The sequence below is a fragment of the Arthrobacter sp. MYb224 genome, assembly GCF_002975455.1.
GTDB lineage: Bacteria > Actinomycetota > Actinomycetes > Actinomycetales > Micrococcaceae > Glutamicibacter.
Map to the genome: position 1 here is coordinate 342,643 of NZ_PCPU01000002.1, position 57,671 is coordinate 400,313.

48 protein-coding genes and 2 pseudogenes (2 of these 50 only partly in view) are annotated in these 57,671 nt (G+C 62.1%); 32 read left to right on the forward strand and 18 right to left on the reverse strand.

From position 1 onward, the window contains the following. Both CQ017_RS04770 and CQ017_RS04775 read left to right on the forward strand, forming a co-directional pair. A protein-coding gene (locus CQ017_RS04770) for a sensor histidine kinase (protein ID WP_181148380.1) crosses the window boundary here: on the forward strand, positions 1–828 show its 3' portion. It extends 297 nt beyond the left edge of the window; the window shows 828 of its 1,125 coding nt (coding positions 298–1,125); its start codon lies beyond the left edge, outside the window; the stop codon is at positions 826–828. Continuing rightward, on the forward strand, positions 825–1,430 hold the full coding sequence (locus CQ017_RS04775) for a response regulator transcription factor (protein ID WP_105552758.1): 606 nt from the start codon (positions 825–827) through the stop codon (positions 1,428–1,430). The genes CQ017_RS04770 and CQ017_RS04775 overlap by 4 nt, the downstream gene beginning before the upstream one ends. Here CQ017_RS04775 and CQ017_RS04780 read toward each other — a convergent pair. After that, the gene (locus CQ017_RS04780) at positions 1,427–1,927 is read right to left on the reverse strand and encodes a DUF456 domain-containing protein (protein ID WP_105552759.1); all 501 of its coding nucleotides are present in this window, start codon (positions 1,925–1,927) and stop codon (positions 1,427–1,429) included. The two genes, CQ017_RS04775 and CQ017_RS04780, sit on opposite strands and share 4 nt — an antisense overlap. Positions 1,928–1,994: 67 nt before the next feature. Here CQ017_RS04780 and CQ017_RS04785 point away from each other — a divergent pair, with 67 nt between their 5' ends. After that, positions 1,995–2,807, forward strand: coding sequence for an enoyl-CoA hydratase/isomerase family protein (locus CQ017_RS04785; protein ID WP_105552760.1), 813 nt, complete (start codon positions 1,995–1,997; stop codon positions 2,805–2,807). A gap of 35 nt (positions 2,808–2,842) precedes the next feature. Here the strand turns inward: CQ017_RS04785 and CQ017_RS04790 are convergent, their stop codons facing one another. Further along, the gene (locus CQ017_RS04790) at positions 2,843–4,390 is read right to left on the reverse strand and encodes a long-chain fatty acid--CoA ligase (protein WP_105552761.1); all 1,548 of its coding nucleotides are present in this window, start codon (positions 4,388–4,390) and stop codon (positions 2,843–2,845) included. A 268-nt stretch (positions 4,391–4,658) separates the two neighbouring features. On the opposite strand from CQ017_RS04790, the gene CQ017_RS04795 reads away from it, so the two are divergent. Further along, positions 4,659–5,381 carry a VOC family protein gene (locus tag CQ017_RS04795; protein WP_258133493.1) on the forward strand — a complete coding sequence of 241 codons (723 nt, stop codon included), beginning with the start codon at positions 4,659–4,661 and terminating at the stop codon, positions 5,379–5,381. A gap of 125 nt (positions 5,382–5,506) precedes the next feature. Further along, positions 5,507–6,496: an aldo/keto reductase gene (locus CQ017_RS04800; protein WP_105552977.1), complete on the forward strand. Its 990-nt coding sequence runs from the start codon at positions 5,507–5,509 to the stop codon at positions 6,494–6,496. Positions 6,497–6,500: 4 nt separating this feature from the next. Here the strand turns inward: CQ017_RS04800 and nirB are convergent, their stop codons facing one another. Then, positions 6,501–9,110: a nitrite reductase large subunit NirB gene (nirB, locus tag CQ017_RS04805; RefSeq protein ID WP_105552763.1), complete on the reverse strand. Its 2,610-nt coding sequence runs from the start codon at positions 9,108–9,110 to the stop codon at positions 6,501–6,503. Positions 9,111–9,470: 360 nt separating this feature from the next. Here nirB and nirD point away from each other — a divergent pair, with 360 nt between their 5' ends. Next, positions 9,471–9,848, forward strand: a complete 378-nt coding sequence (gene nirD, locus CQ017_RS04810) for a nitrite reductase small subunit NirD (protein WP_096286317.1) — start codon at positions 9,471–9,473, stop codon at positions 9,846–9,848. Positions 9,849–10,419: 571 nt separating this feature from the next. Further along, complete coding sequence (locus CQ017_RS04815) at positions 10,420–10,644, forward strand: hypothetical protein (RefSeq protein WP_141393532.1); 225 nt, start codon at positions 10,420–10,422, stop codon at positions 10,642–10,644. On the opposite strand, the pseudogene CQ017_RS04820 reads toward CQ017_RS04815, so the two are convergent. Continuing rightward, positions 10,641–11,015, reverse strand: a pseudogene (locus CQ017_RS04820) (integrase core domain-containing protein); the annotation flags it as partial. The gene CQ017_RS04815 and the pseudogene CQ017_RS04820 sit on opposite strands and share 4 nt — an antisense overlap. Between CQ017_RS04820 and CQ017_RS04825 the strand changes: the two are divergent. Beyond that, positions 10,996–11,319: pseudogene (locus CQ017_RS04825) on the forward strand (integrase core domain-containing protein); the annotation flags it as partial. The pseudogenes CQ017_RS04820 and CQ017_RS04825 sit on opposite strands and share 20 nt — an antisense overlap. 687 nt (positions 11,320–12,006) lie before the next feature. On the opposite strand, the gene CQ017_RS04835 reads toward CQ017_RS04825, so the two are convergent. Further along, positions 12,007–13,023: a DUF2599 domain-containing protein gene (locus CQ017_RS04835; protein WP_105552765.1), complete on the reverse strand. Its 1,017-nt coding sequence runs from the start codon at positions 13,021–13,023 to the stop codon at positions 12,007–12,009. 399 nt (positions 13,024–13,422) lie between these two features. Between CQ017_RS04835 and CQ017_RS18035 the strand changes: the two genes are divergently transcribed. Next, positions 13,423–13,587: a hypothetical protein gene (locus CQ017_RS18035; protein WP_176484196.1), complete on the forward strand. Its 165-nt coding sequence runs from the start codon at positions 13,423–13,425 to the stop codon at positions 13,585–13,587. Between the two features lie 114 nt (positions 13,588–13,701). Here CQ017_RS18035 and CQ017_RS04840 read toward each other — a convergent pair whose 3' ends face one another. The 4 genes from CQ017_RS04840 to moaA form a co-directional block, all read right to left on the reverse strand. Next, the gene (locus CQ017_RS04840) at positions 13,702–15,210 is read right to left on the reverse strand and encodes an FAD-dependent oxidoreductase (RefSeq protein WP_255248455.1); all 1,509 of its coding nucleotides are present in this window, start codon (positions 15,208–15,210) and stop codon (positions 13,702–13,704) included. Continuing rightward, positions 15,207–17,357 carry a molybdopterin oxidoreductase family protein gene (locus CQ017_RS04845; RefSeq protein ID WP_105552766.1) on the reverse strand — a complete coding sequence of 717 codons (2,151 nt, stop codon included), beginning with the start codon at positions 17,355–17,357 and terminating at the stop codon, positions 15,207–15,209. Before CQ017_RS04845 ends, CQ017_RS04840 begins: the two co-directional genes overlap by 4 nt. Then, entirely contained in the window at positions 17,358–18,725 is a 1,368-nt protein-coding gene (locus tag CQ017_RS04850) for an MFS transporter (protein WP_105552767.1), read from the reverse strand. A 239-nt stretch (positions 18,726–18,964) separates the two neighbouring features. Next, positions 18,965–20,008, reverse strand: coding sequence for a GTP 3',8-cyclase MoaA (gene moaA / locus CQ017_RS04855; protein WP_105552768.1), 1,044 nt, complete (start codon positions 20,006–20,008; stop codon positions 18,965–18,967). A 622-nt stretch (positions 20,009–20,630) separates the two neighbouring features. On the opposite strand from moaA, the gene CQ017_RS04860 reads away from it, so the two are divergent. The 5 genes from CQ017_RS04860 to xdhC all read left to right on the forward strand — a co-directional run bounded on the left by CQ017_RS04860 (position 20,631) and on the right by xdhC (position 27,598). After that, on the forward strand, positions 20,631–21,116 hold the full coding sequence (locus tag CQ017_RS04860) for a nucleoside deaminase (RefSeq protein ID WP_105552769.1): 486 nt from the start codon (positions 20,631–20,633) through the stop codon (positions 21,114–21,116). 11 nt (positions 21,117–21,127) lie between these two features. Beyond that, on the forward strand, positions 21,128–22,642 hold the full coding sequence (locus CQ017_RS04865) for an NCS2 family permease (RefSeq protein WP_105552770.1): 1,515 nt from the start codon (positions 21,128–21,130) through the stop codon (positions 22,640–22,642). 287 nt (positions 22,643–22,929) lie between these two features. Next, the gene (locus CQ017_RS04870) at positions 22,930–24,435 is read left to right on the forward strand and encodes a xanthine dehydrogenase small subunit (protein WP_105552771.1); all 1,506 of its coding nucleotides are present in this window, start codon (positions 22,930–22,932) and stop codon (positions 24,433–24,435) included. Next, positions 24,432–26,786, forward strand: a complete 2,355-nt coding sequence (gene xdhB, locus CQ017_RS04875; protein ID WP_105552772.1) for a xanthine dehydrogenase molybdopterin binding subunit — start codon at positions 24,432–24,434, stop codon at positions 26,784–26,786. Before CQ017_RS04870 ends, xdhB begins: the two co-directional genes overlap by 4 nt. A gap of 2 nt (positions 26,787–26,788) precedes the next feature. After that, entirely contained in the window at positions 26,789–27,598 is an 810-nt protein-coding gene (gene xdhC, locus CQ017_RS04880; protein ID WP_105552773.1) for a xanthine dehydrogenase accessory protein XdhC, read from the forward strand. A 30-nt stretch (positions 27,599–27,628) separates the two neighbouring features. Here the strand turns inward: xdhC and mmuM are convergent, their stop codons facing one another. Next, on the reverse strand, positions 27,629–28,594 hold the full coding sequence (gene mmuM, locus CQ017_RS04885; RefSeq protein WP_258133494.1) for a homocysteine S-methyltransferase: 966 nt from the start codon (positions 28,592–28,594) through the stop codon (positions 27,629–27,631). Between the two features lie 128 nt (positions 28,595–28,722). Here mmuM and CQ017_RS04890 point away from each other — a divergent pair, with 128 nt between their 5' ends. Both CQ017_RS04890 and CQ017_RS04895 read left to right on the forward strand, forming a co-directional pair. After that, positions 28,723–30,165, forward strand: a complete 1,443-nt coding sequence (locus CQ017_RS04890) for an amino acid permease (protein WP_105552774.1) — start codon at positions 28,723–28,725, stop codon at positions 30,163–30,165. A gap of 118 nt (positions 30,166–30,283) precedes the next feature. Then, positions 30,284–31,042 (forward strand): hypothetical protein, encoded by a 759-nt coding sequence (locus CQ017_RS04895; RefSeq protein WP_181148412.1) that lies wholly within the window; start codon positions 30,284–30,286, stop codon positions 31,040–31,042. Here CQ017_RS04895 and CQ017_RS18340 read toward each other — a convergent pair. Both CQ017_RS18340 and CQ017_RS04900 read right to left on the reverse strand, forming a co-directional pair. Then, positions 31,039–31,170, reverse strand: coding sequence for a hypothetical protein (locus tag CQ017_RS18340; protein WP_258133495.1), 132 nt, complete (start codon positions 31,168–31,170; stop codon positions 31,039–31,041). The two genes, CQ017_RS04895 and CQ017_RS18340, sit on opposite strands and share 4 nt — an antisense overlap. A gap of 36 nt (positions 31,171–31,206) precedes the next feature. Beyond that, the gene (locus tag CQ017_RS04900) at positions 31,207–32,583 is read right to left on the reverse strand and encodes a response regulator transcription factor family protein (protein ID WP_105552776.1); all 1,377 of its coding nucleotides are present in this window, start codon (positions 32,581–32,583) and stop codon (positions 31,207–31,209) included. 223 nt (positions 32,584–32,806) lie between these two features. On the opposite strand from CQ017_RS04900, the gene hxlB reads away from it, so the two are divergent. Together hxlB and hxlA are read left to right on the forward strand one after the other, a co-directional pair. Continuing rightward, entirely contained in the window at positions 32,807–33,337 is a 531-nt protein-coding gene (hxlB, locus tag CQ017_RS04905; RefSeq protein WP_105552979.1) for a 6-phospho-3-hexuloisomerase, read from the forward strand. 51 nt (positions 33,338–33,388) lie between these two features. Next, the gene (gene hxlA / locus CQ017_RS04910; protein ID WP_096286894.1) at positions 33,389–34,012 is read left to right on the forward strand and encodes a 3-hexulose-6-phosphate synthase; all 624 of its coding nucleotides are present in this window, start codon (positions 33,389–33,391) and stop codon (positions 34,010–34,012) included. Positions 34,013–34,102: 90 nt separating this feature from the next. Here hxlA and CQ017_RS04915 read toward each other — a convergent pair whose 3' ends face one another. Together CQ017_RS04915 and CQ017_RS04920 are read right to left on the reverse strand one after the other, a co-directional pair. Further along, positions 34,103–34,984: an SPFH domain-containing protein gene (locus CQ017_RS04915; protein ID WP_105552777.1), complete on the reverse strand. Its 882-nt coding sequence runs from the start codon at positions 34,982–34,984 to the stop codon at positions 34,103–34,105. A gap of 103 nt (positions 34,985–35,087) precedes the next feature. Continuing rightward, positions 35,088–35,345, reverse strand: a complete 258-nt coding sequence (locus tag CQ017_RS04920) for a hypothetical protein (RefSeq protein ID WP_258133515.1) — start codon at positions 35,343–35,345, stop codon at positions 35,088–35,090. A gap of 359 nt (positions 35,346–35,704) precedes the next feature. On the opposite strand from CQ017_RS04920, the gene CQ017_RS04925 reads away from it, so the two are divergent. The 5 genes from CQ017_RS04925 (at position 35,705) to CQ017_RS04945 (ending at position 41,461) form a co-directional block, all read left to right on the forward strand. Next, the gene (locus CQ017_RS04925; RefSeq protein ID WP_105552778.1) at positions 35,705–37,054 is read left to right on the forward strand and encodes an MFS transporter; all 1,350 of its coding nucleotides are present in this window, start codon (positions 35,705–35,707) and stop codon (positions 37,052–37,054) included. Next, positions 37,051–38,280, forward strand: a complete 1,230-nt coding sequence (locus tag CQ017_RS04930) for a CaiB/BaiF CoA-transferase family protein (RefSeq protein ID WP_105552779.1) — start codon at positions 37,051–37,053, stop codon at positions 38,278–38,280. The genes CQ017_RS04925 and CQ017_RS04930 overlap by 4 nt, the downstream gene beginning before the upstream one ends. Positions 38,281–38,292: 12 nt before the next feature. Beyond that, positions 38,293–39,492: an acyl-CoA dehydrogenase family protein gene (locus CQ017_RS04935; RefSeq protein WP_105552780.1), complete on the forward strand. Its 1,200-nt coding sequence runs from the start codon at positions 38,293–38,295 to the stop codon at positions 39,490–39,492. Positions 39,493–39,534: 42 nt separating this feature from the next. Further along, entirely contained in the window at positions 39,535–40,506 is a 972-nt protein-coding gene (locus tag CQ017_RS04940) for a LysR family transcriptional regulator (RefSeq protein ID WP_105552781.1), read from the forward strand. A 73-nt stretch (positions 40,507–40,579) separates the two neighbouring features. Continuing rightward, complete coding sequence (locus CQ017_RS04945) at positions 40,580–41,461, forward strand: 3-hydroxyacyl-CoA dehydrogenase family protein (RefSeq protein ID WP_105552782.1); 882 nt, start codon at positions 40,580–40,582, stop codon at positions 41,459–41,461. 108 nt (positions 41,462–41,569) lie between these two features. Here CQ017_RS04945 and purB read toward each other — a convergent pair whose 3' ends face one another. Next, positions 41,570–42,979 (reverse strand): adenylosuccinate lyase, encoded by a 1,410-nt coding sequence (gene purB / locus CQ017_RS04950; protein ID WP_105552980.1) that lies wholly within the window; start codon positions 42,977–42,979, stop codon positions 41,570–41,572. 159 nt (positions 42,980–43,138) lie between these two features. Between purB and CQ017_RS04955 the strand changes: the two genes are divergently transcribed. Together CQ017_RS04955 and CQ017_RS04960 are read left to right on the forward strand one after the other, a co-directional pair. After that, positions 43,139–43,411 carry a hypothetical protein gene (locus tag CQ017_RS04955; RefSeq protein ID WP_105649717.1) on the forward strand — a complete coding sequence of 91 codons (273 nt, stop codon included), beginning with the start codon at positions 43,139–43,141 and terminating at the stop codon, positions 43,409–43,411. Between the two features lie 86 nt (positions 43,412–43,497). Then, entirely contained in the window at positions 43,498–44,760 is a 1,263-nt protein-coding gene (locus tag CQ017_RS04960; protein WP_146112430.1) for a hypothetical protein, read from the forward strand. 3 nt (positions 44,761–44,763) lie between these two features. On the opposite strand, the gene CQ017_RS04965 is transcribed toward CQ017_RS04960, so the two are convergent. Then, positions 44,764–45,150, reverse strand: coding sequence for a phage holin family protein (locus tag CQ017_RS04965; protein ID WP_105552785.1), 387 nt, complete (start codon positions 45,148–45,150; stop codon positions 44,764–44,766). An 82-nt stretch (positions 45,151–45,232) separates the two neighbouring features. On the opposite strand from CQ017_RS04965, the gene CQ017_RS04970 reads away from it, so the two are divergent. The 6 genes from CQ017_RS04970 to CQ017_RS04995 all read left to right on the forward strand — a co-directional run bounded on the left by CQ017_RS04970 (position 45,233) and on the right by CQ017_RS04995 (position 54,203). After that, positions 45,233–46,348, forward strand: coding sequence for a histidinol-phosphate transaminase (locus CQ017_RS04970; RefSeq protein WP_105552786.1), 1,116 nt, complete (start codon positions 45,233–45,235; stop codon positions 46,346–46,348). A 121-nt stretch (positions 46,349–46,469) separates the two neighbouring features. Beyond that, the gene (pdhA, locus tag CQ017_RS04975; RefSeq protein ID WP_105552787.1) at positions 46,470–47,615 is read left to right on the forward strand and encodes a pyruvate dehydrogenase (acetyl-transferring) E1 component subunit alpha; all 1,146 of its coding nucleotides are present in this window, start codon (positions 46,470–46,472) and stop codon (positions 47,613–47,615) included. 13 nt (positions 47,616–47,628) lie between these two features. Beyond that, complete coding sequence (locus tag CQ017_RS04980) at positions 47,629–48,594, forward strand: alpha-ketoacid dehydrogenase subunit beta (RefSeq protein WP_105552788.1); 966 nt, start codon at positions 47,629–47,631, stop codon at positions 48,592–48,594. 25 nt (positions 48,595–48,619) lie between these two features. Beyond that, positions 48,620–50,041 carry a dihydrolipoamide acetyltransferase family protein gene (locus tag CQ017_RS04985; RefSeq protein ID WP_105552789.1) on the forward strand — a complete coding sequence of 474 codons (1,422 nt, stop codon included), beginning with the start codon at positions 48,620–48,622 and terminating at the stop codon, positions 50,039–50,041. Positions 50,042–50,142: 101 nt separating this feature from the next. After that, entirely contained in the window at positions 50,143–51,642 is a 1,500-nt protein-coding gene (locus tag CQ017_RS04990) for a hypothetical protein (protein ID WP_105552790.1), read from the forward strand. Next, positions 51,639–54,203: a DUF5129 domain-containing protein gene (locus CQ017_RS04995; protein ID WP_105552791.1), complete on the forward strand. Its 2,565-nt coding sequence runs from the start codon at positions 51,639–51,641 to the stop codon at positions 54,201–54,203. The genes CQ017_RS04990 and CQ017_RS04995 overlap by 4 nt, the downstream gene beginning before the upstream one ends. A gap of 8 nt (positions 54,204–54,211) precedes the next feature. Here the strand turns inward: CQ017_RS04995 and CQ017_RS05000 are convergent, their stop codons facing one another. Next, positions 54,212–54,949 (reverse strand): class I SAM-dependent methyltransferase, encoded by a 738-nt coding sequence (locus tag CQ017_RS05000; protein ID WP_105552792.1) that lies wholly within the window; start codon positions 54,947–54,949, stop codon positions 54,212–54,214. A gap of 203 nt (positions 54,950–55,152) precedes the next feature. Next, the gene (locus CQ017_RS05005; RefSeq protein WP_105552793.1) at positions 55,153–57,210 is read right to left on the reverse strand and encodes a prolyl oligopeptidase family serine peptidase; all 2,058 of its coding nucleotides are present in this window, start codon (positions 57,208–57,210) and stop codon (positions 55,153–55,155) included. 224 nt (positions 57,211–57,434) lie between these two features. Between CQ017_RS05005 and CQ017_RS05010 the strand changes: the two genes are divergently transcribed. After that, a protein-coding gene (locus CQ017_RS05010; protein WP_146112431.1) for a hypothetical protein crosses the window boundary here: on the forward strand, positions 57,435–57,671 show its beginning. Its footprint extends 519 nt past the window's final position; only the first 237 of its 756 coding nucleotides appear in the window; it begins with the start codon at positions 57,435–57,437; its stop codon lies beyond the right edge, outside the window.

The window sequence follows — 57,671 nt, forward strand, 5'->3', positions numbered from 1 at the left end:
CTGCACGATGGCGCGTTGGGGTTGCTGCCCTTTCTGACCTCATATTCGGCTTTTCTGCTCAAGCGCAAGGTCATGTACGTGACCTACGCGGTGGCACTGATCCTGAGCTTCGGCCTTCCGTTGGCTTACGGAGTGTTCTTGCAACAGCTCTTCCTCACCGGGTTGAACGTGATGCTCATGGTCATTTACTTCGTCACCTCCGGGACGATCCGCAGGGCCGTAGCGGCAGACATGATCAAGGATGAATTCCTGGTCCTTAGCGAGCAAGAACGAATGGCTCGCGACGTGCATGACGGGGTAGGCCATTCGCTGACCGCGCTGAACCTCAAGGCGCAGCTGGCCCTGCGGCTGCTGGACGAAGGCGAAGTCCAGAAAGCTCGAAGCGAGGTTGAACAGCTCAGCGAGCTGGCGCTCATGGCGCTCGATTCGGTGCGCACCACCGTGCATGGAATGGCCCGGGCCGATCTCGAAGGGGAACTTCAGGCCTTGGCGTGCGTGTGCGCCGACAGCGGCATCGAATTTAACGTCGTGGGCCGGGCGGAAGCCATCCCGCACGAACTGCGTTCGCACGTTTCGTGGATCGTGCGGGAATCGCTGACCAATGTGTTGCGCCATGCGCACGCCAGCGGGGTCTGGGTTAGCCTCTCGGAGCAAATGCTCAGTATCGATGATGACGGAGATGGCCTGCAGAATGCCAAGGAAGGCCATGGGCTACGCGGCATGCGTGAACGAGCCCGGCTTTTCGGAGCCAGCTGTACAGTGGGGGAGTCGAAGCTCGGCGGAACCAGCATTCGAATCGACTTCGGAACCACAGGAGTACATTCATGATCAAGGTGTTGATTGCCGATGACCAGCACCTGGTCCGCGGTGCGCTGGTGGCGCTGCTGAACATGGAACGCGACCTTGAAGTGGTTGCCGAATGCTCCGACGGGGACGAGGTGCTGGACGCGGTGGCCGCGCACGCCCCGGACGTGGTGCTGCTCGATGTACAGATGCCGCGCATGGATGGACTCACGGCCGCCGGCCTGGTTCGCGCGAAGCATCCGCAGGTCAAGGTGCTGATCGTGACCACCTTCGACCGTCCGGGATATTTCAGGCAGGCATTCGAGGTCGGAGCCCATGGCTTCCTTGTCAAGGACGCCTCGCCCGCCGAATTAGCCGACGCGGTGCGCCGGGTGCAGGCCGGAGGCAAGGTCATCGACCCGCAGCTTGCCATGCTGTCGGTTGAATCCGCGAGCAACCCGCTGACCGATCGGGAACGCGAGGTCCTGGGGCTCGCGGCGGCCGGGAGCCCGGTCTCCAGGATTGCCCAGGAAATACATCTGTCGGTCGGTACCGTGCGCAACCACCTGTCGAATGCGATCGGCAAGACCGACGGGTCGAATCGGATCGAGGCCGCACGCATTGCCCAGGAACGCGGTTGGATCTAGCGGGTTGCGAAGTGCGTGATCAGGCCGATGACCCAGATGGATGTGGCCAGCAGGACGCAGCCGAACTCTACAATGATTCCGATGCCCATGGCCTTCAAAGTCGCCCAGGAAGAGGCCAAGGCGCCACCGAACTTGCGGTGACGAGCGGCCTCGCCGAGGAATAGCCCCACCGCGAAGCCGAGGAACAGGCCCACCACCGGAATGAGGATGGCGCCGGCGATCGCACCGTGCAACCCCCAGAAGATCGATCCTTTGGGGATCTGATGCTGTTTGAGCTTGCGTCCGGTCAGTACCGCGGACGCCGACCAGCCTAAGGCGGCGATCAGCATGCCGAGCCCCGCCGCCCACCAGGAAGCGCCGGATCCCAGTAGCCAGCCCCATCCGAGAAGCGTCAAAATAGTGAGCAAGGAGCCGGGAAGTACCGGAATGATGGTTCCCAAGGCAGAAACGATCAGCAGTAATCCGGCAATAATGGTGTAAATAATCTGTGCATCCACACCCTTAGTGTGGCACGGTGAGCTTGAGAATAACTTTTGGGCGCGTGCAGGATTTTTGAGGTGTTTGATGAGTCAGCAACAGCAGGGCCGCATCGGTGTCGAGATCAGCAACAACGTAGCCACGGTGAGCCTGGATAATTCGAAGCAGCACAACGCGCTGACCAAAGACATGTGTCTGCAACTCGTCGGCGCGTTTGCAGGGCTCTCTGCAAATCCCGAGGTCGCTGCCATCGTGGTGACCGGGGCCGGAACGAACTTCAGTGCCGGCATCGCCATCGATCAAATGAATCTGGTGCTCTTTGACAAGCCCAGCGGAGACGGACTGGTTAACCACTTTGATCTGGTGGACCATGCGATTACCAGTTGCCCCAAACCGACCATCGCGGTGGTGCGCGGCAATTGCTTCGGAGGGGCATGGCAGCTGGCGGCCGCTTGCGACGTCCAACTGGCGGCGGACAATACCCGTCTGGCTATTACCCCGGCCAAGGTGGGGTTGGTGTTTCCCCGGCCTGGCATCGAACGCCTGGTGCAAACGGTAGGCCGGAGCCGCGCAAAATACCTGCTGTTCAGCGGCGCCGGAATCAGCATGCAGGAAGCCTCCGATTGGGGCTTGTTTACCCGGGTTGTCCCAGAAGAAAAACTGGAAGGCGAGGCGGCGACCCTGATCTTCCAAATGTCAGCCAATTCGAACTTTTCGATTCAGCACACCAAGGAAGCCATCTCACTGACCGGTGAAGGAAAACCGGATCCATTGCTTGATGCCTACTGGGAGGAGCTGTGGAGGGACAACGCGCACAGCGCGGATCTCAAGGAAGGCCGAGCGGCTTTTGCCGCCAAACGCCGCCCAGAATTCAACTGGCGCTTCGAGGGGACCAACTAGCGGCGCAACTCGCTGCTGGAAGCGTGCGCCCGTAGCTAGCCGCTGTGCTTGGCTACCAGCTCGCGTTTGAGAATCTTCCCGCTGGGGCCGAGCGGGAATTCTTTCACGATCTCAATGTGCCTTGGGTACTTGTAGGCAGCGATCTGTTCGCTGACCCATTGGCCGATACTTTCCGGGTTCAGGGTCGACCCGGGTTCCAGCGTGATCGAGGCCGCGACTTCCTGTCCGTGCTTTGCATGTGGAATGCCGTACACGGCCGCGTTGGAGATCTCCGGATGGCTGACCAGCACTTCCTCCACCTCGCGTGGGTATACGTTGTACCCGTTGCGCAGCACCATATCCTTGGTGCGGTCCATGATGCGCAGATAGTCTTCTGCATCTTTCGTGCCTAGGTCTCCGGTGCGGAACCACCCATCCACGACGGCCTCGGCGGTCGCATCCGGGCGGTTGAGATATCCGGAGAACAGGTTGTGTCCGCGGATCACCAGCTCTCCCAGCTCTCCGCGGGGAAGCAAACGGATTTCGTTCGGATAGGCAGGGTCGGCGATTTCCACTTCGACTCCCCAGATGGGGGTGCCGATAGTTCCGGGGCGAGGCTCGCGCCCCAAATGGTTGAAGGTGGCGGCCGGTGAGGTTTCGGTCAGTCCGTACGCCTCATGGATTCGAGCTCCGAAACGCGCCTCGAAGGCGTTCAGGACCGCTACCGGCAGCGACGCACCGCCGGAGACCGCATAGCGTAGCTTGGTTGGTTTATCGCTGCGTTGCTTGCCGGCTTCCAACAGTGCGACGTACATGGTGGGGACGCCAAAGAACAAGTCGATTTCCTGGTCCAAGACTAGGTCCAGGGCATCTTTCGCGGTGAATTTCGGAAGCAATACGAGTTCGGCACCGGCGCGGAATCCGGTGTTGAGCACGGCCGTTTGGCCGAAGGTATGGAACAGCGGCAAGCCGCCGAAGAGCTTATCGCCGGGGCGCATATCGATGGTTCCCAACAACAATGTGCTGGTCTGTTCGATTAACGCTAGATGGGTGCCGAGGGCGCCCTTGGGCGTGCCGGTGGTACCGGAGGTGTAGAGGATCGTGGCGATATTCTCCGGATGCTGTGGCTCATAGGTCCTGATGGGATCCGCGCTCGCCGCGCGGTCTTCCAAGCGGTCGGTTTCCAACTCCGGCGGTGCCAAGACGCTGAGGACTTTGGCGCCGGCCAGTTCGGCTCCAGCTGCGCCTTCGCCTAGCAGGGGAGCGGCACAAATCAGCAGCTTGGCCGCGGAATCTTCGAGTACGTAGGCGATCTCCTGCTTCTTCAGCAACGCGTGGATGGGCACTGCAATAGCTCCCAAGGAAAGGATCGCGTAGTACACCCGGGCGAAGTCGGTGACATTGGGAATGAGCACCGCCACGCGGTCTTCCTGTTGGATTCCGAGATCGCGCAAGGCTCCAGCATAGGCGCGGGTCTCATCCCAAAGCTGGCTGTAAGTGGTGCTTTGGCCGCTCATGGTGATCGCGTTCTGATCGCCATAGCGCGCGGCGCTTTCGGCCAAGACGGCCGCCACCGACATGGTCAGGTTTGAGTTCGAACGCATCACGCAGGGCTCCTAGGATCAACAGCTAAAACTTAGTGAGGTGGATCACTCTACAAGCCTAGTGGAACTTCGTGTCAAATCAAGGTACTACGTTTCATTTTACGTTTTCCACTTTCTTAGAGAGGTCTTGAGCTCTGCTGGTCGTAGCCATTGAATAGACTGCACGGTCGTTTTAGACTCAGCGTGTCATCACTGACAACTCGCAATCTAAGGGAGCACCATGTCGACGCCAGAATTTCCACCGGGATCTCCGTGTTGGATCGATTTATTGACCAAGGACATCGAGGCTGCCAAAACCTTCTATTCGCAACTCTTTGGATGGAGCTATGTCGTGGGGGATGAGGAAACCTACGGTGGCTACACCACGGCCGCCATCGACGGGCTCCCTGTCGCGGGGCTTATGAAAAACGATCCGGACAATGGCTTCCCGGACGTATGGAGCACTTACCTGCGTGTTGCGGACATCGACGCGGCGGTAGACCAAGTCCAAGCGCATCAGGGGCATGTCTACATGCCGCCTATGGAAGTGCCCGAACAGGGGAAAATGGCGATGATTGGCGACCCCTCGGGCCTCGGAGTGGGACTCTGGCAGGCCGGCGGCCATCCCGGCTATCAGAAGATGGGGGAGCAAGGCACCCCGGTGTGGCATGAGCTGCACACCACCAAATTCGAAACCTCAACAAAGTTCTATCGCGAAGCGCTGGATTGGGATCTGGAGGTGATGAGCGACAGCGACGAGTTCCGCTATCAGACGCTCGGCGCCGGAAGAGATGCAAAGGCCGGCGTGATGGACATCGCGCATTTCGAGGACCCGAAGCTCGCCGGTTGGAAGGTGTATTTTGCGGTGGAGGACACCGATCAAACGGTGGCCGAGGCCATTGCCGCGGGCGGTGCGGAAGTCAGCCCGGCCATGGACTCGGACTTCGGCAGGCTCGCGGTCATCGCGGATCCCACCGGTGCCGAGTTCTATGTCATCCAGGCCAACGGCTAAGGGCGGACCGATTGCTCCGGATGCGGTGAAAATTTTCTTGCTGATTGCGTATCCATCCAACGAATCGCTTCATGGCGTGTGGAAATGGTGCGATTTGGCGAGTCGTTCCACGTAAGCTCGGGTACATGCAACAACGACTTCTTGGACGCACCAACCGCACCGTTTCCGTCATTGGCCTGGGCACCTGGCAGCTGGGCGCCGACTGGGGAGCGGTGGACGAAGCCGAAGCTCAATCGGTGCTCGACGCCGCCTACGCCGAGGGCGTCAGCTTCTTCGACACCGCAGATGTCTACGGGGACGGACGCAGCGAGCAACTCATCGGCCGCTGGCTGCGGGCCAACCCGCAGGCCGAAGTCACGGTGGCCACGAAGATGGGCCGCCGCGTGGAGCAGGTGCCCGAAGCCTATAACCTGGAAGCCTTTCGCGCGTGGAACGATCGTTCCCGCGCCAACCTGGGGGTGGAAACCCTCGACCTGGTGCAGCTGCATTGCCCGCCTACGCCGGTGTACTCCACCGATGCGGTCTACGATGCGCTGGACACCATGGTGGCCGAGGGGCGGATGCGCTCCTACGGGGTCTCGGTGGAGACAGTTGATGAAGCGTTGAGCGCTATCGCCCGTCCGAATATCGCCACCGTGCAGATCATCGTTAATGCCTTCAGGCACAAACCGCTGGAGCAGGTGCTGCCCGCGGCCCGCAAAGCAGGAGTCGGCATCATTGCCCGCGTCCCGCTGGCCAGCGGGCTGCTGACCAACCGCTACACGCCGCAGACGAAGTTCGCCGCCGATGACCACCGCAACTTCAACCGCGACGGCTCGGCCTTCGACGTGGGCGAGACCTTCTCCGGGGTTGACTACACCACCGGGCTGCAAGTCGCCGAGCAGTTCGCGCAGCTGGCCGCCGCCGAGGCGCCGCAGGCGACCAGCGCCCAAGTAGCCCTGGCTTGGCTGGCCGCCCAAGAAGGCATCAGCTCCATCATCCCCGGGGCCCGCAATGCGGACCAGGCCCGGGCCAATGCCGCCGCCGGGTCGCTGCAGCTCTCTGAGGGCTTCAACGCCGCGGTGCGCGAACTGTACGACACGAAGCTGCGCGCGCAGATCCACCCACGCTGGTAGCCGCCTAGCTCGGTGCCCCGATGCCGATCGTGGCACCGAGGCGCACCGGCTCGGCCGGGCGGTGCTGCCCGCGTTCGGGAATATAGCTGAGCTCCTCGTCCTTCTGGTCCGGGGCATTGACGAAGGAGCGGAAGCGGCGCAGCTTCTCCGGATCCGCGAGCGTGGCCGCCCATTCGTCCTGGTAGTTGCCCACATGCGTTTCCATCGCGGCTTCAAGCTCCGCGCCCAGGCCCAGCGAGTCCTCGACCACCACGGCCTTGACGTGCTCGATGCCGCCGTCCAGATCCTGCATCCAATGCGCGGTGCGCTGCAGCCGGTCCGCGGTGCGGATGTAGTACATCAGATAGCGGTCGATGTAGCGCAGCAGCGTGGCATCGTCGAGTCCACCGGCCAGCAGCTGGGCGTGTGCGGGGTTCGCTCCGCCGTTGCCGCCCACATACAGGTTCCAGCCCTCGGCGGTGGCGATCACCCCGACGTCCTTGGCCCTGGCCTCGGCGCATTCGCGCGCACAGCCCGAGACGCCCATCTTGAACTTGTGCGGGGCGCGCAGCCCGCGGTAGCGCAGCTCCATCTCGATGCCCATGGCCACAGAGTCCAGCATGCCGTAGCGGCACCAGGAGGAGCCGACGCAGGTTTTCACATTGCGCAGCGACTTGCCGTAGGCCTGGCCGGACTCGAATCCGGCGTCCACCAGCTCCTTCCAGATCTCCGGCAGCTGTTCCAGCCGGGCGCCGAACATGTCGATGCGCAGCCCGCCGGTGAGCTTGGTGTACAGGTTGTACTTCGCCGCCACGGCGGCGATGACGCCGAGCTTTTCCGGGGTGATTTCCCCGCCCGGGATGCGCGGGACCACCGAATAGGTGCCGTCCTTCTGCATATTGGCCATCACCCGGTCGTTGGTGTCCTGCGCGCCGGCCAGTCCCGCTTCCATCGGGTGGCCCGAGGTCTGGGAGGCGAGCACCGAGGCGATGACCGGTTTGCAGATGTCGCAGCCCGCACCTTTCCCGAAGCGCTCCATGATCTGCGGGTAGCTGGTCAGCCCGGCCAGGCGCACGGCCTCGAAGAGCTGGGCGCGGGACAGCTCGAAGTGCTCGCACATCGCCGCGGAGACCTCGGCGCCGTTCTTGAGCATCTCGGCTTCCATCAGCTTCTTGAGCATCGGCACGCAGGAACCGCACTGGGTGCCGGCGCGGGTGCAGCCCTTGAGCTCGGAAAGCTTGGTGACCGGCTCGCTGCCTTCGCAGCTTCCGCAGCCGCCCACGGCGTCGCGGATCGACCCGGCGCTGACATTGTTGCAGGAGCAGAGCACCGCGTCATCGGGTAGCTCGCCCTGCGGCGCCTCGCCGCCCAGCGCGCTGAGGTAGGCACCTGGTTCGCCGGGCAGCTCGCGGCCCAGCAGCGGGCGCAGCGACTGGTAGGGGGTGGCGTCGCCGACGAAAATGCCGCCGAGCAGCACCTTGGCATCGGAAGAGACCACGACCTTCTGGTAGAGCCCGCGCGGAGCATCAGCATAGACGACCTCCAGCGCGCCTTCGGTGCGGGCGAAGCCGTCGCCGAAGCTTGCCACGTCCACCCCGGAGAGCTTGAGTTTGGTGGCGGTATCGAAGCCGGCGAACTCGGCGGTTCCGCCCTGCAGCCTTTCGGCCACGACCTCGGCCATGGCGTTGGCCGGCGCCACCAGGCCGATGCACAGCCCCTCGAAGTTCGCGACCTCGCCGATGGCGTAGACGTTCGGGATCGCGGTGGCGCAGCCGGCGTCGATCTCGATGCCGCCGCGCGGGCCGATGCCGAAGCGCGGCTGGCTGCTTTCCGAAGCATCGAGCGCCGCGTTGTAGTTGCGGGCAATTTCATCGCGGGGCCGCACCCCGATGGACACGATGACCATATCCGCGTCGATGGTGCGCTCGTCGGCCATCAGCACCCCGCAGACCAGCCCGGTTTCGGCGCAAGCGAGAATCTCTTTCGGAAAGACTCCGCCGTGCACGGTGAATCCGGTGTCGGCGATGAGCCGTCCCATGGCCTGGCCGGCGCCTTCGTCGAGCTGGGTGCCCATCAGCCATTTGCCGCCGTCGATCACCACCGCTTCGGCGCCCAGCGCCTGCGCGCCGGCTGCGGCCTCCAGGCCGAGCAGGCCGCCACCGATGGTGGCCACCACCGGGGCGCGGCCCAGGGATTCGGTGAGCTCGCGGACCTGCTCGGCAATGGCCCAGACGTCCTCCAGGGTGCGGTAGACGTGGGTGTGCTCGGCTCCCGGAATCGGGAGAGTGGCGGCATTCGAACCGGTGGCCAGGACCAGCTGGTCGTACTCGAAGCTGCGCCCGTCGGCGGTGCGCACGGTTTGCTTGATGCTGTCCAGCTCGGTGACCGCTGCACCGGTTTCGAGGGTGACATGAGCGCGTTCCCAAAGCTCAACCTCACCGAGGGTCAGGTCGACTCCGGGGTTGGTCAATGCCTGGGAGAGGGCCACCCGGTCGTAGGGAATGTGTGTTTCTTCGGTGAGCACGGTGATGTGCAGGTCGCTTGGCTCGCGGTTTGAAATGGCCTGCGTGAAGCGGTGCGCGGCGGGGCCACCGCCAACCACCACAATGCGGCGGGATCCATGTGCTGTGCCCATGATGAAACTCGACTTTCGCTCGAAAAGATCAGTGCTCGTTGGTGAATGATCCCAGCTTAGAAAGTTAGTTTTGCGCCGCAATTACCCTTATGTTTCGGGGGCCACAATTTTCTCCACCACCCAAAAAATAGCCGGTGAGAAGCGCGAAATATGTTGGAATCAAAACTGGTGCTCCGCACGGCGTTTCCTCGAAGAGTCGCGTAAAGATCCTTGATATTCCGGGAGGGATCGGGGGCTCACCTTGGTTGCGCTACGCGGTGAAGCAGGCTTTACCGAGGCGGAACAGCAGTACGCACGGCGCGAAACATTGGAGTTCTAAGCTCGAACTATCGAAGGCACCCAGTTGAAAGGAGCGCAGTGATGAGCGCTGTAGTCGAAGAGTATGTATTAGACATTCCAACCAACCTCGCGTCGGTCTGCCGACCGGAGGACCTGGAACCAGGGTGGGGAGAAAGCGCCCTGCTCGATGGCCGGCAAATCGCGTTGTTCCGCACCGAATCCGGGGACTTCTTCGCGGCCTCGCATCACTGCCCGAACAGCGGCGCGAAGGTGATGGCTCGCGGGATTCTCGGCGATACCATCATTGACGGCCAGCGCGTGCCGACGGTCGCCTGCCCGCTGCACAAGGAAATCTATCGATTGGATTCCGGGCAGTGCCTCAGCGCCGAGGAGACGCCGCTTCCGGTGTATCACCTGGTCGAACACGAAGGCCAGCTGTGGACGGGAGCACAGCGATGAGCGGCAACACGGAAGCTTCAGCCAGTATTGAACACGCAGCTTGGCAGGGCTGGCTCGAGACTGTCCCGGAATCGGGGATAGCAACTGCCACACCGATAATGGAGAAGGCGGCATAGCCGCCGGCAAGCCGTTGCCGAGGTCAGGAAACTGACCTCGGCAACGGCTTTTAAAGCTCCATCTAGTAGCAGTGCCCCTGAGCTTGGAGCATTCAGCGAATCAATCCGAAGGCGCAGAGCCCTCCTGCGGCCCGGGGAATCCGCGCTAGTGGCCAGCTCGGATCACGTCGGTTCGGGGAACTCGATCCTTTGGTTCTGTGGACGTTCGATCCGGCAATCTGCGCTGTAGCCTCGATGCGCCACGGTCGGTTCGCTGCCGCCTGTGCAAGTCGCTGTCCAAGATGGTGGAAACTTTCAGAGGGTCTTTGCCTTCGATGCGCGTACTTATCGAGTCGCAGCAAGGCGGACTAAGCTTGGCGGTATAAGCAAAGCTAAGGAAGCGGACCTTCATGGTGAAACCACCGCGAAGGGAAAGCCTCACCACCTCGTGACCGCATCGAATGCAGGTGGAGCGAATGAGTGAAGATCTTGCCAAACTGGTTGACCGCGGTGACATCGTTGCGGCCGTTCGCGCAGCTCAAGGATTAACACCGGAGCGTGTTAGGCCGCTGCTATTCGGCGGCGGTTTCATGAAAGATTCGAAACCTTACGCTGAGTTCATTTCTCGTTGGTATCAGTCTTTGTCGAGTGCTAATCTCGCGCCGGAAATTTTCAAGTCAAGTGAGACCACTAAGTCTTAGGCCAACATCTTTTCTCCTTCTTCCTGCTTGATCGGTTCGTTAATCCAAGCCGCTTCAGGCAGCAACATTTTCTTCGGGAGCCGGTTCTTTCCAAACCGTTCAGGATGCTCCGCCCATGCCTTTTCCAACGCCGCTAGGCGTTGGTCATCCACGTGCCCAGTCATCCCGAAATGCACGTCGGCAGGAGTATGAAAACCCAATCCTGATTGGCGATGCTCAGTGTTATACGCATGAACAAACCGGCCCATAAAATCCCTGGCGTGCTCCAAGGAACCGAACCGCTCAGGAAATACCGGCATATACTTCAAAGTCTTAAACCACGACTCTGAGTTATCCCGAATTCGGGATAACTCAGAGTCGCTTTTCAAGACCATGAAGTATGGGCCTACGTTCCCCGAACGGTTCGCATCGCTAGGGGGTGCAAGGGAGTTCAGGAACGAATTCGTTCAGTGGTACAACCATGCTCATCAGCATTCGGGTATTGGTCTGCATACGCCTGCAAACGTTCACTACGGGCTGGCTGACGCGGTGGCTGCGAAGCGTTCGCAGGCCCTGGCTGCGGCTCGTGCAAGGCATCCTGAACGGTTTAGTACCTCTAATGATCCGAGACTCCTCGCGCTGCCGGAAGCTGCATGGATCAACAACCCGCAGGACCGGCTAGCTCAGGCTGCTTGAGAGCTAATTAAACTCGTGTTGGTACCGTTTGACTTGAAAAATTCCGAGGCCGGTTTCTCGTGAAGGTTTGTGTGCGAACTTTCCATCTGAGATGTGATGGTTGTTGGCATCGATAACCGGCGTGATGGGCTCCTTGGTGACATTACGTGTTCGTTCTTGTGGTCTTCGGGTGCGGTCAGTGCGCTCGGCGGCGAAACATGAGCAACCCCAAATAATCACTACGACGACCGAGCCGCCGAACGTTTGCAGCCAAGTCCTCAGCGACCAGAAGCGATTAATATCCACATCAAGAATCAGCGATCCAAGCTAACCATCAGCGATGGCGTCGACAACACCCAGTACAAGGGTGTCAAGTAGCTCTCCGATCAGAAAGGCCAGTACCGATTCGGTACTGGCCTTCTTTCATCACTGCGGGTTAGAACTCGCGGCTCTGTTCTTTCGCTTAACCATCCACGCCATGGCTATGATGGCCGCACCAGCGAGAGCGAGCACTGGCGATCCCCAAAGCGCGAAGCTCTCAAAAGCAGTGTTTTCTCCACTGCCGCCAGCCTCTAGCCGTTGGATCTCGGCTGGGGTGAGAACTGCCATGTTATACCAAGTGAATAGAACGACCCCGATGATCAAAAGCAAGGAACCAATAATTAGGCCCCACACATTTCGCTGACTTTTACGCATGTTACTTACTTTCTATAAAGGGTTGCACAGAGCCCGAAGCATCCGTGCGTAGCTCACTTTCGGACGCCAAGTATCCAGATTCCAACTCTTTTTGAGCGGGTCCCTAAGACGAACCGCGTCAATATGGCAGTACAGCTGATCTCGCATCGACGCAGTTTCTTCACGAGTACCAGGGGTTTTCGAGTTCATCTCATAATAGAACGCCTTACGAATTGATCCGTACAAGGCAGGTCCGAACAAAAGCCAAACGTTGGCTCTGCCCCACTGCGTCGGGTAAACCTCCAAAGTGTAGCCCTTGTACTTCTTGTTATAGGCCGTCCAGGAAGTCTTTGCGATCAAAGCCTTGCCGACCCATGGATCAGCTACAACCGGGTAGACTACTGATTCATTCCGGTCGACGATTTGTGTGAACGAATGCCCATCAATTATGTACCGTGTGGAGATTTCGCGACCAGAAGCATCCCGGGCCCAGGGAACAGCTACACCGCCGATGAATACGCCCTCATCGATCACGGCGATCGCACCGTCTTCTTGCAGCTCGAGCTTCGCCTGTATAGGTAGATCCAGCTTATAAGTGAACTCGTGTGGGCTTTCCTTAGCGCTCAGCACTGTGTTGATTCGCACTGAACTCGCTTCAATTGGCTCCACTACGACATCAACCCCGTCTCCGCCGAATACAGCCGTTCCTGAGTTGAGCGTCTTTCCGCGCTTCGACACACCGGCTTGCTGAGGTAGAGAGATGCCGATCGAAGATTCTGTACCTTCGGCACTGTCCGTCTGGATCTCGATGAGCTCATCTCGCATGAGAGGAATCGACAAAGAGTCACCTGAGGTGTCAGAACTCAGGGTGATTTCATCACGTAGTACTTGTGCATCTGTTTCCGGCGCAGGCAGCTCGTCAGGGGTGGCTGCTTTAACCGCTTTTGCAACTTGCTCGGAAGGGTTTTCTGCAGCGTACGCGACAGAGGGGAAAAGAAGTGCAGAAACTACTGCACCCGCAATTCCTGCAGTAACCAGTCGTTTTCCCATAATTTGCCTTATCTAGGGTGAGAAGCTGAAATTAACTGCGACCAATTTATCAAACAGAATTTTGATAATCAAAGAATCGTCCTAGCGCAACAGATTTGAGAACATAATTACGTCATAGGTAGTTGGAATTTACATCTTATGTAGTATTGGAGAGCCGGCAGCGTTCCGAGGAATAGAAACGATCACTGACCTCACTATTGGGATGAGTCGCTTGTTCTTTAGGCATGCAGCAAAACTTATTAGGCATACGCCTGACTGTTCTGTCCTAAATTGGGCATGGCCGCGTCAGAAGAAGTTAATGACCTTGGCTAGCCGGGCGCAGAGGCCGGTGGTTGGTTCGCACAGGCATACCTCACTGAGATCGCCGATGTAGAGAATGCCGAATACATAGGTGCAGAAATGTCCACCGAATCTAAGCGGCAAGTCATTTGCTACCTTGCGCAGTCCATTGACAGTACGGACATTTCCACCTGGGCAACGAGTCCGGAAGAGCCGTTGGACAAGGGGCAATTGAATAACTGGCAGAAGATTGCTCGGAAACTTCGAGAAGTTTCCACGCTGTAGTGATGCGAGATCAAATTCGACTGACGGATTTCGCGAGGCCCACCCAAGCTCGTCGGCGAAGGCAAGGGATCTTTCAACCGCTCAGCCGGTATCCGGTTTCGGATCAGGCGGTCTTCACGCCGGAACTGGCGTCTTGAGCAGCGCTTCGATCACCGCGCGGCAGCCGCCGCAACCGGTGCCTGCCCGGCAGGACTCGCCCACTTCGGCCACCGTGGCGCACCCTGCCTCCACCGCATGGGCCACCTGGCCGTGGGTGGCTCCGGAGCAACGGCAGAGCTGGTCATCCGGTCCCGGTGCCCCCGCAGGTTCCAGCATTCCGGGATCATCAAGCCGCAGCAGCGTCGAACGGTCCGCGGGCAGCGTGCTGCCGCGTTCGTAGCTGAGCACCAATTCCGCGCTGGTTCGCGGCAGCCCCATGGCGAGGAATCCGGTGAGAACCCCTGCCTGCGACACCATTTTCAGGTACTTGCCCTCTGCCGGATCGGCGAAGACGGTGACCTGGCTGCCGGACTCGTCCCAAAGCCCGGCGGAGATGTCTCCGCCCGCGGCCACTTCAAGTCCTTGGCCCTTGAGCATCAGGACATCCGAGGATTCCAGGGACGGAGGTGCGAGGCTGATCGGATCGTGCAGGCTTGGATCGGCCGGTCCCGGAGCCGGGGTGCTGAGCATATATTGGGCCAACCAGCCTGCTTGGGCCCAACCAGGGGCGAGCAGGCCCACCGGCGCTTGGCCGGCGACCTCGGCGCAGTCGCCGATGGCGAAGATGCGATGTTCGATGTCCGCGGCGAGATATTCGTTGGTCTTGATTCCGCGGTTGACCGCTAGCCCGCAGCTGGAGGCCAGCTCGGTGCGCGCACGCACTCCGGTGGACAGCACCAGGGCTGCTCCTTCGATGACGCCGTGGGTTTGCGTGACCAGTCCGGTGAATCCGGTTTCATCCTTCTGGATTCCGGTGGCGCGAGCCTCGGAGATCACCTCGACACCGGCGGCGCGCAGGCTGCGGATCAGCAATGTGCCGCCGTCGGCATCCACCACCCTTCCCAAGGGGGCCGGCCCGTGGTGGATCAGCACCGGCCGATGCCCGGCTTCGGCCATGGCCAGCGCCGCTTCGATGCCCAGGACTCCGCCGCCGAGCACCAGCACCCGGCCGTTGCCCTGCAGAACCTTGTTGAGGTTCATCGCGTCTTCCAGGGTGCGCAGTGCGAACACACCCTGGGGGAGTCTGGCCTCGGAACGCGGGTCGAAGTTCAACCCGTTCAGTGCGGGGATCGTTGGCCGGGCGCCGGTGGCGAAGACCAACCGGTCGTAGCTCAGCGGACCGGCGTCTTCGAGCAGGACCTGGCGGCGGGAACGGTCTACGCGCTTCACGGTGCGGCCCAATTGCAGGACAACCCCGGCATTGCGCAAGCGGGTTTCATCGACCATGCCCAGGTGCTCGGCGCGGGTGGCGCCGACGGCGAGCTCCGCGAGCAGCACGCGGTTGTAGGCCAGGTGCTTTTCGGATGACACCACGATCAGCTCTATGGTTCCGGCGGTCACTGCGGGCAGCAGTCCCTCAACGAGGGAGGCAGCCACCGGGCCGAAACCGATGATGACAATGCGTTCCTTGGTCTGCAAACTCAAGACTCTTCTCCTAAGGGGCATAGCGAGACGGGGACATGCTTGAACTCGGGCATGGCGCTGAGCGGATCGACGACCGCGGGAGTCAGGATGTTCGCGTTATTCTTGCCGGGAAAATGGAAGGGAAGGAAGACGGTGTCCAGGCGAATCTTGGTGGTCAGCGTGGCGCGTGCGACCATGTCGCCTTGGCCGCTGCCCACCCGCACCCGCTGGCCGTCGGTGATGCCGTGGCGCAGCGCGGTGGCCGGATGGATTTCCAGTCTGGCGTCCGGGGCCGCCGCCTGCAGCTCGGCCACACGGCGGGTTTGCGCACCGGACTGGTAGTGTTCCAGCAACCGGCCGGTGACTAGTGATATTGCGCCGGGCCGGGAGTCCTGTGGCGCAGTGGCCGCTGGATAGACCGCGACGAGCTTCGCCTTGCCATCGGGATGGGCAAAACGTTCCAGGAAGAGCCTCGGCGTACCCGAACGGACCCCCGGCTCCCGGGAAATTGTTGCTGCGGCAGGGCAGGGCCAATAGATGGCAGCCCCCGCATCGAGGTCATCCCAGTCCACGCCCGAGTAGTCCGCCAGCCCTCCGGCTGAGGCGCGGCGAAGCTCCTCGAAGACCTCGCGGGCGTCGGTGGAGAAATGGCCGGGGGAGTCCAGACGCTTGGCGAGTCCGGCCAGAATCCACAGTTCGCTGCGTGCCTGGCCTGGTGCGTCCAGGGCGGCCCGGCGGCGCAGCACCCGCCCCTCCAAGTTGGTCATGGTTCCTTCCTCTTCGGCCCACTGCAGCACCGGGAGCACCAGATGCGCCTCGGATGCCGTTTCGGAAAGGAAGAAATCGCAGACCACCAGGAAGTCCAGCCGGCGCAACCCCTCGATAACCCGCGAGGCATCCGGGGAGGAAACGGCCGGGTTGGAACCGTGGACCAAAAGCATGCGCGAGCCCTGCTCGGTGCCCAAGGTGTGCAGCAGCTCGGCGGCGGGAATTCCGGGACCGGGAATGATCTCCGGGTCAACTCCCCAGACCTTGGCCACATGCCTGCGGTGTTCCGGGTCGGTGATCTTGCGGTAGCCGGGCAGTTGATCGCACTTTTGCCCGTGCTCGCGCCCGCCCTGTCCGTTGCCCTGTCCGGTGATGGTGCCGAAGCCCCCGGCGTTGCTGCCGGGCAGGCCCAGCAGCAACGCCAGATTGATGGCTGCGGTGGTCGTGTCGGTGCCGTTGGCATGTTGTTCCACCCCGCGGCCGGTGAGGATGTAGACCGGGCGGCCCTCGTTTTTTGCGCTGCTTGCGGCGTCGGCCAGCGCGCGAGCGGTGCGGCGGATCTCGGTGGCCGGAACGCCGGTAGCCTTCTCGACGCGTTCGGGCCACCACGCGGCCAGGGAGCTGCGCAGCTGCGCCAACCCGTTGGTCCGGTCTTCGAGATACCGTTCGTCCGCCAGCGATTCGGCGAGCAGCACATGGGACAGGCCCAGCAACAGCTGCAGATCGGTGGCGGGGGTGGGCTGCAGATGCCATCCGGCCCCGTTGGCCGAGAGCTCGGCGGTGGCCGAGCGGCGCGGATCCACCACGATCAGCCCCCCGCTGCTCCGGGCACCCTCCAGATGGCGGACGAACGGCGGCATGGTGTCCGCAACATTGGAGCCGAGCAACAGGATCATCCCGGCCCCGTCGAGGTCGGCCAGCGGGAATGGCAACCCCCGGTCCAAGCCGAAGCTGCGGTTGCCGGCCATGGCGGCCGAGGACATGCAGAACCTGCCGTTGTAGTCGATGCGCGAGGTGCCCAGCGCCAACCGGGCGAACTTGCCCAGCTGGTAACCCTTCTCATTGGTCAATCCGCCGGCGCCGAATACCGCCACCGCATCCGCGCCGTGCGCGGCCCGGATGGCGGCGGCGCGTTCGGCAATCAAATCCAGTGCCTCTTCCCACCGAATGGGCGCATAGGAGCCATCTGACTGGCGCAGCAGCGGCTGGGTCACCCGGTCGGGGTGGCCCAGCAACCGGGCGGCGCTATGGCCCTTGCGGCACAGCGCCCCGCCGTTGGTTTCGAAGTTCCGCCCCTTCAGCTTCACCGGTTCGGCTGCCTGCGCGGTGGCGGCAGATTCCAGGGTGATGCCGCATTGCAAGGCGCAGTAGGGGCAGTGCGTATCGGTGCGGGAGGCCATCTAGATTCCTTGCTGTGCAAAGATGGTGCCGCGGCGTACGTAGCAGAACCAGGTCACTGCCATCAGCAGCAGGTACAGCCCGACGAAGACGCAGAATGCCGGGAGGTAGGATCCGGCTCTGGAGACCGAAAGCCCCAGGGCCTGCGGGACCAGGAACCCGCCGTAGGCGCCAATGGCCGAGATCAGGCCCAGGGCGGCCGCGGATTTGCGGGCCGCTCCGACGCTGTCCTTGCCGATATCCGCCCGCAGGGCGAAGACGGCCGGGATCATTCGGTAGGTCGAGCCATTGCCCACGCCGCTGGCGGTGAACAGTACCAGGAAGAGTCCCAGGAACACCCAGAAGTTCGAAGCCGACAAGGTGAGGACCAGCCCCACGGTGATCAGCGCCATCAGCGACAATGAAGCCAGCGTGATGCGCGCGCCGCCGAAGCGGTCGGCGAGCTTGCCGCCGTAGGGGCGGGCCAGGGAACCGACCAGCGGGCCGAGGAAAGCCAGGGTAATCGTGGCGGTGCCCAGCGCGAAGCCGGAATATTCGGTGAACGTATCGGCGATCAGCTTCGGGAATACCGCGGAGAAGCCAATGAACGAACCAAAGGTGCCGATATACAGGGACGAGATGATCCACAGATGCGGTTCGCGCAGGCAGGCCAGGGCTCCGCGCAGATCCGAGCGCGCATTGGACAGGTTATGCATATTGCGCAGGGCGCCGAAGGCGGCGAGCAGGATGAACGGGATCCAGACGATGCCGGCCATCGGCAGCTGCAGGGAGCCTGCAGCGAATACGGTGATGGCTACCGGGACCAGCAGCTGGGCTACCGCCGCCCCGAGGTTGCCGCCGGCGGCGTTCAGGCCCAAGGCCCAACCCTTTTGCGCCGCAGGGTAGAAGTAGGTGATATTGGCCATCGAGGAAGCGAAGTTGCCGCCGCCGAACCCCGCAAGGCCTGCCAGCGAAAGCATGACCCAGAACGGGGTGTCGGTATTTGCGACGGCAAGGGCCAGGCCGCCGGCCGGGATCAGCAGCAGCAAGGCCGAGACGACGGTCCAGTTGCGTCCGCCGAAACGGGCCACCATGAACGTATAGGGAATGCGCAGGGTGGCACCGACGAGGCTTGGCATGGAGATCAGCCAGAAGAGCTGGGAGGTGCTGTATTCGAAACCGGCCGCCGGCAGGTATACCGCGACGATGGCGAATAGCTGCCACACCACGAAGCCGAGGAATTCGGCGAAGATCGACCAGCGCAGGTTGATTGCCGCGGTTTTCTGGCCCACGCTATTCCAGAATGCGGGGTCTTCGGCGTCCCAGTTGTTGATCCAGCGTCCCTTGGACAACTGAAGCGACGCGTCGGCCGTAGCGACACCGCGACCCATCTGGGGTTCTGACTCTATCTTGATACTCACGCGAATCGTTCCCTCTCGCTGCTGGCTGGTGCTTTCAGCTTTCCAGAGGGGTATTTCGCCTAGGTGCGCTCGGTGTTGCACCCAAGGGAATTTAAATTCACGGCGCTTGCCTCAGCGGCGATAGGTCCACGTAACTTGTTCGAAATCAGCGGTGTTGTGCCTAGTGGCAGCTCATATTTCTGAGAGTCTCAGGCGGTGCACCGACGGAGTTACCCGCCGATATACGACATCTCGATGCGCTTGCGGTCCCCTGGCTCCAAGGCGGCGCGCAGCTCCGAATAGTTGTCATCGCGTTTGCTCCACAGCCCGCCGAGCGCCAAGGCGATGTCCCGGTCGGTGGCATCCGAGCGCAGCAAGGCGCGCAGGTCCGTGCCTTCGGAGGCGAAGAGGCAGGTGTACAGCCGGCCTTCGGCCGAGACCCTGGCCCGCGTGCAATCGCCGCAAAAGGCGCCGGTGACCGAGGAAATGACGCCGATTTCACCCGACCCGTCGGCGTACTTCCAGCGTTTGGCGGTCTCTCCCATTTGCGTTGGCGCGGCGGGTTCGAGCCGGTGCCGGGCGGAGATCCGCTCGATCACCTCGGCGGAGGGCACAACCTCTTCCAGCTGCCACTGGTTGGAGGCTCCGACGTCCATGTATTCAATGAATCGCAGCACATGCCCGGTGCCGCGGAAGTGCTCGGCGAGGTCGAGGATTTCGTCGTCGTTGACTCCGCGCTTGAGCACGGTATTGATCTTCACCGGGCCGAGGCCGGCTAGTGCCGCCGCGTCGATGGCGGCAAGAACCTTGTCGACCGGGAACTTGACGTCGTTGATGGCTTGGAAGCGCTCGTTGTCCAGCGAGTCGAGGGATACCGTCACACGGTTCAGCCCGGCCTCTTTGAGCGCGGCCGCCTTGATGGCCAAGGCCGACCCGTTGGTGGTCATCGCGAGATCTACCGGTTTTCCTTCCGGCGTGCGCAGCGCCGCCAGCCGGGAAATCAGGTCCTCGATTCCGCGCCGCAGCAGCGGCTCGCCGCCGGTGAGGCGAAGTTTGCTGACGCCGAGGGACACCGCGATACCCGCAAGCCGTTCAATTTCTTCGAAGCTCAGCAGTTCCGAGCGTTCGCGGAACTGGAAATCCTTGCCGAAGACTTCCTTGGGCATGCAGTAAACGCAACGGAAATTGCACCGGTCGGTCACCGAGATCCGCAGGTCTCGCAATGCTCGGCCGCGCGCGTCTGCCACTTTGATGGGGTCTACGTTCAGAGCCACGGTGCACCTCCTGAAAAGTTACTGATTGGGTGACTTCAAGCTATTGACATGGGAAGACTGCATCCGCGCAATGTGCGAAGCTACCGAGGTGGTAGGTCAACATTGAATTCTTGAGGCCTGGCCGCCGATGGTCCGCGGCGAAAATTCGATGTCGCCAAAGGGGCGCCGGCAAGAGACAAGTGATTCGAAGTCGAGAATACCTTGGATCGTGTTGACCCGCATCACTTCGACCCACTTTGACCTCGGAAGTCGGCCGGCAGCGCAGCTGCCGCATTTGCTTCGTCGATCGGACCGCCTGCCCTGGCGGGCCGAGACGCAAGGTTTTTGTCGATTTCTTTGCTTCCTCCAGCTTCCGCCGCTGCTGGCCATCGGCACTTGTCGGCGCCGAAACGGGGTGGAATCCGAGCGGGCAAAATGTTCATGATGCGAAAAAGCTATTTCAAAAAAGTGTTGCGCAGGTCACATTCCGTTGATAATCTCGTAGCTGTCTATGGCGGGCACCCACCTCTGGGTCGCTATCTACCGGGCGTGCAACTGATCTATTTCAGCAGATGAGTACGGTCGGCGCCCGAGATAAACGGGACCGTTCGGCTGGCTTGTCCGAAGCATGAGGAGCCACGCGATGAGCGTTACTACCACTGGCCAAGACTATCTTTCGATGGCCATCGATATTGCCACCACCAATGTCCGCAACAACGGAGGTCCTTTCGGAGCCGTTGTTGTCTCTGCCTCGGGGCAGATCTTCGAGGGAGTCAACCGCGTCACCGCGAACAACGACCCCTCCGCCCATGCCGAGGTGGTGGCCATCCGCAACGCGGCCGCCGCGCTGGGCACCTTCGACCTGAGTGGATGCGTGCTCTACAGCAGCTGCGAGCCGTGCCCGATGTGCCTGGCCACCTCGCTGTGGGCGCGCATCGACAAGGTCTACTTCGCCGCCAACCGGCACGACGCCACCGACGCTGGCTTTGATGATGCGGTGTTCTACGAATACTTTGAACCCAATTCCAGCCGCGCGCTGATGCCGGTGGATTGTTTCCAGAGCGCCAGCAAGGAGCATTTGAAGCCTTTCCAGGAATGGGACTCGCTAGAGACCCGGACGGACTATTAGGGGACCGGGCCATGACTATGACAAGTCGCCCGCAAGCCGAACCGAAAAAAACGGGCAATGCAGCCAAGCCGGGTAGTCTGCAGGCGCGCCCCGGCGGTCCACGCAATCTGCTTGATGCGTACTTCCGGATCAGCGAACGTGGTTCCACGCTCGCGCGGGAATTTCGCGGTGGAATCGTCACGTTCTTCACGATGGCCTACATCGTCATTCTCAATCCCTTGATCCTCGGCGGATTCAGCGCCGACGCCGCACCGGTGGATGTCGCCGGAACCTGGCTGCCGGCAGCGCAGGTCGGGGCCATGACCGGGCTGACCGCCGGGGTCATGACCATCATGTTCGGGGTGATCGCCAACCTGCCCTTTGGGCTGGCCGCCGGCTTGGGCATTAACTCCTTCCTCGCGGTCTCGGTCATCCAGGAGGTCACCTGGGCCGAAGCCATGGGGCTGGTGGTGATCAACGGCGTGCTGATTGTGATCTTCGGAATGACGGGCATTCGAACCGCCATCTTCCGCGCGATCCCGAAGGACCTGAAGGCCGCGATTACGGTGGGCATTGGCCTGTTCATTACCTTCATCGGGTTCGTGGACTCCGGCTTTGTCACCCGCACACCCGCAGGTCCTCCGGTCCAGCTGGGAGATGGCGGATCGATCGTGTCGATCCCGACGATGATCTTTGTGATTGGGCTGCTGATCATGGGCGCGCTGGTAGCCCGTGGAGTGCAAGGCGCGATCCTGATCGGCATCGTGGTCTCCACCGTGCTGGCCGTCGCCGCGGAGCTGGTTTTCAAGATCGGTGCGGGCAGCGCGGATAACCCGCACGGCTGGCATCTGAACATCCCGGTGCTCCAGGGGCAGGTGGTCGCGCTGCCGGACATGTCGCTGGCCGGCGACTTCGATCTCTTCGGTTCCTTCTCCCGCATCGGTGCGCTCGCGGCGACGATGCTGGTCTTCACCCTGGTGTTCACGAATTTCTTTGACGCCATGGGAACCATGACCGGGCTGGCCAAAAATGCGGGCCTTGCGAAAAAGGACGGCACCTTCCCGAGGCTCAAGGCCGCATTTGTGGTGGAAGGCCTGGGTGCGGTCGCCGGCGGCATGGGGTCCTCATCCTCGAATACCGTGTATGTGGATTCGGCCGCCGGCATCGGGGAAGGGGCGCGCACCGGCTTGGCCTCCGTGGTCACCGGGGCGTTGTTCCTGGGGTCGATGTTCTTCACGCCGCTGACCTCGGTGGTGCCCATCGAGGTGGCCGCCGCGGCGCTGGTGCTGGTCGGCACCATGATGTGCGCGCAGATCCGCGAGATCAATTTCAAGCGATTCTCCTCGGCTCTGCCCGCCTTCCTGACGCTGATCACCATGCCGCTGACCTACTCCATCGCCAATGGCATCGGGGCCGGGTTCATCGCATGGGTCGTGGTGAATACCGCGGCCGGCGGCTACAAGAAGATTCACCCGTTGATGTGGGTGGTTGCCGCCGGGTTCTTGGTCTACTTCGCCCGCGGGCCGATCACCACCCTGCTTGGCTGAGCAGGTGATGAATAAAAGTTGACATTAGTTGCTGTGATGCACTTCACTTAGAATGAATGAACTTGATTTTCCATGATCCGAAATTTGGAGGCTAATCATGGCTGGTTGTGTTGCCTGGTCCAAGGGCCAGATCGCGCACGGAGACTAATCGTCGCCGCGCGCGGAGGGCTGCCCTCCGCGCGCAGCTCATCGAGTGTTTCCCCGGGCTGGGCCCCGGCGGAAACTAGTCAACCATCCAAATCATTCATAGTGCGCCTGAGCTCTCAGGTGCAGGAGGTGTCAGCGGCATGACCGCCGAGACAACGGAAAAATCGAGCTGCCAAATAACCGTCAACGGAACCATCCGTGAATTCGATGGCCCGCCGCATACCAACGCGCTGGATTTCCTGCGTAGCGAAGGGCTCATCGGGTGCAAGGAGGGATGCGCGGAGGGCGAATGCGGCGCCTGCTCGATCCTCGTGGCCCGCAGCGACAGGCAGGGGACCCGCTGGACGGCGTTGAATGCCTGCCTGCTGCCGGCCGCATCGCTCGACGGGCAGGAAGTCATCACTTCCGAAGGCCTGGGCAGCGTGGAAAACCTGCATCCGGTGCAGGAGGAGATGGCCAATCGCGGCGGATCCCAGTGCGGTTATTGCACCCCCGGATTCGCCTGCTCCATGGCCGCCGAATACTACCGCCCGGAGCGAATCGCCAATACCGCAGTCATCGCGGAGCACGGCGAGGAGCACCGGTGCGGACCCAATGGATTCGATCTGCATTCGCTCTCTGGCAACTTGTGCCGCTGCACCGGGTATCGACCCATTCGTGACGCGGCCTATGCCTTGGGCGCACCGGATGCACAAGATGAGCTTGCCACCCGGCGAGGGCAAGCCGCACCGGCGGCGGTGTCCACCGATATCACGCGGGTGGACACCCCCACCGGAAGCACCGGTCGCTTCCGGCGCCCGGCCAGCCTGGACGCGGCCTTTGGCATCCTGGCCGAGGAACCCGAAACCCTGCTCGTGGCCGGAGGCACCGACTGGGGTGTCGAGGTCAATCTCAAAGGTGCGCGGGCCCGCTCGGTGCTGGCCATCGACCGGCTTGCCGAATTGCGCCAAATTCACTTCGGCGAAGACTATATCGAACTCGGCGCCGCCTGCACGCTGAGCGAACTCGAACGTCTTCTGGCCGGCAAGATCCCGTTGCTCGGCCAGCTCTTCCCGCAGTTCGCCTCCCGGCTCATCCGAAATGGCGCCACCCTCGGCGGCAATTTGGGCACCGGTTCGCCGATCGGGGATACCCCGCCGGCGCTGCTGGCGCTGGAAGCGGACCTCGTGCTGGGCAGCGCCTCGGGCAGCCGCATCGTGCCCTTGGCGCAGTACTTCACCGGGTACCGGCAGACCGTGCGCGCCGCCGGGGAACTGATCACCGCGATCCGCATCCCGCTGCCGCTGGCGGCACTGACCAGCTTCCAGAAGATCTCCAAACGACGCTTTGACGATATCTCTTCGGTGGCCATCGGCTATGCGGTGAGCGTGGAAAACAACTACATCACCAAGGCCCGCATCGGCTTGGGCGGAGTGGCCGCCACTCCGCTGCGAGCTACCGCCACCGAAGCCGCCTTGGAAGGCAAAGAGTGGTGCTTGGCGACCATCCATGCGGCCGCCGAGCAGATGGCGCAGGAGGGCACCCCCATGGATGACCACCGGGCCAGCTCAAGCTATCGAAAGGCGATGCTGAAGTCCTCGCTGGAGCGTTTTTTCGCCGAACAGCTCGCCCGCACCAACGCAGCAAAGGGGGAGCAGATCTCATGAGCCAGCTTTCACAACGCCCGGAATCGCCGGTAGTCGGCCAGCGCCAGCGCCACGAATCCGCGGCCGAACACGTCACCGGCAGCGCGCGCTACACCGATGATCTGGCGCAACGGCTCACCGGGGTACTCCACGCCTACCCGGTGCAGTCCACCGAAGCCCACGCCAAGATCCTGGGCCTCGATACCAGCGGCGCCAGCGCAATTCCCGGGGTGGTGCGGGTGATTACCGCCGCCGATATCCCGGGGGTCAACGACCAGGGCGCCAAACGCGACGAACCCATGATTCCGGTCGACGAGGTGATGTTCTACGGCCAACCGGTGGCCTGGGTGCTCGGCGAAGATCTGGAAGCCGCCAAGGCCGGGGCGGGGGCGGTCAAGGTGGACTACGAGCCGCTTGCCTCGCTGATCACCATCAAGGAAGCCATTGCCGCCCAGAGCTTCCACGGGATCAAGCCCACCATCGACAAGGGGGATATTTCCGGGGCCTTCGCCGACGCGGCACATGTCTTTGAAGGGGACTTCGAATTCTCCGGCCAGGAGCATTTTTATCTTGAGACGCAGAACTCGCTCGCCCTGGTTGACGAGTCCGGCCAGATATTGATTCATTGCTCCACCCAGCACCCCACCGAAACCCAAGATATCGTCTCCCATGTGCTCGGCATCCCGGCCCATGAGGTGACGGTGCAGGTATTGCGGATGGGCGGCGGGTTCGGCGGCAAGGAAATGCAGCCGCACGGCTACGCGGCGCTCGCCGCGCTGGGCGCGGTGCTCACCGGGCGTCCGGTGCGGGTTCGCTTGAACCGCACCCTGGACATGACCATGACCGGCAAGCGCCACGGGTTCTACGCGACCTGGAAGATCGGCTTCGACGCGCAGGGCAAGATCCTGGCCTTGGATGCCGGCCTCACCGCGGACGGCGGATGGAGCCTGGATCTGTCCGAACCGGTGCTTACCCGTGCGATGTGCCATATCGACAACGGCTACTGGGTCCCGAATATCCGGGTGCGCGGACGGATTGCCAAATGCCATAAGACCTCACAGACCGCATTCCGCGGCTTTGGCGGGCCGCAGGGCATGCTGGTGATGGAGGACATCCTGGGCCGGGTCGCCCCCAAGCTGGGGATCGCTGCCCGCGAGCTGCGCCGGCGCAACTTCTACGCGCAGGGTCAGGACACCCCGTACTACCAGCCGGTGCGCCATCCCGAACGGCTCGACGCGGCCTGGCAGCAGGTCCTGGAATCCGCCCAGATCACCCAGCGCGAGGCGCAAATCAGCGAATTCAACGCGCGCAATGAGAACACCAAACGCGCCCTGGCACTCACCCCGGTGAAGTTCGGGATCTCCTTCAACCTCACCGCCTTCAACCAGGGCGGCGCCCTGGTGCTGGTCTACAAGGACGGCTCGGTGCTGGTGAACCACGGCGGCACCGAGATGGGCCAAGGGCTGCATACCAAGATGCTGCAGGTCGCGGCCACCACCTTGGGAGTGCCGCTGTCCGCGGTGCGCATCGCGCCAACCCGCACAGACAAGGTGCCCAATACCTCGGCCACCGCCGCCAGCTCCGGCAGCGATATCAATGGCGGGGCCGTGAAGGACGCTTGCGAGCAGATCCAGGCCAGGCTGGCGCAGGTCGCCGCCGGCAAGCTTGGCGTTCCGGCGCATGAGGTGCGTTTCGGCAACGGAAAGATCACCGCACTGGGCAAGAGCCAGGAGCTGAGCTGGGAAGAAACCGTGCGGGACGCCTACTTCCAGCGCATCCAACTCTCGGCCGCCGGGTTCTACCGTACCGAGGGGCTGCACTGGGACCTGAGCCAGATGTCCGGCACCCCGTTCAAGTACTTCGCCTACGGGGTGGCCGCCAGCGAGGTGGAGGTCAGCCGCTTTGACGGGTCCTACACCCTGGCCCGAGTGGACATCGTCCACGACGTGGGCGACTCGCTCTCGCCGCTGGTGGACCTGGGGCAGATCGAAGGCGGTTTCGTGCAGGGCGCCGGGTGGCTGACCCTCGAAGACCTGCGCTGGGATACCTCCGATGGTCCGGGACGTGGACGAGTGGCCACCCAGGCCGCGAGCACCTACAAGATCCCCAGCTTTTCCGAGATGCCCGAGGAATTCAACGTTTCGCTGCTGGACAAGGCCCACGAGGAGGGCGCGGTGTACGGTTCCAAGGCGGTCGGAGAACCGCCGCTGATGCTGGCCTTCTCGGTGCGCGAAGCGCTGCGGCAGGCGGTGGCCGAATTCGGACCGGCCGGCTGCTCGGTGCAGCTGGCCTCGCCGGCCACACCGGAGGCGGTGTTCTGGGCCATTGAATCCGTGCGCGAGCCGAACCTGATCGAGGAAAAGGTGCGCTAGCCATGCTGTCCTGGATCGAAGCGGTCACGGCACTGCGCAATGAGCGGCGCACGGCGGTGCTGGTCACCGTCACCGCCGTGCGCGGCCATGCCCCGCGTGAAGCCGGCGCGAAGATGGTGATCGCCAAGGAAGAAATCTTCGGCACCATCGGCGGCGGCAATCTGGAAATGGCGGCCATGGAACGGGCCCGCGAGATGCTCGCGCAGGGCGAAAGCCAGCCGCAGGGTATGAGCCTGCGGCTGAACGACAAAGCCCCGGCAAAATACGGGCGCCAATGCTGCGGGGGAGAGGTGAGCCTGCTGCTGGAGCCTTTGCCGGTGCCGGCCACCGTGGCGATCTTCGGGATCGGCAACGTGGGAATGGAACTTGCCCGCATCCTCTCCCGGCATGAGCTGGAATTGCATTTAACCGACTCGCGTCCCGAGTTCCTCCAGTCGCTGGCGGCTATGGAACCCGGCGTGGCCCGTGTGCATGCGCAGGTGGCGGTGCTGGGCGAACAGGTATTGAGCTGCCTTCCGGAAGGCGCCCATGTGCTGATCATGACCCACGACCATGCCGAGGATTTCCATTTGTGCGATGCGGCCTTGCGGCATCCGGGGCTCGGATCGATCGGGCTGATCGGTTCGAAGGCCAAATGGGCCCGCTTCCAGAAGAACCTGGCCGCCAGCGGTCACGGCGAGGCGAAAATCCAGCAGATCCAATGCCCCATCGGCTTGGCCGAGGTCTCGGGCAAGCAGCCGGCGGTTATCGCAGTCAGCGTGGCCGCCGAGCTGCTGGCCAGGATCAGTTCCACCAGCAAGGTGCATGCCTGAGATCATGTGATCCGCCGCCAGCGGCAGGGATCAGCCCTTCAGGCGTCCGAGTTCGTTGCCGACCCGGGTGATCTGCTCGGGGCCGACCTGGCAGCACCCGCCGATAATGCGTGCGCCGGAGGCGATCAGTTCGGGCACCGCGCCGGGCAGATCGGTGCCCGGGGTCCCCGGAAGCCAGCTCCGGGCCTCGCGGTCCCAGATTTCGCCGCTGTTCGGGTAGGCCAGCAGCGGAAGATCCGTCAGCTCGCGCAGCACCTTCAGGGCCGCGACGGCTACGGGCACCGGGCAGCAGTTCACGCCGAGGGCGGCAAAGGCGCCGGAATCGTTGGCGATCCGGGCCGCCTCGCGCAGGTCGCTGCCGTCTCCCAGCACCAGCTGTCCGTCCGCGGCGGTGCGCACCGCGAGGCTGAGCAGCACCGGCAGGTCCAATCCGGCCGCCTCCCCGGCCAGCGCCTGGACTTCGGCCAGGCTCGGCACGGTTTCACAGATCAGCACGTCTGCGCCGGCATCGGCCAGGACCCGCAGACGCCCGCGGTGCCAGTCGGCCAGCTCGGCGACGGTGCGCCCATAGGCTCCGTCGTATTCGGTGCCGGACCCCGGACCGGCGCCGTAGGGTCCCACCGAGGCGGCCACCCAGCGCGCCGGTGAACCGTTCGCCGCCTCGCGGGCCAGCCGCACGCTGGTGCGCAGCAGCTCCTCGGCCTGCGCGGCGGTCTGCTCGGTGCTCGCACCTTTGCTGGTGTTCGCCAGGCCATCGATGCTGACCTGGTAGGAGCAGGTGGTGGCCAGTTGCGCGCCGGCGGCGAAGAAGTCGGCGTGGGCGGCGCGGACCTCCTCGGGGCGGTCTTTGAGGATCTGCGCGGACCACAGTTCGCCGCTCACGTCATTGCCGCGCTGCGCCAGATGGGTGCCGAGCCCGCCGTCCAAGAGCAGCGGCGCGCTGTCTGCGGCGCTCAGCGCCTCGCGGAAATTGAGGGTTTCACTGGGATTTTTCACTTTCCGAGGGTAACCCGGTGATGGCTTGATGACCGATTATGACGGTCCGTGACAGGCCATGACGAGGGCTGCGCGGAGCAGGGGCACGGCAGTTATTCTTCAAACGCATTCATTTCAGAAGGAGCCCCATGTCCGAGCTCAGCGCGCCGCCGGCGCAGCAGCCTCCCGCCCGCTCTACTCCGGGCGTTTCGCCCGGCGAATCCGGGCTGCGCAGAACCATGACCTCCCGCCACCTGGTGATGATCGCGCTGGGCGGGGTGATCGGCTCGGGGCTGTTCGTCTCTTCGGGCTACACGATTGCGCAGGCCGGACCGCTGGGCGCCGTGCTGGCCTACGCGGTGGGCGCGCTGGTGGCCTATATGGTGATGAGCGGGCTCGGGGAGCTGTCCGCACGCCATCCGGTGGCCGGCGGGTTCCACGCCCACGCCACCCGCGACCTCGGCCCGGCCTGGGGTTTCACTACAGCCTGGCTGTACTGGATGTGCTGGGCGGTGGCGCTGGCCAGCGAGTTCACCGCCTCGGGCATCCTCATGCAGCGCTGGTTCCCCACGGTGCCGGCCTGGGTATTCGCCCTGCTCTTCGCGGCCCTGCTGTTCGCGCTGAACGCGGTGTCCTCGAAGGTCTTCGCCGAAACCGAATTCTGGTTCTCGCTGATCAAGGTGGCCGCCGTGGTGCTCATGATCGTGGTCGGCGCGGCCACGATCCTCGGCATCAACCCGGCCAGCGAGGCGGGCCCGCTTGGCCTGGCGAACTTCGATACCGGCGATGGGCTGTTCCCGACGGGGATCAGCGGCGTGCTGGTCACCATCCTGGCGGTGTTCTATGCCTTCAGCGGCACGGAGCTGATCGGTGTGGCCGCCGGCGAGGCCAAGAACCCGGAACTGAGCATCCCGCGGGCCATCCGCACCGCCGTGGTGCGCCTGGCGGTGTTCTTCATCGGCGCCATCGTGGTGATCGCCGCGATCGTTCCCTTCGCCGAGGCGGGCGCAAACGAGAGCCCATTCGTCACGGTGCTGGATGCCGCAGGGCTGCCGGCCGGGGCCGACATCATGAACTTCGTGATCATCACTGCATTGCTCTCCGCGGGCAACTCCGGACTGTATTCCTGTGCCCGGATGCTGCACGCCATGGGCGCCGCAGGCCAAGCCCCGGCGGTGCTCTCGAAAACCAACCGCCGCGGCGTGCCGATGCTGGCGCTGTGCCTGTCGCTGCTGGGCGGTTTGGCCTCCCTGCTCTCCGGGGTCATCGCCGCGGACTCGCTGTTCCTGGCGCTGGTCTCCATCTCCGGGTTTGCGGTGGTGGCGGTGTGGATCGTGATCTGCGCTTCGCACCTGTCCTTCCGCCGGCACCATGTGGCGGTGCACGGCGGCACCGATTCGCTGCCCTATCGGGCCCCGCTGTTCCCGCTGCTTCCGATCCTGGCGGTGCTTCTGCTGGGCGCCTCGCTGGTCGGTGTGGCCTTCGACCCCGTGCAGCGACCGGCCCTCTGGTTCGGGGTGCCATTCACCCTGCTGTGCTTGGGCTACTACCGCTGGCGCCACGGGGCCGGGGTGTTCACCCCGGCGCGCTGAGCGGGCGCTGTGAAAACGCCGGACCCGGGAACTCTGCGCGGCTCTGGGGAGTTTAACGGGGCCGAGGCGGGCGGAAATCGTGCCGCGGATCCACCAAGGAAATGAGGACGTTGTGGCAATGTTCGACAAGCTATTGCGCAAGGGAAAGCAGCTGGCCGGGGAGTATGTCCGGGAACAGCTGAACCAGCGCAGCTCCACCGGCCAGCAAAACAACCAGCAGGATCCGCGCGACAGCCGAAGCCAATCCGGGTACGAAAACCGGGACTACCCGAACCAGCAAGGCGCGGTGCAGCCGCGGACGGCCGGTAGCCAGGGCGCATCACGCGAGGACCAGGCGGCGATCGAGAAGTACCGCTACATGCTGCGCACCGCGCCGCCGCAGGATATGGAACGCGCCCACAGCGAGGCTTTTGCCCGGTTGACGGTGTCGCAGCGCGAGCTGCTGCACGCCGAGCTGGCCGAGCAGCTGCCGGCCGCAGAGCGCCCGGCCTCGCAACGGCCGGAGGATCTGGCCCGGGCCGCCACCCGCGCCGAGGTATCCCGCCCGGGCTTCATGGACAAGCTCCTCTCGCGGGGCGGTTCGGGACGGAAATCCATGGGCGGCATGGCCGCCGGCGCGGCCGGCGGGCTCGGAATCGGCCTGCTGGGCGGTGTGGCCGGAGCCTTCATCGGCACCGCGATCGCCGGACCGCTGCTCGATGGCTTCGCGGGGATCGGCGAGGAATTCGGCTCGGCGGCCGAGGGGCTCAGCGATTCCTTCGCCGGAGCCGGCGAACAGTTCTCCGCGGCCGGAGAGGGCCTGGGCGACCAGGCCGGTGGCGCGTTCGGGGACTTCCTGGGCGGTGCCGGAGGAAGCTTCGGGGACTTCGAGTTCTAGCACTGGCATGGACCGGCCGCCGTGCATCCTGAACTCGCTGCCAGCGGGAACTCGTGGCTCTTGACCTGCGGGAAAGAGATCTTGAAGATCGGTCCGCCGGCCACCACGAACACGATCTTGCCCGGCATTATGGAACACTGCCATCGATCAGGCTGCCCCGGCCCCTATTCCGTTGCGGCTCGTGGACGTTTGACGGTTCCAGGGGCCTCGCCCCAGCGCTTCCCGCTAGCGGCATCCGGCACGCCGCGGCTATGGGCCAGCGCCGCTGCCTCGGCGCGCGAACGCACATCCAGCTTCTTGAAGAGGTTGCGGACATGGAACTTCACCGTATTCTCGCTGATGCCCAGGGCTGCGGAGATCGCGCGGTTTCCCTGCCCCGCCGCCAGCAGTTGGAGCACCTCGAATTCCCGGGCGGCCAGCTTCCATTGGGCCAGATCGGCGGGCATGCTCTGCGGCGCATCGAGCGGCAGCACGATCGAGACATCGGTGCCCCACTCGGAGATGACTTCCAGCTCCATCCGCCCGGCCAGGGCTTGCACCTGACGGTTCAGGCGCTCGATAGTCGGAGACGCTTGGTCCATGGCGCCGCGTCCGTCGTCACGCATGTTGATCAGCAGGTTCTCCCCGTCGCAGTCCCATTGGGCACGAATCCGGTGGATCTGTTCTTGATCCATCATGACCAGCGCCAGCCCGCGCATGATCGAGCGCGCCGCGTAGGCGACTTCTCCGGGCAAGGCCCTGCCATCGGCGGGCGGCTCGATGAATTGCAGTTCCACTCCGCCGGATTCGCTCAAGGGGCGCAGGTCCTCGCGCAAGCGGGTAAAGGCGCTGCCCACCGGTTCCTCGGCCATGCCATTGATCCGGTCATCGAGGGACCGCAAGCCCACCAGGGTCTTCGCCGCCAGGTCGGTGGCCTTGGCTCGTGCCAGCGCATCGCTGAGCTGCGTGCTGCGCAGGGTGGCCAGCAGAAGGTCCAGGCTGGTGGAGTACTGGTCGACCAGTTCGGTGGTCACCCGGGTGCGTTCGGCCGATACGGCCCGCGATTCACGCAAGTAGGAGGGCGGCGCGTCTGCGACCTTTTCGCGGATCCGGGCTGCCGTGAGCTGCCAGAGGTAATCAAGCAGATCACGAGAACTGCCGGACTCGGCAGGCTCCTGCACCACTACCGGATCAGTCAGCACGAGTAGCGCATTGCTCGGCGGATAGCGCAAGGCAAGGACTTCGCGCGGGGCCCCGCCAATCCCTGCGGTGCCCCGCCACCGGTCCTGCTCCGGGTGGGAGCTGCGCAGCTGGTCCAATTCGGCAATGGTCACCCGGGAGGTGATTGCTTCGCTTCCCGCCTTCTTCTGTGGCCGGCCGGTGCACTCCTCGGTGAAGATCAGCAGCGCGGAGCATTTGACCCACGGCTGCAAGGACGCATGCAGCCGTTCGGCAATCTGCAGCAGCGGCGCGGTAGCCAGCAGCGACAGCGAATCGAGAAGCTCCCAGAGCCTGGCATCGGAATTCGGGTCGCGTCCAATGAGCTCGTGGAGAGAAACCATGACAGTGAGTGTATTCCATTCGAGCCTGGCCAGCCTACCCGAATGGGTAGGAAAAGCCGTCACAAGATGGCGTATTGCCCACCCGGCAGATCCGTGAGGATGGATTGTAGACACGGCGAGGCCCGCAACGGGCACCGAAGCGACCATCGAGAGGAATGGCTTGGGTACTTTGCGAACTAAGGCGGAGGCAAGCACCGCAAATCATGTTGTAGCCGCGCAGGAAATGATTCAGGCGGAGATCGCTGAGACCATGCAGGCCGTCGATCCCGCCCAGGTCGCCGCGGTGGCCGAGCTGGCCATTTCGGCCAAGCGGATCTTCGTCGCCGGTGCCGGGCGCAGCGGCCTGGTGCTGCGCATGGCTGCCATGCGGCTGATGCATCTGGGCCTCACGGTGCACGTGGCCGGTGATATCACCACTCCGGCCATCACCGAAGGGGATTTGCTGCTGGTGGCCTCCGGCTCGGGCACCACCTCCGGGGTGGTCAGAAGCGCCCAGACGGCAGCCGATCTCGGGGCGCGCGTCGCCGCGGTGACCACGGACCCGGGCTCGCCCTTGGCGCACCTGGCCACCGCAATCGTGCAGGTGCCGGCCGCGCGCAAGACGGACCACGGTTCGGCGAAGAGCAAGCAGTACTCGGGCAGCCTCTTCGAGCAGTCGCTCTTCCTGCTCACCGAATCGCTATTCCACTGTCTTTGGAACAGCACGGAATTGCCGGCCGAAGAGCTGTGGCTGCGGCACGCCAACCTGGAATAGCCCGGGCCGCGAATCCTCCTTGAAAAACACAACAACCGAAAGAAGATCACCATGAAAATCCAAGTTGCCATCGACCTGCTGACCACCCAGGATGCTCTGGAGCTGGCGGCAAAGGTCGCCCCATACGTCGACATCATCGAGCTGGGCACCCCGCTGATCAAGGCCGAGGGCCTCTCGGCGGTTGCCGCGATCAAGAGCGCCCACCCGGACAAGATTGTGTTCGCCGACATGAAGACGATGGATGCCGGCGAGCTGGAAGCCGACATCGCTTTCGCTGCCGGCGCGGATCTGGTCTCCGTGCTTGGCAGCGCAGACGACTCCACCGTCGCGGGCGCCGTCAAGGCTGCCAAGGAGCGCAATAAGGGCATTGTGGTCGATCTGATCGGCATCGCGGACAAGGCCGCCCGTGCGAAGGAAGTCATCGCGTTGGGAGCTCAGTTTGTCGAGTTCCACGCCGGCTTGGACGAGCAGGCACAGCCCGGTTACGACCTGACTGGCCTGCTCAGCGCGGGGGCGATCGCAGCAGTTCCGTTCTCGGTGGCCGGCGGGGTCAGCATCAGCACCATCGCCGAGGTGCAGAAGTCCGGGGCCCAGGTGGCGGTGGCCGGAGGCGCCATCTATGGCGCGGCCGACCCGGCGACCGCGGCCCGCGAGCTCAAGGCCGCATTGGTCTAAGGCACGAAACCTCGGTGGCATCGATAAAATGGAGCCACCCGGAATTGCATAACAAGACGCACGGCTCCACCGGAGCCGTGCGTCTTGTTGTTATTTGTCCTCGTCGCCACCGACCATGGTGATTGGCTGGACGCCTCCGCCGGGGAAGCAGCCGATCGGGCTCTTGCCCGATTCTGCGACGATGTCCAAGCATTTGGATGTCAGGGTTTCGGGGGTGATGGACCGCTCGAGGATCTTGTTGGCCTCGGCCTCGGCGGCGCTGGTTTGCTTGCGCTGCTCGGCGATGCGGGTCTTCGCAGTTTCGGCCTGCAGCTCGTTGATGCGATTCTGCGTCGGCTCATCGAAGTTGATGATCGGCAGGGTTACCGAGCGGATGTCAATCTGGGTGCCGACCTTTTCCTGCATCTTGGTCCGCACGGACGTCGCCAGGCCCTCGAGATCTTGGCCTCCATCGGCTGGATCGGTATACGCCAGCGGGTCGTAGCTCGCCATGACTTCGTTCAATGCGGCACGGAAATTACGATCCACCAGGTTGGACTGGATGCCTTCGAAGGTGCGGTAGTCCAGGAACACGGACATCGCGTCGTCGGTCTTCAACTGCCACTGGATCGAGGCGTCGACGTTCGCCTTGCCATTGTTTCCCAGGCGGACCGGGATGGCGCTGTTCGAAGAGTACACATCGTTTTGGACCGACCCATCGAGCTTCTCCACGGTTTCCCACGGCGCCTTGAGGTGGAAGCCGTTGCCGATGACGGCGGTGGGCTTGCCCAGGGCGATCTTCACCCCGACGGTGCGTGGCTGAACGATGGTGGCCGAGGCGAATCCGAGAACAACCAGCGAAACGACCAGGATGCCGATGCCGGTCCACCGGGCATTTCCCTTGGACTTCGTGCCGGCTTTCATGCCCGCGCTGCCGAAGACGAAGAATAGCCCGAGCAGGATGCCAATGATGATGAGAACTGTGAGAAACATGTCCCTCTTCCTTGATGTGATGAACACTTAAAGTCTAAGCGATGTACCATCTGGAGGATTCGAGGGAGGGTGAGTGATGTTTCACGGATGCTGCAGCGGAAGGCTACTTCAGGTGGCCAACCAGCTCAGAGGCGATGCCGGTGTAGCTGCCCGGGGTCATCTGCTGCAGACGAGCCTCGGCATCTGCCGACAAGCCCAGCTCGCCAACGAATTCCTTCAAACGGGCCGCGTCCACGCGCTGTCCGCGGGTCAGGTCCTTCAGGCGCTCATAAGGATTGTCCATGCCTGCAACGCCGGCAATGGATTCGGCGCGTTGTGAAGTTCGAGCGGACAGGGATTCATGGAGACGATCGTGCTGCAGGGATACAGCGAAGAATGAAAAGCGCTACGGTCGATCTTAAATATTAGACCCGAGCAACGAGATGAACGACGAGACGATATCGTTGGCACCTGTGGATGCAGTCTTCAGCCTGTTTGGCAGCGTGCATGCTGACAAACCTAGCTCGGCCGCTAGCTCGGCGTTCGGCATACCCCGACTCGCCGCTCATTAAAGTGCGGTGCAATTGGGCCGGGTGAGCACTGGATTTGTTGTTCGTTCGGTGTGACCGAACGGTGTGATAGCAACTTGGCCGTTGAACCGCTCCGCAACCTGGACTCTACTTATAGAGAGAGCAAACCATGTGTCTCTAGTCACAGAACCTAGGTCCGAAGGAGAACGAAATGGCCGTCACCGCTGCTCCAAAACAAAAAGACAGGGCTTCTAGTACGCCAAATAGTAGGCGAAACTGGGGCATCGTCGTGATGCTGTTGATCTTCTTTATGCTCAATTTCGCCGATAAGGCGGCTATAGGGCTGGCGAGTACGCCGATTCGAGAAAGCATGAACCTGAGTGCAAGCCAGTATGGGCTGCTTTCAAGCGCGTTCTTCTGGTTATTCGCGGTCGGGGCGGTCACGCTCACTGCAGTGTTCCGTAGAATCTCTTATAACTGGGCAGCCGGCATCTTGATGATCACCTGGATTCTGACAATGTTGCCACTGACGGCTCAAACAACTTTTGGTGTATTGCTTGCAAGCCGGATCGCATTGGGTTTCTTCGAAGGCCCCGCGCACGCGCTATGCCAGTCCATTGTTCACGAACTTTTCCCCCCTGAAAAGCGTGCTGCCGCAGGCGCTGTGGTCAATGCCGGTTCTTCTCTCGGACCCCTGTTTGCAGCGCCGATTCTGACTTGGATCATCCTGACCTGGGATTGGCACGCATCTTTCGTCTTCTTGGTGGGCATCAGTATTACCTGGGCCATCGTCTGGTTTTTCTATGCTGACAAGCTTCCCTTCCGCAAGCGGCGAATAGCCAATGAGCCTAGGGCAGCCAAGGAAGACCCCAACGGCGATATTGTCGTCCCGTTCTACCGTCTGCTATTGATACCTAGCTTTTGGGGTCTCGCGCTACTTTCGTTCGCCGGATATCTAATCACCTCGCTGAAGGTTTCCTGGTTGCCTGCCTTCATGAATGAAGGCCTAGGGTACTCGATGGAAAGTGTCGGCGTATTGGTGACGATCCCGTATATTGTGGCGGTAGTAGTACTACTGGGTGCCGGGTTGCTCTCAGGACACCTATTGAAGCGTGGCCACTCCTCAAGAATGGCCCGTTCTTTCCTGACTGCTGCCTGCCTGCTGTTCGCCGGAGCATCAATGATCACGTTTACTCAGATCCCGGCTGGCCCGCTCCAGCTCGTTCTGGTCGTCGCGGCATTCTCCATCAATTCGGTGGCGTTCTCCATCGGATTTGCAGGTGCTTCGGACTTCCTCCCGGCCCACCAGCGTGCCTCGTTCTTCGGTTGCATAATTGCTGCCTATTCGATCGCCGGAATGGTTGCACCCTACGTACTGGGTCTGATCGTTGAAAGCGCAGCATCCTCCGTTCAAGGCTATTCGAACGGATTCTTGATCGTTGGCATCACCATCTGCGTATTCGGGGTCGCCGGTGGAATGATGCTCAATCCAGCCCGGGCGCGGACCCGGCTTCTAGAACTCACCGCAATGTATGAAGCTCGAAAGCAGGTCAGTTCATGAACCAGCAAGCTGGGCCGTTGAAAGGAATCCGGGTACTGGACTTTGGGCAGTACATTGCTGGCCCGGGCGCCGGCCAGATCCTGTCGGACCTCGGTGCCACAGTCATCAAGGTCGAGAACATTAGCGGTGACCAAGCCCGCAGCATTGGTGTTTTTGGCGAAGCCATGATCCGTGCCTACAACCGGGACAAGGCAAGCTTGGCACTGGATCTAAGGAAACCCGAGGCACGTGTTGTCGTCCAGCAGCTGCTCCCGGAAACCGATGTACTGATTCACAACTTCCGCCCCGGGGCGGCAGAACGGCTGGGACTCGGCGCTGAAACCTTGCGCGAGCAGTACCCAGCACTTGTCTACGGTTCGGTGACCGGGTTTGGAACTCGTGGACCCTCCAGCGATCGTCCGGGACTGGATATCGCTGCGCAGGCAGAATTTGGGATCATGCAGACAACAGGTGAAGAAGGTGGAGAACCTCAGCGGATCGGTTTCGCCGCAGTTGACGTGGCAGCAGCAAACTCGCTTGCCACGGGCATCATGGCAGCGCTCTTCGCCCGCACAACCACACGGGAAGGGGCCCATGTTCAAACATCCTTGATGGAAGCGGCGATTTCCATGCAGGCAGCGACTTGGGGCGAATTCACCATCACCGGTCAGCCCGGACGGCGCAAGGGAAACGGCCAGGCACACGCGGCCCCCGCCGCGGATCTGGTCCATGTCAGCGATGGAATGATCGTGCTTTCCGCTTACACGAGTGAGAAGTGGGCAGCGCTCTGCAACGCCATTGGCCACCCCGAATACATTGAAGATCCGAGGTTCAGCGACAATCCGTCCCGCGTTGCCCACCGTTCAGCACTCCTGGACAGTTTGGGGCAGGCACTCTCCGCGAGCACCCGTGCCCAAGCCGTCAAACTGCTCCTGGCCAACGGCATCGTCTGCGGGGCGGTCCGTGCTTTCGACGAACTGGTGATCGATCAAGATCTGGTCGCATCAGAGGTGCTGATCTCGGTTGAATCCGGCAATGGAAATTACACCTCCCCGGGAGTCCCCTTCACACTCGATGGGTGGCGCAGGACTTCCTCCGCCGAAGCGCCCCGAGTCGGAGCGCAGAATACTCGGATCCTTGCTGATCTGGGCTATACGGAGGAGCAAATCGAAGCACTGCACGTCGCCGGTGTAGTCTCCACGCCACCGATTGCCGCAGCCGGTACCTCGCAACATGCACGTAAGTAAGGAACTACATTCATGATCAACCCCGAGATATTCGAATACGGATTTGATGAGTATCGCAAGCTCATCGCGGAATTCACCGAGCGGGAATTGATTCCCGCGGAAAACGAGATGGTCCAGGCCGGCGCCGTCCCCGAGCGCCTGCTCAAACGCATGGCGGAGGTAGGGCTTTTCGGCATCTCCATCCCTCGCAAATACGGCGGGCTGGAATGGAACATGGAACAGCAAGTTCTGCTGACACTCGAATTCACGAGGGCCTCCTGCGTCTACCGTTCACGATTCTCCACGGTCATCGGTTTGTGCTCCCAAGCGATCCTCGACCACGGCACAGAAGAACAACGGGGCAACCTGCTGCCCAAGATGGCCGCCGGCGAACTGGTCACTGCATTCGCGCTGACCGAGGAAGGGGCCGGATCCGATGCGGCGCAGCTCACCACCTCCGCGACCCTTGAGCACGAACGCTACGTGCTCAACGGCGAGAAGCGATACATCACCAACGCCGGATGGGCTGATGCCTTCGTGGTTTTTGCACGCACCAACCAGTCGATCTCGGGCGCCAAAGGCGTTTCCGCGCTGATCGTTGACGCCACGCTGCCCGGAGTCACCACTTCGCTGCCCACCCGCATGAACGGCCATGCCGAGGCACCGGTCGGCGAAATCCACCTCAACAACGTCTCGGTGCCCGCCAGACACTTGTTAGGCGGAGCCGGCGGCGAAGGACAGGGACTGACTATGGCGCTGCGCGGTATCAACCACGCCCGGCTCCACGTGGCAGCAACTTGTGTTGGCCAGGCAACGCGCATACTCGAAGAAACCACCAGCCATGTCAGCAGCCGCAAACAGTTCAACGCCCCGCTGTCCGACCTGGGAGCCGTCCAGGCCGTGCTGGGCGAGTGCTTCGCCGAGGTCGAGGCCGCCCGTGCGCTGGTCATGGAAGGAGCACGCTCCTTCGACGAGGGAGATGTCCCTCGCCACCGGATCGCCGCGGCCAAGCTCTTCGCCTCCGAAATGGCTGGCCGCGTTGCCGACAAGTGCCTCCAGCTGCTCGGCGGCGAGGGAATTGTCGGCGACCATCCGATCCCGCGTATGTGGCGCGACGTGCGCGCGCTGCGCATCTACGAGGGGTCCTCGCCAATTCACGAACGCAATCTTGCCGTAGCTATGATTCGACAAGGGAAGATCGACGGGAAGCTCCCGAATAGCTACCGCGCGTAGCCCTGCCAACGCGCAAAACCGTCTGAAGCCAAGGAGAAAATTGTGGAGATTCGCCAGCTCGAGTATTTCTTGGCCGTTGTCGAGCACAACGGCGTTAACCGCGCTGCCGTCAACCTGCACGTTGCGCAGGCAACGATATCCCAGAGCATCAGGCAGCTTGAGCGCGAACTCAAGCTCGAGCTGTTTCACCGGACGGGGCGCAACATCGTGTTGAATTCGGCGGGCCGGCTTCTTGTTGACCCGGTTCGCCGAATCCTCGGAGAGGTCCTTTCCACGAAGGACCTCATGCATGGGGCCCTCGAGATGTCCGTAGGTTCTATCACGATCGGCACGATGCCCGAGATGTCCAGCGAGGCCGTGGCTGCCTGGAGCGGATCGTTCACCAAGCACTACCCTGAGATTCGGATCGACATGACCGAGTATGCAGATGTTGCAGAGCTCTGTGAAGAAGTGCTCAACGGGCACTGCGAAATCGGATTCACCACTTTCCCGATTCCAGTCGAAAACTTGCAAACGATCCAATGCGGTGTCCAGCGGATGATGCTGGTCATGCCACCGGGCACCACGCTCCCGGCATACCAGCCGGTCGCGTTGTCCGGGCTGCACTCGCTGCCAATGGCAGTGAGCAACTTAGCGCACCGAGAAAACGACATCGTCGCAGCGGCACTTCGAGAGCAAGGCATCACCGGTCGGATCAGAGCCTACGTGCCCACCCGGCACGCGCAGCTGGCCCTGGTGCTGAACGGCAGTGCAAACGCGTTCCTGCCGATTCGGCTTGCCGTGCTCGCGAAGAAACTGGGAGCAGTGGTCGTCGAAACGGAACCCACGATTCGCACAGACTACGGAATCGTGCACCGTGCTGGCTCGTTGAATCCGGCGGCAGAAAGCTTCATTCGGCAAAGCATGGCGGTCCTGAACCAATGGGGAGAACTGATCAAGAAGCACCAGGATGCCGGGGAATCGTTGCTCGATGCTGCATTGCTGGCGGACGAAGCGCTGCACGGCAAGGTCTAGCCCGCGGGTGCCCCGACCAACTACCGACAAATCGCCGCACCGGCGAACAACCTATGAACAAACGGATTCAACTATGAATACAAGTAGCGGCGTAGAGGGCATTTCTAACATCCTGGTCATTGGCGCCGGGACCATGGGACGTCAGATAGCCATGAGCGCGGCTCTGGCCGGCTACTCCACAACCCTCCAAGATATCTCCCTCGATGGCCTGACCGCGGCACGCACCGAACACAAGAGCTGGGCCGATTCCCGGGTAGCCAAAGGCAAGCTGGGGCAGGGCGATGCCGGCGCTGCGTTGGATGCACTGGCCTACAGCACGGACTTGAACACCGCGGCCTCCGGCGCGGACTTTGTGATCGAGGCTGCCACCGAGCGTCTGGACATCAAGACGCAGATCTTCGAGCAGCTGGGCGTGCTGACCCCGGCCCATGCCATTCTGGCCACGAACTCCTCCACCCTGGGATCCTCCAAGGTCGCGGAGGCCACAGGGCGTCCGGCGCAGGTGTGCAATATGCACTTCTTCAACCCGGCGCTGGTCATGAAGTGTGTCGAGGTGGTGCGCCACGGAGCAACAAGCGACGCCACGGTTCAGGCCGCCATGGGCCTGGCCCGCCGGCTGGGCAAGGAGCCGGTGCTGATCAACCGCGAAATCCCCGGGTTCATCGCCAACCGCCTGATGGGTGCGATGCAGCGCGAAGCGCTGTTCCTGGCCGATGAGGGCATCGCAAGCATCGAGGACATCGACACCACGGCGCGCACCGCGCTGGGCCATCCGATGGGCCCGTTCGCACTGATGGACATGGTTGGGCTCGACGTCATCGACTTCATCGCCCAAGCGACTTACGAGGAAACCGGCAACGCAGTGGATGCACCCAACGAACGCATCACGGCACTGGTTGCTGCGGGAAAAATCGGACGTAAATCCGGCACCGGGTTCTACGGCTACACGCGGTAGCCACTTGCCGGAGAAACTACCAGCGGCGTGAAAATATTGAAGAACACCCCCGGCCATTGCAGAGGGTGTTCTTCAAAGCACGGTAAGAACCGCGTAAAACGCTGCGGGTTACTTCTGCAGGTGGTCAACCAGCTCAGAGGCGATGCCGGTGTAGCTGCCCGGGGTCATCTGCTGCAGACGAGCCTCGGCGTCCGCCGACAAGCCCAGCTCGCCAACGAATTCCTTCAAACGGGCCGCGTCCACGCGCTGTCCGCGGGTCAGGTCCTTCAGGCGCTCGTAAGGATTGTCCATGCCTGCAACGCCGGCAATGGATTCGGCGCGCATGACCATCTGGATGGCCTCGGCGAGCACCTCCCAGTTGTGGTCCAGATCCTCTGCGAGTACCGCCTCGGCGACGTCCAAGCGATCCAGGCCCTTGGCGGCGTTCGAGATGGCAAGCACCGAGTGGCCGATGGCGGTGCCGATGTTGCGCTGCGAGGAGGAGTCGGTCAGGTCGCGCTGCCAGCGGCTGGTGACCAGGGTGGCACCCAGGGTGTCGAGCAGGCCGTTGGAGATCTCCAGGTTCGCCTCGGCGTTCTCGAAGCGGATCGGGTTCACCTTGTGCGGCATGGTCGAGGAGCCGGTTGCTCCGGCCACAGGGATCTGTGCGAAGTAGCCGATGGAGATGTAGCTCCACACATCGGTGCACAGGTTGTGCAGGATGCGGTTGAAGCGTGCGATGTCGGCGTAGACCTCTGCCTGCCAGTCGTGGGATTCGATCTGGGTGGTCAGCGGGTTCCAGGTCAGTCCCAGGTGCTCGACGAAGGTCTGCGAAACCTGCTGCCAGTTAGCGGTGGGAACCGAGGCGTAGTGGGCGGCGTAGGTGCCGGTGGCGCCGTTGATCTTGCCCAGGTACTCGGTCTTCTCGATGCGGTCCAGCTGGCGGGTCAGGCGCCAGGCAAGAACTGCCAGTTCCTTGCCCAAGGTGGTTGGGGTTGCCGGCTGGCCGTGGGTGCGTGAAAGCATCGGAACGTCGCGGGACTCTTCGGCCATCTTGGTCAGCTGGGCCACCAGATCGCGGGCCGCAGGCAACCACACCTGGGTGACTCCGCCCTGGACGCCCAGAGCGTAGGAGAGGTTGTTGATGTCTTCGCTAGTGCAGCCGAAGTGCACCAGCGGCTTCAGATTGCCAATGCCGATAGCGTCCAGGCGGTTAGCGATGTAGTACTCGACTGCCTTCACGTCGTGGACGGTGACGGCCTCGATCTCGGCCAGTTCCTTCACCGACTCGGCGTTGAAGTCCGTGACGATCTTGCGCAGGGCAGCCTGCTGATCGGCGGTGAACGGGGAGGTGCCCGGCAGCACGGAGTTCTCGGCCAGGTGGATCAACCATTCGATCTCCACGTGAACACGATCGCGGTTCAGCGCCGCTTCGGAAAGGTAGTCAACCAACGGTGCCACCGCGCTGCGGTAGCGTCCATCGAGGGCACCAAGTGCCAGGGGTTCATTAGCAAGGGAAGTGCGCGCAATCTCAGCCATGTTCATATTCTTTCATCACTGCGTGCACATCACATCTTTTACACACATCCTTCTTTCCACAGCCGGTGCCCAAACGGGCCGAAAGAGGCAGCAGCAGGGTGAAGATGAAGGCAGATTTTCACCGATTCGCCGGTGGAGAATGACGGGTGGGAGCTAATCATGATGTTTCAGGCGACCCTGGATTCGGTGGCCTTCCAGCTGGATGACGCCCAGTCAACAACGCGTTTCGCCATCGAACAGCTCTCTTCAATCGGTTCGCTGACTTGGAGATCTTCGGCAGGCAAGGCCTTTGCCTCCGAGGTGAGCCAACTCAGTGACAGGCTCGTGGGACTTACCAAAGCGCTGGGCGAAGCCGAGTCCTATCTGTCGTTGGCCATCGGGGAGATGAACGCGTTGGAAGCGGAGATCCTCAATCAGCGAATGGCTTCCTAGCCATGGGATATGACGTCAATTACAACGCCTTGGATTACGCCCAATCGGCTCAAATTTGCCAACAAGTCTACGGGCAACTCCAAAGTGTGGAGACGCAATTGCTGAGAGCCTCGGTGCGCGCGCAAGAATGCCAGCGAGAAGCGCAAACCCAATGCTGGATTAATGGAATCGGTAACCGTGGCTATTCACTGGGGATGCTGGCGGACAAATTACGCACCGGCTACCACCACGCGGCCGAGGCCGTGATCGACGCCCGGAGGTTGGAGGAGAAGGTGCACGCAGCAATCGAGAACTACGTCAGGGCAGAGACCAGAATCGAGAACTCGATTCTGGTCTCTGCCAAATGGCAGATTCTGCTGGACGCTTGGAACAGCACGCGCAACAACGATTCCCGCCCGCCAACCACCGACATGGAAACGCTGCTCAAGCTCTTTGTTTTGCTCTCTTCGCCACGGGACCGGTTTGGCTTTGCGCGCCCGCAGCCCTTGATGATGCACGAAACGACCGAAAAACTGGCCGATTTCATCTCTACCTGGGGGCCATTGCGGAGCAAGGAACTGCACCTCGGCGACGCCCAACCGGTGGAACAGGTTGAGATCGACGGCACGCTGAACGGCTACTACCAGCTTCATAAGATTCTCAACGATGCGGGACCCAGTGATGATGGGCAGATTCTGATCGCCGAGGCCGAGCAAGATGGAGAGAACGTTTATCTCGTCATTCTTCCCGGGACTCAGGGGGAGGGCAATGGCAATAATCCCTTTGACACCTACGGCATCATCGATGCGTTCAGCCTCGAATCGGAGAACTTCGCCGGACCGATCAGCGAGGCCCTGCACATCACTGGCGCCCGCGAGGGCGACGAGGTGATCCTCAGCGGGTACTCGCAAGGCGGGATTCATATTGCGAATCTGATGAAGAACAGGTTCTTGCGCAAGAAGTTCAAGATGGAAAAGATGCTGACCCTCGGTTCTCCCATTGGCCACATAGATCTTCCCGAGGACATTCGAAGCCTGTCGATTGAGGATTCCAAAGACATGGTTCCTGGCACCGACGGGGTGGAGAACAAACGCAAAAAGGATCAAATCACCGTGAAATTTGACGGTCCGAGGTTTGAGGAACAGCTCGACGAGGGGTTGTTCGGCAAACCGCACGACCTAGATAATTACGGAGACCATCTCGAAGAGCTGGTGGAGAACCCGATCCCGGATCTGCACGAGAATCTGCGGGAATTCGGGCTTCCTCCGGGACCTTTGAAATTTCGCAAATTCAAGATCGAACGCAAAGAGCGCCCGCGAAACACTAAGCATGAAAACTGGGAGGAAGAGAAATACGGCTCAGCCCGCTAGCGCTTAGCGCTTTTCCTTGCCAACGAAAAAGCCGAGGACTGCCGAAACGATCGAGATGATGATGGTGCCGACAATGGCGTCCCACCAGAATGCGTCGATGCTAAGGCCCACCGGCGTGAACTGAGTCAGCCAGCTGGTCAGCATCAGCATCAGCGCATTAATGATCACGGTGAACAGGCCCAAGGTGAGGCAAGTGATCGGCATCGAGAAGAACGAGACTATTGGCCGCACCAACGCGTTGATCAGGCCAAAGATCACGCCCACGATCAAATAGGCGATCGCGGATCCAAGGAGGCCTTCGCTGATGGCGCTGATCTGGATTCCGGGGACAATCCATACCGCTGCGGCAAGGGCCAATGCATTAACAATGACTCGAATCAAAAAGCTCATGAGACAACTTTGCCATAAAAGACTGGAAGCCCGGTGAGCAAAGAATCTGCCGATTGACCTACCGAGGGCTAGGCTTTGATGTATGAGTGAGAACCCCGTGACCCAAGATTTGGTGCAACCTCGTTCAGTAGTTGCGCGCTTGCCAAAATACGCCGCCGGCAAACCACCGACAGCAATCGAAGGACTTGAATCTTTCAAGTTGTCCTCCAATGAGATCCCTTTTGGCCCATTGGATGAGGTGCGTCGGGCGGTCATGGAACAGGACGCGCTGAACCGCTATCCGGACAGCCTCTCCACGAAACTGCGCGAGAGCCTCAGCGATTACCTCGACGTACCAGCCGAAGATGTCGTCACCGGTGCAGGATCGCTCGGCGCGCTGGCGCAGATTCTGACGACCTTTGCCGGTCAGAACGAAGACGGCGTCCAAGACGAGGTTATCTATGCATGGCGCTCCTTCGAGGCCTACCCAATTTTGGTGCAGAGCGCAGGCGCGCTGCCGGTAGAAATTCCCGTGCTGGAAGATGGCCGCCACGATCTTGAATCGATGATCGAAGCAGTCAACGAAAATACCTCGGTCATCTTGCTTTGCACGCCGAACAACCCCACCGGCCCGATCCTGACCCAGAGCGAGGTCGATGACTTCATAACGAGAGTGCCGCGCAATGTGCTGATCGTGCTGGACGAGGCGTACATCGAGTTTGTGCGCGATCCCGAAGCGGTGGACGGAGTCAACACCTACCGCGAGAATGAAAACGTGGTGTTGTTGCGCACGTTCTCCAAGGCCCACGGCCTGGCGAATCTGCGGGTTGGCTACAGCGTCGCGCACCCGGAAATCACCGACAATATTCGTGTCGTCGCCACACCATTTGCGGTCTCTTCAGTGGCGGAAGATGCCGCCGTCGCCTCCTTGGAAAATATCGATAAGGTGCTTGAGCGGGTCAACACCTTGGTGCAGGAGCGCGAACGCGTGGTGGCTGCGTTGAAGGCGCTGGGCTGGGATTTCCCGGCAACCCAGGCGAACTTCGTGTGGTTGCCGCTAGGCGGAAACACCCAGGCTTTCACCGAACGAGCCCAGAGCCAAGGGCTGTCGGTTCGCGGGTTTGCCGGTGAGGGCGTGCGGATCTCGATTGCCGAGGCAGCGGCCAACGACCGGATCATTGAATTATGCAAGAATTCTCTCGATTTAAAGCAGAGCTGACCTGCTTCTAATTCTCGCGTTTTAGACGCCTTGAGATATAGGCTGTTCATTAGTTAAGCCGCTATATGTCCCATAGGGAATGTATTCCTTGTGGGGCATATAATTGATCGAAGGAAGTTTTATGCCGCGTGCCGCAACCGAGGCAACGGACCAGGATCTGATTCAGATTCTGACCCCGGAAGGCCAGCGTCTGCCCAACGAAACTTATGATTCGTATTTGGGCGATGTTGACGATGACATGTTGCGTGGTTTTTACCGCGACATGGCGTTGACCCGCAGGTTTGACCAAGAAGCCACGGCCCTGCAACGCCAAGGTCAGCTCTGCCTCTGGGTCCCGCTGCGTGGGCAGGAAGCGGCGCAAATCGGTTCGGGCCGAGCCACCCGCCCGAAGGACTACATCTTCCCGACCTACCGCGAACACGGTGTTGCGCTCACCCGCAATGTCTCCTTCTCCGAGATGCTTCGCTTGTTCCGCGGCATCTCCGGCGGCGGTTGGGACCCGCGGGAAAACAACTTCCACATGTACACCATGGTGCTTGCCGCCCAGCTGCCGCATGCCGCCGGCTACGGCATGGCGATTAATCTTGAACAGCATGGCTGGGATGAAGCGAAACGCGCCGAACAGGGTGACGCGGTGCTGACCTACTTCGGCGACGGCTCCTCCACCGAAGGCGAAACCCACGAATCGATGGTTTTCGCCAACTCCTTCGACGCACCGGTGGTGTACTTCTGCCAGAACAACCAGTGGGCCATTTCGGTGCCATTCGAAGTTCAATCGAAGGTCCCGCTGGTCACCCGCGCCGCTGGCTACGGAATGCCGGGAATCCGCGTGGACGGCAACGACGTGCTGGCGGTCCTGGCGGTCACCCGCTGGGCCATGGAGCATGCGCGAAGCGGCAAGGGACCGGTGCTGATCGAAGCGGTTACCTACCGCCTGGGCGCGCATACCACCGCAGATGACCCGACCAAGTACCGCCAGAGCGAAGAAGAGCTGGCCTGGGCGCCGAAGGATCCGCTGATCCGCATGGAAACCTACCTGCGAGAGAGCAACATCGTCGACGAAGCGTTCTTCGAACAACTCGAACGGGACGGAAACGCGATGGCCGCTCAGGTCCGCAAGGACGCCATGGCCTTCCCCGTTCCGCCGCTGTCCAAGTCCTTTGAGCAGGTGTACGCCGAAGCTCACCCACTAGTCCAGGAAGAACTGCAATGGCATCTGGACTACGAAGCCGGGTTCGCGGACGAAGCCGGACAGGGAGAGAAATAAATTGACGACAACCATGACTCTTGCCAAGGCCATCACCAACGGCTTGGACAAGGTGCTTGCATCCAATGACCGCGCCATCCTCATGGGTGAAGATATCGGACGCCTCGGCGGCGTGTACCGAATCACCGAAGGGCTGATCGACAAGTACGGTGCCCACCGGGTGATCGATTCCCCACTGGGTGAAGCCGGAATCGTGGGCGGCGCGGTCGGCATGGCACTGCGGGGGCACAGTCCGCTGGTGGAAATCCAGTTCGACGGCTTCGTCTTCCCCGCCTTCAGCCAGATCACCACCCAGCTGGCCAAGATGCATGCCCGCTCCGAGGGGCGGCTGACCGTGCCTGTGGTCATCCGCATTCCTTACGGCGGCGGCATCGGTTCCATTGAGCACCACTCCGAATCCCCGGAAGCCCTGTTCGTGCATACCGCGGGTTTGCGCGTGATCACCCCCTCCAACGCGCACGACGCCTACTGGATGATCCAGCAGGCCGCCGAATGCAAGGATCCGGTCATCTACCTGGAACCCAAGCGCCGCTACTGGCTCAAGGGCGAGGTTGATACCGAAGCTCCGGCGCTGGACGCATTCAAGGCTCAGATAGTCCACCCTGGAGAAGACGCGACCATCGTCGCCTACGGCCCGCTGGTTCCCATCGCGCTGGCTGCCGCGGAAGCCGCCCGCGAGGACGGCCGCTCGGTTGAGGTGATCGACCTGCGTTCGCTCTCGCCGATCGATTTCGACACCATCACCGAATCGGTGCAGAAGACCGGACGGCTGATCATCACCCACGAAGCGCCGACCTTTGGCGGTCTCGGTGGCGAAATCGCCGCGCGCATTTCCGAACGCGCCTTCCTGTCCCTGGAAGCACCTGTGCTTCGCGTAGGTGGATTCCACATGCCATACCCCATCTCGAAGGTCGAATCCCAGTACCTGCCGGACATCGACAAGCTGCTCGAAGCCCTCGACCGGTCCTTCGCTTACTAAGCGCTAAGGAACCAAGGAGAAAAACATGACTGTCTTTAATCTTCCCGATGTGGGCGAGGGGCTAACCGAAGCCGATATCGCCTCCTGGAAGGTCTCCGTGGGAGACACCGTCGAGGTCAACCAGATCTTCGTGGAAATCGAAACCGCCAAATCGCTGGTCGAGCTTCCCTGCCCCTTTGCCGGGGTAGTCACCGAACTGCACGCGGGCGAAGGCGACACCGTATTGGTGGGCCAGCCGCTGATCACCATCAACGAAGAAGGCGACCCGGTGCCACCTACCGGTGTCCCCGAACCATTGGAAGCCGCCAACACCGAAACCCCGGTGGCCTCCGAGGAGCCCGGCCCGTTGGTGGGCTCCGGCCCGGCAGCCGACTCCGCGGTACGCCGCAAGCGCACCAGCCGTCCGGCGCCTTCGGCCGCAGCTGCGCGGCCCACCCCGCCTCGCGGGAGCGCCAGCGCCGCCGGCCTGGCAGATACGATCTCGCGTCGCGCCCAGGGTCTGGGCCAGGCGGTGGCCCGCGAGGTCGACCGCCGCAAGCCCGCCATGGCCAACTTTGTCGACCGGGTGCTTGCAAAGCCTCCGGTGCGCCGGCTCGCCAAGGATCTTGGCGTGGACATCAACGAGATCGTCGGTACCGGCGTGCAGGGTGAGGTCACCCGCGAAGACGTCAACAGCTACCAGGGCCAGCGCGAAGCCGAGCGCGACGCGGCACCAACCTACTGGGGGCACGGAGCCGAAGGCGGCGCGCTCATCGAACGCACCCAGGTTCGCGGGGTGCGCAAGGCCACCGCAAAGGCCATGGTGGATTCCGCCTTCAGCGCCCCGCACGTTTCGATCTTCGTGGACGTGGACGCAAGCCGCACCATGGAGTACGTGCAGCGGCTGAAGAAGTCCCGCGACTTCGAAGGCATCAAGGTTTCCCCGTTGCTGGTGCTGGCCCGCGCAGTGATCTGGGCCGCGGCGCGCAACCCCTCGGTCAACGCCTCCTGGGTGGAGACCGAGAATGGTGCGGAGATCCACCAGAAGCACTTCATGAATCTCGGCATCGCCGCGGCCACCCCGCGTGGGCTGCTGGTTCCGAATATCAAGAATGCCCAAGAGCTGAACATGCGAGAGCTCGCGATCGCCCTCAACGAGCTGGCCACCACGGCCCGAGCAGGCAAGACCAGCCCGGAAGAAATGCGCGACGGCACGTTGAGCATCACCAATATCGGTGTGTTGGGCATTGATACCGGAACCCCGATCATCAACCCGGGCGAGGTAGCGATCGTCGCCTTCGGCACGATCCGCCAGAAGCCATGGGTTGTCGACGGCGAGGTGGTGCCCCGCTGGATCACCACCCTCGGTGGCTCCTTCGACCACCGCGTGGTTGACGGCGACCTGTCGGCCCGCTTCATGGCCGACGTCGCCTCGATTATGCAAGAACCGGCCATGCTGCTGGACTAGGCGGTGAAATCAACCCGCCAGGCGAGGTGCCATGAGCACCTCACCTGGCGGGTTTTCCCGCGCCCGGTTACTCAAACTCTTATTGATATACTCGGGGCACTATGACTCGACCGTTCGCTGCAGTCCGTTCCTTGCCCCGATTCGGAGCACTGCTCCTGCCGCTGTTGGCGCTTCTCGCGCTTCTCGCGCTGCCGCTCCCAGCGCAGGCCCAAGACCTCCGGTCAGAACCGGTTTACCCCACCGTGCAATCAAGCGCCCCGGCACAAGACGAAGAACCAATCCGCATTCCGCGTGTCACCGCGCAGCAAGAGAACTTCTACCTTGCGGTCAGCGACGCGGCTCAAGACTCGGTCGATACGCAAGAAATTCTCGATCAGGTGCGCCAATCCATGGATCTTTCAAATGCGAAGATTCTGGTTGGAGTCGACCGGAAACCAAACAACCTCACGGGAGCCGCGCAGCTGGTGCGAGGCTTGCTGCTCTTCGGTGACAGCGACGCGCTCAGCGATGACTGGGTGGAAAACGGCCAGGAGCTGGGGTACGTCGGCAAAGGCTGGATTGTCGTCGGGGTCATGCTGCCCGAAGCCCCGGGAGCACCAACCGAGGTTTCGGTGGAACCGGGCCGCAACGTCACGCCCGTCGGTTCGGGAGCCGAAGACCGCATCCAGCGGGCCGGCCGGCAGCAGTTCGACGCCCAGAACTACAGCCAAGGCCTCATCGAGGTGGCACGGGCCAGCGCCACCGAGCTGAAGGCGCCCAAGGACAGCACCACCGCAAAAATCATTGGATTCGGCGTGCTAGGCCTGATCGTGGTTGGAGCGGTGCTCGCAACCTTGATCGCGCGGCATCGCAAGAATCGTGCAGCGGCTGCCATGGCGCGCAGCAAACGCGGTGACATGCTCGTGGAGCTGCTCCGCCAGCGCGCCTTGCGACTGGAGAAGGATGGCGCGCGCCCAGCTGCCGGCAACCCGGAAGGACCCAGCGCGCAGGCGAGCACGGCAATTAAAACCGCGATTCCACCGCTCAATGCTCGCGCCCGCCAATTGGCCGAACAATACCAAGACGGCGGTCCGCTCGGTGCCGATCGGTTGGCAACCATGGAAAGCGCCTTTGCCGATCAGGAGGTGCTGGTCGCGGGGAGCAAAGCGCTCAATAGCCTGCTTGGCTCGAAGTTCCGCAACAAGGACGACTGGAACGCCATCGTGCTCACCCACCGCGAACGGCTCGAAGATACCGCGCAGTTCCTCAACATACCGTCCGTCGGGCAGCTGGAGTGTGTACCACGATTGCGTGCATTGATCATCGAGCACACCAACCGGCTGGATGAGATGCGCCAATGGGCAGGCGGAAGCCAGCAGCGAAATCAAACTACTGCGCAGGTACTGGATGAGCTGTGGATCATGCACCAGGAGTTGCAACGGGAACATGCAGCAGCAGTTCAACAGGCTAGCGCCGCAAATTTGAAACTCATCGACTCATTGCGCGAGCGCATGCTCGGTGACCGGGCCGCGAAGGTCTGCTCCGATCCGCTGAGCATCTTGGACCGTGCGTACGCACGGGCTGAAGAGCTGGCCGTCGTGAAGCAACAGGAGAACTCATGAGCAGGCGCCAAATGCTCGATTCGCGCGGTCGTCGATTAAGCCGTCCGCGGTCCTGGGCGGCACTTGGTGCGATCCTCATGGCCATCATCACCACGCTGGTTGCCGTGCGGGGGTACACCTCGATCCCGGAGGAGCCACTGCACGAGGTGTCGATCGTCGTCGAGGGGTCGCACGACTGGAACATCAGCCAGCCCACGGTGGACGCGGCACTTGAAAAACAGCCCATCAAGTCGCATAGACCGCTGACGCTCACCGTCACCGACAGGTATCTCAGCGGGGATGAACTGCTGCGCGGCGAGCTGGCGGACTACGACGTCCTGCTCTCCACCCAGCTGGAGAATCTTGAAACCGAAAACCAAGACGTTGACGAGCGGTTCAACGGCAGTGCGCTGAAATCCGAGTTGGTTTCCGGAGACGACGAGTACCGGGATGCGCGCTTCGAAATCAGCAATTCCTTTTGGGACAACGTCGGCCTGGGCCACGGACCGCAAGCGGTGATTGCCTCGGCCGAACGCGCGGCGATTGTGCTCTCCGATGTTCCGGTGCAAAATCCGCTGTATTGGTTCGGGGCGATTGGCCTATGCGCCATGCTCACCGCGGTGCTGCTGTACTTTGCGCTGCGCTACCGTGCGCGGTGGAATTCCAGGTATCGCCGCTTCGTGGCCGCGCAGCGCAAGCTGGCCCGAGTGGTCCTGGACCTCGAAGCCTTGGAAGCGACCTATGCCGCCGCAGCCGAGAGTTCGCGTCCGGAAGGGTTCAGCAAAAACTGGCACGACTTGCAAAGCCTGTCATTGGAGGCGGCGCGCAACGAAGATCCGCTGCTGACCTCGCTTTTCACCAAGGCCGAGGCACTGAACCAGAGCACCGGTGCAAAGCTCTCCGAATTTGAAAACACCAGCCGGAGGCTGACGCAACTAGCCGATGCGCTGATGGGCGCCGGGTCGGTGCACGCAAATCTCGCCGGAACCGGAAGTACCTTCGATAAGCTCAGCCGGCCAATCTATGAGGCAGCGACCGCACTGCTGATTCGTCTGGACAAGGCGCCGGGGCGCATGATCTCGGGCCAAGATGTCCAGGCGTTGCGCACCGACCTTGGCGAGCTCTTGGACGCCTCGACCGGCGACACCGACAGCAAGCAGGCCGTCGCCCGGTGGCGCGAAGCCGAACAGCAGCTTGCGCGGCACACCCGCACGCTGATCACCTCGCTGCGCCGCTATCCGCACGGCCGTATTCCCGCAGTGGCGCAGATTTCCCAAGATCATCGGCAACTGCGTGAAAGCCTGGGCCTCGAAGCCCCGGAAGAATCAAGCGCCTTGCACCACCTGCGCTTGGCCAATGCCCAGGTGCGAGCCACGCTGGGGGACACCCTCGCCTCGGATGGCGGCGGGCAAACGCCCGACGCCGGCGCAAAGCCCAACACCGCGATTGCTTCGGCTCGGGGAAGGCGAGGGACCGCCGGTACCGAGGAACCGGCTCCGCGCCGTCGCGGACTGCTGATCACCCTCGCGGTGTTGACGCTTCTGGGCAGCATGGTTGCCGCCGGATTGCTGGTGGCCAAGCTGACCGCAAGCCCCGAAGTCGCCAGCGATGGCAGCGGGCAAGGGGTGCGCTTTGAGGTAGATGACCCGGCGGGGATGCTCGTCGAAGAAGATGTCTTGCGCTATATGGACACCGACTTCGAAAGCGACAGCAGCTTCACCCTCGCGGTACGGGACGCCGAAAGCTATCTTGAATTCCGTCCCCCGGAGCCCGGAAGCACCTTCCGCGATGTTCTGCCCGTCAGCATCCTGGAGGCCAAATGGCGTTTGAAGGGTGAATTCAAGGACAAAGTAGATCCGGCAACCGGTGAGCTTCTCCCCGAGGAAGCGATCATCCCGGTGCTGGTCACCGACGCCGAAAGGACCGTCGTTCCGGGAATCATCAGCTCCGTGGTGCAACGCGGCGAGTTTTCCTGGGGTCGCCTGAACGCCTGGGAACACGGGTCGATCAGCGAATCCAGATATTTGGAGATGGAGGTCGCCGGAACCCTGGACGACTACAACGAGGCGCTGGAACGCAACGGGTATGAGCGAGCCGCGTTCTCCCCGTCGGGCCTCTTCTGGATGCTCAGCTTCATGTTCTTCTTCACCGTCATCAACCTGGTGCTCTTCGTGCGGTACCTGCTCGGTGCCACGAGCCGCATCAGCCGATTCGGACGCGGCGCAGGGGCCTTGGCTCGGGCGAAGAAGCAGCTCGAAACGTTGATGCTCGGCTTGGACGACGCACAGCTCAACGCGGTGGCGGTGCTCGGTTCCGGCGGCCAAGGGCGCGCAGATGAAGCCGGGCAGCGGCTCTTCGAACGCGCTCTGGTGATGGCGTGGCACGAAGCGGAAGAACTCTCGCAGCTTCCCATGTCCGAACGCTTGCACCAGTCATATGCTCACCGGGTGGCCCACCTGGAACGCTTGGTGGCGATGCTGGGTGAACGCGATGCAGATGTCGCCCGCCGCGCCAAGGCCCTGGTGGCCGCGACTCGTGGTGCTGGCGGAGATGAGCCGGCCTCGGTCATCCTTCCCGGATAATTTGGGTATTAGGCTTCCAGAACAATAAAGAGGAAGGCGAGGAACCGCGGGTCTTGGCGGCCGTTGAAAAAATCAGGGAACTTCTCCACGGCTTCTGGAGAGGGGGCAGGCTCTTCGAGGTGCGTCAGGCGAAAACCTGCTGCTAGGAAGGATGTCAGCATGGCCGACAAGGACCTGTCCCAGAAGGTCAGTTCGGTTTCTTGCCCGTTCATCTGCCAATTCTCGGTTCTTGAACGGGTTTCGAAGTAATTTGTCTTCACTCCGGCCTCACGCTGGCCGAGCCAGGTCGCGAACGGGTGCTCGACCGAGAGGATCAGGCGACCGCCCGGTTTAAGCACACGTTTCATCTGGGCCAGGGTGTCCTGCCAGTCTTCGAGATAGTGCAGCGAGAGCGAACAGAGCACATCATCAAAGGTATTGTCTTCGAAGGGCAGCGGGGCAGCTAGATCGGCGACTCGCAGGTCCACCCCGGGACCGAGCCGATCGCGGGCAATGTCGAGCATTGCGGCGCTGCCGTCGATGCCGATGACGGTAGCTCCGAGTCCAAGCAGGTCGGCAATATTTGGGCCGGATCCGCACCCGGCGTCCAGCACGTGATGGCCTTTGACCTCGCCAAGCAGCGCGCGGATTGCAGGACGATTGTAATACTCGTTGAGCAGGCTTGAATCATTTTCGGCGGTATAGCCATCGGCAATGGCGTCGTAGGCCGCAGCAGCGGATTTCACTTCTACATTTGGGAGCTCCATGCGGTAATACTTGCACACCTAGCTGCCGTTGGCGGAGGAGTTTCGGTCTTGCGCGCCTTGGGACATGAGCTGAAGTTGATGGGAGCTACCTGTGACCGCGTCATTCCTGGCGCGCGGGCGCCGCAGGTGCCAGAAGCGGGAGCGACGGTCACGCTCCCGAGGCTTCGGGAAGGCACGACCGTCGCTGGGGCTAGCGGTATTGGCTAGCCGAGCACCTCGGGCAACGGGCCAGGATCGTTGCCTAGGACATTTTGTGAAAGGAACTCGAAGATCACCTGGTACCAGATCTTGGCGTGCTGCGGACTGAGAATCCAGTGGTTTTCATCCGGGAAGTACAGGAACTGGTGGGCGGTGGTTCCGTCCGCCTCCTGCGGAAGCCCGGACTCGGCCAATAGCTCGTACCACAAGCGCAAGCCCTCCCCAATGGGTACGCGATAATCCTTGTCGCCATGAATCACCAGCATGGGCGTCACAATATTCGCCACAGAGTTATGCGGGGAATTGACCTGGATCATTTCCTTGCTCATCTCGCGTGTCCAATAGAACGAGGCATCGGTGGTCTTGCCGAAACCTTCCAGCGCCCACAGGCTCGCATGAGTCACGATGGCCTTGAACCTATCGGTGTGCCCGGCGATCCAGTTGGCCATGTAGCCGCCAAACGATCCGCCCATGGCCGCGGTCCGGGTCTCATCAATATCCGGGCGGGACTCGGCGGCATCGGTGATGGCCATCAAATCCGTATAAGGCTCGAAACCCCAACGCCCCCAACCACGCTGGATGAACTGTTGGCCGTAGCCGGTAGACAGCGAAGGGTCGGGCAAGAGCACCGCGTACCCTTGAGCGACCGCCAGCCATGGATTCCAACGCCAGCTCCAGGCATTCCATGAGCCCAGCGGGCCGCCGTGGACCCACAGCAGCAACGGTGCCTGGGACTTCGGACCGGCAGTTTCGGGAAGGGCCAGCCAGGCACGCACCGGGGTCCCGTCCTCGGCGGTGGCCGTGACTTCGGTGAGCGTGCCCGGAAGCTCGGGCCGCGCTGCGGGGGAACGCAGCTCGGATACCCGCGCGTATTCGTTCTCTTCCAGATCCGAGAGGTGGGTAAGTTCCACCGCCACCGGTTCCGCAGGATATTCGTAGCTTGAGCGTAATGCGTAAGCGGTCCGCGAATCCGGGCTGATCAGTACGTTGGCGTATGCTCCGGCATCGGTCAGGCGAGTGATCTTGTCCCGGTCCAGCGACAGGTGGAAGATCGGGCTATGCCCGTGCTCGTCGGCGACGATCAGCAGCGAGTGGCCGTTGGGGAACCAGATGATGTCTTCCGCCCAGCGGTCCCAGCCCACTGCGATTTCGTGGGTTTCTCCGCTGGCCAGTTCCATAAGCCAAAGGCTCATCACCGGCGCGGTCTCGGGGGTGGAGCGGGTCCAACGGCAGTAGATCAGTTTGGTCGAGTCCGGGCTGATCTTGCCTACCGTGTACTCGTAGTCCTGATCCGGAGACAGGAGCATCTCCTGTTCGCCGGAATGCAGATCGATGCGCATCAATCCTGTAGCCACCGAGCCGCGGCCTTCCGGTACCATCCACTCGGTAATCAGGAACTCGCCGCTATCCGCGGCAGTGAACTCAGCTTCTGTCTGATTCGCACCGATGCCGGGAGTGAGGTCCCTGAGCGTGCAAGCATCGGCGCTTGAGCTTTCCGGCAGCCGGGTTGCATAGAAATGTGGTGTTTGCGGTCCAAGATCCGCATCCCAATATCGCACCGGATAACTGGTGTGCAAGATGGCGGAGATCTTCTTCTCCTTGCGTTCGCCGAGGATCTTTTCCTCATGTTCCAGGTCCTTTGCGCGTGGCAGCCCGGCGGCGCGTACCAAGAGGTCCTTCTGGTTCCGGGCGAATGTGGTGACCGATTCGATACCTGCCGGATGCGACAGGATCGACCGCGCCTCGCCTCCCGCCTTGGGCAGCAGCCACGCTTCGGGCTTGGCGTCATCCTTGGCGGAGCGCTTGGACAGAAAGAGCAGATCGCCGGTGGCGGTGAAGTTCGGCTGCGATTCGCCGTTTTCGCTAAAGGTCAGCCGGCGGGCCGGTTCGTGTCCGCTGGGGTCGATCTCCCAGAGGGCGGAGGTGTATTTTGTTGCGTCTTCGGCAAGCGTGCTCACCGAGGTGACTAGCCGGGTGCCATCTGGCGAGAGCGCCAGCCCGCCGAGCCGGGAGAGGGAAATGTAGCCATCAAGATTATGAAAGGGTTGCTTTGCATGTGCCATAGGACACATCATTCCACTATTGCCGCTCAGGTACTAGTGCAAGGCACAGATGCGCTCCAAGCAGAAGCCGCGTCGCATCGCGCGAGTTGCGTCCAAGACTTAATGCTTTTGATATTGGAATGGCGTGCCGGATAGGGGATCGTGGGAGCGAAGGGGCCCCGCACCCGCTCACCGCGGCGTGCCGGCCGGCACGCCGATCCGCAGGGACTGTTAAGGAGCCAAAGGTGAAACAACTACAACTATCGCTGCGACTGCTGTCGCTAACGGCACTCTCCGCGCTCGCGTTGACTTCGTGCTCGACGAATGATCCAAGCCCGGAACCGGCACCGAGCGAGAACACTCAAGTCCCGGACGCCTCGGCAACAGCGCCCGCGCCAAGCCCCGGCGACTCGCAGAGCCCGAGCGCGGACGAATCCGATAATTCGAGTCGAACCGGAGAAACCGACCTATCTCAAACTCAA

Bases quoted from the DNA above. Each gene is read 5' to 3' on its own strand.
- CQ017_RS18035 (WP_176484196.1), top strand. From the start codon at position 13,423: ATGTCCACCGAATCTAAGCGGCAAGTCATTTGCTACCTTGCGCAGTCC.
- CQ017_RS04945 (WP_105552782.1), top strand. From the start codon at position 40,580: ATGAATACAAGTAGCGGCGTAGAGGGCATTTCTAACATCCTGGTCATT.
- CQ017_RS04790 (WP_105552761.1), bottom strand. From the start codon at position 4,390: ATGCGTTCGAACTCAAACCTGACCATGTCGGTGGCGGCCGTCTTGGCC.
- hxlB (WP_105552979.1), top strand. From the start codon at position 32,807: ATGATTCAGGCGGAGATCGCTGAGACCATGCAGGCCGTCGATCCCGCC.
- CQ017_RS04800 (WP_105552977.1), top strand. From the start codon at position 5,507: ATGCAACAACGACTTCTTGGACGCACCAACCGCACCGTTTCCGTCATT.
- purB (WP_105552980.1), bottom strand. From the start codon at position 42,979: ATGGCTGAGATTGCGCGCACTTCCCTTGCTAATGAACCCCTGGCACTT.
- CQ017_RS04895 (WP_181148412.1), top strand. From the start codon at position 30,284: ATGTTCGACAAGCTATTGCGCAAGGGAAAGCAGCTGGCCGGGGAGTAT.
- CQ017_RS04980 (WP_105552788.1), top strand. From the start codon at position 47,629: ATGACTCTTGCCAAGGCCATCACCAACGGCTTGGACAAGGTGCTTGCA.
- CQ017_RS04845 (WP_105552766.1), bottom strand. From the start codon at position 17,357: ATGGCCTCCCGCACCGATACGCACTGCCCCTACTGCGCCTTGCAATGC.
- CQ017_RS18340 (WP_258133495.1), bottom strand. From the start codon at position 31,170: ATGCCGGGCAAGATCGTGTTCGTGGTGGCCGGCGGACCGATCTTCAAG.
- CQ017_RS04925 (WP_105552778.1), top strand. From the start codon at position 35,705: ATGGCCGTCACCGCTGCTCCAAAACAAAAAGACAGGGCTTCTAGTACG.
- CQ017_RS04965 (WP_105552785.1), bottom strand. From the start codon at position 45,150: ATGAGCTTTTTGATTCGAGTCATTGTTAATGCATTGGCCCTTGCCGCA.
- CQ017_RS05005 (WP_105552793.1), bottom strand. From the start codon at position 57,210: ATGGCACATGCAAAGCAACCCTTTCATAATCTTGATGGCTACATTTCC.
- CQ017_RS04870 (WP_105552771.1), top strand. From the start codon at position 22,930: ATGACCGCCGAGACAACGGAAAAATCGAGCTGCCAAATAACCGTCAAC.
- nirB (WP_105552763.1), bottom strand. From the start codon at position 9,110: ATGGGCACAGCACATGGATCCCGCCGCATTGTGGTGGTTGGCGGTGGC.
- CQ017_RS05000 (WP_105552792.1), bottom strand. From the start codon at position 54,949: ATGGAGCTCCCAAATGTAGAAGTGAAATCCGCTGCTGCGGCCTACGAC.
- CQ017_RS04850 (WP_105552767.1), bottom strand. From the start codon at position 18,725: ATGGGTCGCGGTGTCGCTACGGCCGACGCGTCGCTTCAGTTGTCCAAG.
- CQ017_RS04860 (WP_105552769.1), top strand. From the start codon at position 20,631: ATGAGCGTTACTACCACTGGCCAAGACTATCTTTCGATGGCCATCGAT.
- CQ017_RS04775 (WP_105552758.1), top strand. From the start codon at position 825: ATGATCAAGGTGTTGATTGCCGATGACCAGCACCTGGTCCGCGGTGCG.
- CQ017_RS04935 (WP_105552780.1), top strand. From the start codon at position 38,293: ATGATCAACCCCGAGATATTCGAATACGGATTTGATGAGTATCGCAAG.
- CQ017_RS04835 (WP_105552765.1), bottom strand. From the start codon at position 13,023: ATGGGAAAACGACTGGTTACTGCAGGAATTGCGGGTGCAGTAGTTTCT.
- CQ017_RS04995 (WP_105552791.1), top strand. From the start codon at position 51,639: ATGAGCAGGCGCCAAATGCTCGATTCGCGCGGTCGTCGATTAAGCCGT.
- CQ017_RS04990 (WP_105552790.1), top strand. From the start codon at position 50,143: ATGACTCGACCGTTCGCTGCAGTCCGTTCCTTGCCCCGATTCGGAGCA.
- CQ017_RS04865 (WP_105552770.1), top strand. From the start codon at position 21,128: ATGACTATGACAAGTCGCCCGCAAGCCGAACCGAAAAAAACGGGCAAT.
- xdhC (WP_105552773.1), top strand. From the start codon at position 26,789: ATGCTGTCCTGGATCGAAGCGGTCACGGCACTGCGCAATGAGCGGCGC.
- CQ017_RS04785 (WP_105552760.1), top strand. From the start codon at position 1,995: ATGAGTCAGCAACAGCAGGGCCGCATCGGTGTCGAGATCAGCAACAAC.
- pdhA (WP_105552787.1), top strand. From the start codon at position 46,470: ATGCCGCGTGCCGCAACCGAGGCAACGGACCAGGATCTGATTCAGATT.
- xdhB (WP_105552772.1), top strand. From the start codon at position 24,432: ATGAGCCAGCTTTCACAACGCCCGGAATCGCCGGTAGTCGGCCAGCGC.
- CQ017_RS04970 (WP_105552786.1), top strand. From the start codon at position 45,233: ATGAGTGAGAACCCCGTGACCCAAGATTTGGTGCAACCTCGTTCAGTA.
- CQ017_RS04985 (WP_105552789.1), top strand. From the start codon at position 48,620: ATGACTGTCTTTAATCTTCCCGATGTGGGCGAGGGGCTAACCGAAGCC.
- CQ017_RS04890 (WP_105552774.1), top strand. From the start codon at position 28,723: ATGTCCGAGCTCAGCGCGCCGCCGGCGCAGCAGCCTCCCGCCCGCTCT.
- CQ017_RS04900 (WP_105552776.1), bottom strand. From the start codon at position 32,583: ATGGTTTCTCTCCACGAGCTCATTGGACGCGACCCGAATTCCGATGCC.
- CQ017_RS04930 (WP_105552779.1), top strand. From the start codon at position 37,051: ATGAACCAGCAAGCTGGGCCGTTGAAAGGAATCCGGGTACTGGACTTT.
- hxlA (WP_096286894.1), top strand. From the start codon at position 33,389: ATGAAAATCCAAGTTGCCATCGACCTGCTGACCACCCAGGATGCTCTG.
- CQ017_RS04915 (WP_105552777.1), bottom strand. From the start codon at position 34,984: ATGTTTCTCACAGTTCTCATCATCATTGGCATCCTGCTCGGGCTATTC.
- CQ017_RS04815 (WP_141393532.1), top strand. From the start codon at position 10,420: ATGAGTGAAGATCTTGCCAAACTGGTTGACCGCGGTGACATCGTTGCG.
- nirD (WP_096286317.1), top strand. From the start codon at position 9,471: ATGAGCGCTGTAGTCGAAGAGTATGTATTAGACATTCCAACCAACCTC.
- CQ017_RS04955 (WP_105649717.1), top strand. From the start codon at position 43,139: ATGATGTTTCAGGCGACCCTGGATTCGGTGGCCTTCCAGCTGGATGAC.